At 35.0% G+C, this 57,671-nt stretch carries 62 protein-coding genes and 4 tRNA genes (2 of these 66 cut by a window edge); 18 read left to right on the top strand and 48 right to left on the bottom strand.

The features are described 5' to 3' along the window. The 8 genes from ccoN to M947_RS17755 form a co-directional block, all read right to left on the bottom strand. On the bottom strand, positions 1–954 hold the 5' portion of the coding sequence (ccoN, locus tag M947_RS17790; RefSeq protein WP_021287449.1) for a cytochrome-c oxidase, cbb3-type subunit I. The gene continues 540 nt to the left of window position 1, outside the view; 954 of the gene's 1,494 nt are visible here — the first part of the coding sequence; the start codon lies at positions 952–954; its stop codon lies off the left edge, out of view. A 259-nt stretch (positions 955–1,213) separates the two neighbouring features. After that, positions 1,214–2,338 carry a glutamine-hydrolyzing carbamoyl-phosphate synthase small subunit gene (gene carA, locus M947_RS17785; RefSeq protein ID WP_021287448.1) on the bottom strand — a complete coding sequence of 375 codons (1,125 nt, stop codon included), beginning with the start codon at positions 2,336–2,338 and terminating at the stop codon, positions 1,214–1,216. Positions 2,339–2,375: 37 nt separating this feature from the next. Continuing rightward, positions 2,376–2,927 (bottom strand): DUF507 family protein, encoded by a 552-nt coding sequence (locus M947_RS17780; RefSeq protein ID WP_021287447.1) that lies wholly within the window; start codon positions 2,925–2,927, stop codon positions 2,376–2,378. Positions 2,928–2,988: 61 nt separating this feature from the next. Beyond that, positions 2,989–3,498, bottom strand: coding sequence for a MotE family protein (locus M947_RS17775; protein WP_021287446.1), 510 nt, complete (start codon positions 3,496–3,498; stop codon positions 2,989–2,991). Next, positions 3,495–3,917 carry a flagellar export protein FliJ gene (locus M947_RS17770; protein WP_021287445.1) on the bottom strand — a complete coding sequence of 141 codons (423 nt, stop codon included), beginning with the start codon at positions 3,915–3,917 and terminating at the stop codon, positions 3,495–3,497. Before M947_RS17770 ends, M947_RS17775 begins: the two co-directional genes overlap by 4 nt. Before the next feature lie 192 nt (positions 3,918–4,109). After that, the gene (locus M947_RS17765; RefSeq protein WP_021287444.1) at positions 4,110–5,357 is read right to left on the bottom strand and encodes an adenylosuccinate synthase; all 1,248 of its coding nucleotides are present in this window, start codon (positions 5,355–5,357) and stop codon (positions 4,110–4,112) included. A 91-nt stretch (positions 5,358–5,448) separates the two neighbouring features. Beyond that, entirely contained in the window at positions 5,449–6,306 is an 858-nt protein-coding gene (locus tag M947_RS17760) for an ATP phosphoribosyltransferase regulatory subunit (protein ID WP_021287443.1), read from the bottom strand. A gap of 3 nt (positions 6,307–6,309) precedes the next feature. Next, positions 6,310–7,422 (bottom strand): pyridoxal-phosphate-dependent aminotransferase family protein, encoded by a 1,113-nt coding sequence (locus M947_RS17755; RefSeq protein ID WP_021287442.1) that lies wholly within the window; start codon positions 7,420–7,422, stop codon positions 6,310–6,312. A 175-nt stretch (positions 7,423–7,597) separates the two neighbouring features. On the opposite strand from M947_RS17755, the gene M947_RS17750 reads away from it, so the two are divergent. Then, complete coding sequence (locus M947_RS17750; protein ID WP_031347965.1) at positions 7,598–8,365, top strand: undecaprenyl-diphosphate phosphatase; 768 nt, start codon at positions 7,598–7,600, stop codon at positions 8,363–8,365. 262 nt (positions 8,366–8,627) lie between these two features. Here M947_RS17750 and M947_RS17745 read toward each other — a convergent pair whose 3' ends face one another. Next, the gene (locus tag M947_RS17745) at positions 8,628–9,131 is read right to left on the bottom strand and encodes a GlcG/HbpS family heme-binding protein (protein WP_021287440.1); all 504 of its coding nucleotides are present in this window, start codon (positions 9,129–9,131) and stop codon (positions 8,628–8,630) included. Positions 9,132–9,485: 354 nt separating this feature from the next. After that, positions 9,486–10,076 carry an RdgB/HAM1 family non-canonical purine NTP pyrophosphatase gene (gene rdgB, locus M947_RS17740; protein WP_021287439.1) on the bottom strand — a complete coding sequence of 197 codons (591 nt, stop codon included), beginning with the start codon at positions 10,074–10,076 and terminating at the stop codon, positions 9,486–9,488. Between the two features lie 93 nt (positions 10,077–10,169). On the opposite strand from rdgB, the gene M947_RS17735 reads away from it, so the two are divergent. Together M947_RS17735 and M947_RS23620 are read left to right on the top strand one after the other, a co-directional pair. Continuing rightward, positions 10,170–11,486, top strand: a complete 1,317-nt coding sequence (locus M947_RS17735) for an MFS transporter (protein WP_021287438.1) — start codon at positions 10,170–10,172, stop codon at positions 11,484–11,486. Between the two features lie 90 nt (positions 11,487–11,576). Beyond that, a complete protein-coding gene (locus M947_RS23620) occupies positions 11,577–11,753 on the top strand; it encodes a hypothetical protein (RefSeq protein ID WP_021287437.1) in 177 nt (58 codons plus the stop codon). A 57-nt stretch (positions 11,754–11,810) separates the two neighbouring features. On the opposite strand, the gene infC is transcribed toward M947_RS23620, so the two are convergent. Together infC and thrS are read right to left on the bottom strand one after the other, a co-directional pair. Then, entirely contained in the window at positions 11,811–12,302 is a 492-nt protein-coding gene (gene infC, locus M947_RS17730; protein WP_040766022.1) for a translation initiation factor IF-3, read from the bottom strand. Positions 12,303–12,325: 23 nt separating this feature from the next. Next, positions 12,326–14,074, bottom strand: coding sequence for a threonine--tRNA ligase (gene thrS / locus M947_RS17725; RefSeq protein ID WP_245541254.1), 1,749 nt, complete (start codon positions 14,072–14,074; stop codon positions 12,326–12,328). A gap of 246 nt (positions 14,075–14,320) precedes the next feature. Here thrS and M947_RS17720 point away from each other — a divergent pair, with 246 nt between their 5' ends. Both M947_RS17720 and M947_RS0111955 read left to right on the top strand, forming a co-directional pair. Further along, positions 14,321–14,860, top strand: a complete 540-nt coding sequence (locus tag M947_RS17720; protein ID WP_021287434.1) for a DUF1007 family protein — start codon at positions 14,321–14,323, stop codon at positions 14,858–14,860. Next, positions 14,857–15,633: a nickel/cobalt transporter gene (locus tag M947_RS0111955; protein ID WP_021287433.1), complete on the top strand. Its 777-nt coding sequence runs from the start codon at positions 14,857–14,859 to the stop codon at positions 15,631–15,633. Before M947_RS17720 ends, M947_RS0111955 begins: the two co-directional genes overlap by 4 nt. 50 nt (positions 15,634–15,683) lie before the next feature. On the opposite strand, the gene ilvD is transcribed toward M947_RS0111955, so the two are convergent. After that, entirely contained in the window at positions 15,684–17,369 is a 1,686-nt protein-coding gene (gene ilvD, locus M947_RS17715) for a dihydroxy-acid dehydratase (RefSeq protein WP_021287432.1), read from the bottom strand. A gap of 154 nt (positions 17,370–17,523) precedes the next feature. On the opposite strand from ilvD, the gene M947_RS17710 reads away from it, so the two are divergent. The 7 genes from M947_RS17710 (at position 17,524) to M947_RS17680 (ending at position 20,223) form a co-directional block, all read left to right on the top strand. Beyond that, a tRNA-Gly gene (locus tag M947_RS17710) sits at positions 17,524–17,598 on the top strand. Between the two features lie 33 nt (positions 17,599–17,631). After that, positions 17,632–17,718 (top strand) — tRNA-Leu (locus M947_RS17705). 18 nt (positions 17,719–17,736) lie between these two features. Further along, a tRNA-Cys gene (locus tag M947_RS17700) sits at positions 17,737–17,810 on the top strand. Positions 17,811–17,844: 34 nt separating this feature from the next. Then, positions 17,845–17,933, top strand: a tRNA-Ser gene (locus M947_RS17695). Between the two features lie 524 nt (positions 17,934–18,457). Beyond that, positions 18,458–18,757: a hypothetical protein gene (locus M947_RS17690; protein WP_021287431.1), complete on the top strand. Its 300-nt coding sequence runs from the start codon at positions 18,458–18,460 to the stop codon at positions 18,755–18,757. A gap of 600 nt (positions 18,758–19,357) precedes the next feature. After that, on the top strand, positions 19,358–19,687 hold the full coding sequence (locus M947_RS17685) for a winged helix-turn-helix domain-containing protein (protein WP_021287429.1): 330 nt from the start codon (positions 19,358–19,360) through the stop codon (positions 19,685–19,687). Next, positions 19,684–20,223, top strand: coding sequence for a hypothetical protein (locus M947_RS17680; RefSeq protein ID WP_021287428.1), 540 nt, complete (start codon positions 19,684–19,686; stop codon positions 20,221–20,223). The genes M947_RS17685 and M947_RS17680 overlap by 4 nt, the downstream gene beginning before the upstream one ends. Before the next feature lie 251 nt (positions 20,224–20,474). Here the strand turns inward: M947_RS17680 and M947_RS17675 are convergent, their stop codons facing one another. Genes M947_RS17675 through M947_RS17655 form a run of 6 tightly spaced genes read right to left on the bottom strand, consistent with a single transcriptional unit; the run spans position 20,475 to position 24,457 of the window. Further along, positions 20,475–21,251 (bottom strand): energy-coupling factor ABC transporter ATP-binding protein, encoded by a 777-nt coding sequence (locus M947_RS17675; RefSeq protein WP_021287427.1) that lies wholly within the window; start codon positions 21,249–21,251, stop codon positions 20,475–20,477. Beyond that, a complete protein-coding gene (locus tag M947_RS17670) occupies positions 21,244–21,789 on the bottom strand; it encodes a hypothetical protein (protein WP_021287426.1) in 546 nt (181 codons plus the stop codon). Before M947_RS17670 ends, M947_RS17675 begins: the two co-directional genes overlap by 8 nt. Next, positions 21,782–22,423: an energy-coupling factor ABC transporter permease gene (locus M947_RS17665; RefSeq protein ID WP_021287425.1), complete on the bottom strand. Its 642-nt coding sequence runs from the start codon at positions 22,421–22,423 to the stop codon at positions 21,782–21,784. The genes M947_RS17670 and M947_RS17665 overlap by 8 nt, the downstream gene beginning before the upstream one ends. Positions 22,424–22,432: 9 nt before the next feature. Next, positions 22,433–23,404, bottom strand: a complete 972-nt coding sequence (locus M947_RS17660) for a transporter (RefSeq protein ID WP_021287424.1) — start codon at positions 23,402–23,404, stop codon at positions 22,433–22,435. Beyond that, positions 23,391–23,816: a hypothetical protein gene (locus M947_RS23230; RefSeq protein WP_021287423.1), complete on the bottom strand. Its 426-nt coding sequence runs from the start codon at positions 23,814–23,816 to the stop codon at positions 23,391–23,393. The genes M947_RS17660 and M947_RS23230 overlap by 14 nt, the downstream gene beginning before the upstream one ends. Next, the gene (locus M947_RS17655) at positions 23,813–24,457 is read right to left on the bottom strand and encodes a DUF4198 domain-containing protein (protein WP_021287422.1); all 645 of its coding nucleotides are present in this window, start codon (positions 24,455–24,457) and stop codon (positions 23,813–23,815) included. The genes M947_RS23230 and M947_RS17655 overlap by 4 nt, the downstream gene beginning before the upstream one ends. Before the next feature lie 169 nt (positions 24,458–24,626). On the opposite strand from M947_RS17655, the gene M947_RS17650 reads away from it, so the two are divergent. After that, on the top strand, positions 24,627–25,214 hold the full coding sequence (locus tag M947_RS17650) for a transposase (RefSeq protein ID WP_156022372.1): 588 nt from the start codon (positions 24,627–24,629) through the stop codon (positions 25,212–25,214). Positions 25,215–25,285: 71 nt separating this feature from the next. Here M947_RS17650 and M947_RS17645 read toward each other — a convergent pair whose 3' ends face one another. The 7 genes from M947_RS17645 to M947_RS17615 form a co-directional block, all read right to left on the bottom strand. Then, on the bottom strand, positions 25,286–27,121 hold the full coding sequence (locus tag M947_RS17645; RefSeq protein WP_021287420.1) for an ABC-F family ATP-binding cassette domain-containing protein: 1,836 nt from the start codon (positions 27,119–27,121) through the stop codon (positions 25,286–25,288). After that, positions 27,121–27,429: a hypothetical protein gene (locus M947_RS17640; RefSeq protein WP_021287419.1), complete on the bottom strand. Its 309-nt coding sequence runs from the start codon at positions 27,427–27,429 to the stop codon at positions 27,121–27,123. Before M947_RS17640 ends, M947_RS17645 begins: the two co-directional genes overlap by 1 nt. 1 nt (position 27,430) lies before the next feature. Then, on the bottom strand, positions 27,431–28,624 hold the full coding sequence (locus tag M947_RS17635; RefSeq protein WP_021287418.1) for a molybdopterin-dependent oxidoreductase: 1,194 nt from the start codon (positions 28,622–28,624) through the stop codon (positions 27,431–27,433). 75 nt (positions 28,625–28,699) lie between these two features. Then, positions 28,700–30,796 carry a helix-hairpin-helix domain-containing protein gene (locus M947_RS17630; RefSeq protein ID WP_021287417.1) on the bottom strand — a complete coding sequence of 699 codons (2,097 nt, stop codon included), beginning with the start codon at positions 30,794–30,796 and terminating at the stop codon, positions 28,700–28,702. A gap of 142 nt (positions 30,797–30,938) precedes the next feature. Continuing rightward, positions 30,939–31,304, bottom strand: a complete 366-nt coding sequence (locus M947_RS17625; protein WP_021287416.1) for a nitrous oxide-stimulated promoter family protein — start codon at positions 31,302–31,304, stop codon at positions 30,939–30,941. A 107-nt stretch (positions 31,305–31,411) separates the two neighbouring features. After that, complete coding sequence (locus M947_RS17620) at positions 31,412–31,612, bottom strand: hypothetical protein (RefSeq protein WP_021287415.1); 201 nt, start codon at positions 31,610–31,612, stop codon at positions 31,412–31,414. A 22-nt stretch (positions 31,613–31,634) separates the two neighbouring features. Then, positions 31,635–32,171, bottom strand: coding sequence for an RBBP9/YdeN family alpha/beta hydrolase (locus tag M947_RS17615; protein ID WP_021287414.1), 537 nt, complete (start codon positions 32,169–32,171; stop codon positions 31,635–31,637). Between the two features lie 256 nt (positions 32,172–32,427). On the opposite strand from M947_RS17615, the gene M947_RS23365 reads away from it, so the two are divergent. Continuing rightward, positions 32,428–32,793: a hypothetical protein gene (locus M947_RS23365; RefSeq protein ID WP_021287413.1), complete on the top strand. Its 366-nt coding sequence runs from the start codon at positions 32,428–32,430 to the stop codon at positions 32,791–32,793. Between the two features lie 21 nt (positions 32,794–32,814). On the opposite strand, the gene M947_RS17610 is transcribed toward M947_RS23365, so the two are convergent. The 6 genes from M947_RS17610 to M947_RS17590 form a co-directional block, all read right to left on the bottom strand. Continuing rightward, on the bottom strand, positions 32,815–34,803 hold the full coding sequence (locus M947_RS17610; RefSeq protein ID WP_021287412.1) for a sensor domain-containing diguanylate cyclase: 1,989 nt from the start codon (positions 34,801–34,803) through the stop codon (positions 32,815–32,817). After that, positions 34,800–35,621, bottom strand: a complete 822-nt coding sequence (locus M947_RS17605; RefSeq protein ID WP_021287411.1) for a PhnD/SsuA/transferrin family substrate-binding protein — start codon at positions 35,619–35,621, stop codon at positions 34,800–34,802. Before M947_RS17605 ends, M947_RS17610 begins: the two co-directional genes overlap by 4 nt. Positions 35,622–35,692: 71 nt before the next feature. Next, positions 35,693–36,592, bottom strand: coding sequence for a methyl-accepting chemotaxis protein (locus M947_RS23850; RefSeq protein WP_245541253.1), 900 nt, complete (start codon positions 36,590–36,592; stop codon positions 35,693–35,695). Positions 36,593–37,157: 565 nt separating this feature from the next. Further along, positions 37,158–37,700, bottom strand: coding sequence for a PAS domain-containing protein (locus tag M947_RS17600; RefSeq protein WP_021287409.1), 543 nt, complete (start codon positions 37,698–37,700; stop codon positions 37,158–37,160). A gap of 136 nt (positions 37,701–37,836) precedes the next feature. Then, on the bottom strand, positions 37,837–39,015 hold the full coding sequence (locus M947_RS17595) for an NAD(P)/FAD-dependent oxidoreductase (RefSeq protein WP_021287408.1): 1,179 nt from the start codon (positions 39,013–39,015) through the stop codon (positions 37,837–37,839). Positions 39,016–39,073: 58 nt separating this feature from the next. Continuing rightward, positions 39,074–39,931: a DMT family transporter gene (locus M947_RS17590; RefSeq protein ID WP_021287407.1), complete on the bottom strand. Its 858-nt coding sequence runs from the start codon at positions 39,929–39,931 to the stop codon at positions 39,074–39,076. Between the two features lie 80 nt (positions 39,932–40,011). On the opposite strand from M947_RS17590, the gene M947_RS17585 reads away from it, so the two are divergent. Beyond that, positions 40,012–40,434, top strand: a complete 423-nt coding sequence (locus M947_RS17585) for a hypothetical protein (RefSeq protein WP_021287406.1) — start codon at positions 40,012–40,014, stop codon at positions 40,432–40,434. A gap of 171 nt (positions 40,435–40,605) precedes the next feature. Beyond that, on the top strand, positions 40,606–41,307 hold the full coding sequence (locus tag M947_RS17580; protein WP_021287405.1) for a tetratricopeptide repeat protein: 702 nt from the start codon (positions 40,606–40,608) through the stop codon (positions 41,305–41,307). Positions 41,308–41,658: 351 nt separating this feature from the next. Here M947_RS17580 and M947_RS17575 read toward each other — a convergent pair whose 3' ends face one another. The 12 genes from M947_RS17575 to M947_RS17525 form a co-directional block, all read right to left on the bottom strand. Continuing rightward, complete coding sequence (locus M947_RS17575; RefSeq protein ID WP_021287404.1) at positions 41,659–42,348, bottom strand: response regulator transcription factor; 690 nt, start codon at positions 42,346–42,348, stop codon at positions 41,659–41,661. Further along, entirely contained in the window at positions 42,338–43,843 is a 1,506-nt protein-coding gene (locus M947_RS17570) for an oxygen-binding di-iron domain-containing protein (RefSeq protein WP_021287403.1), read from the bottom strand. The genes M947_RS17575 and M947_RS17570 overlap by 11 nt, the downstream gene beginning before the upstream one ends. After that, the gene (gene cobA / locus M947_RS17565; RefSeq protein ID WP_021287402.1) at positions 43,836–44,576 is read right to left on the bottom strand and encodes a uroporphyrinogen-III C-methyltransferase; all 741 of its coding nucleotides are present in this window, start codon (positions 44,574–44,576) and stop codon (positions 43,836–43,838) included. Before cobA ends, M947_RS17570 begins: the two co-directional genes overlap by 8 nt. Further along, complete coding sequence (locus tag M947_RS17560; protein ID WP_021287401.1) at positions 44,576–45,712, bottom strand: cytochrome D1 domain-containing protein; 1,137 nt, start codon at positions 45,710–45,712, stop codon at positions 44,576–44,578. Before M947_RS17560 ends, cobA begins: the two co-directional genes overlap by 1 nt. Further along, on the bottom strand, positions 45,702–46,826 hold the full coding sequence (locus M947_RS17555) for a radical SAM/SPASM domain-containing protein (protein WP_021287400.1): 1,125 nt from the start codon (positions 46,824–46,826) through the stop codon (positions 45,702–45,704). The genes M947_RS17560 and M947_RS17555 overlap by 11 nt, the downstream gene beginning before the upstream one ends. Continuing rightward, positions 46,826–47,131, bottom strand: a complete 306-nt coding sequence (locus M947_RS17550; protein WP_021287399.1) for a c-type cytochrome — start codon at positions 47,129–47,131, stop codon at positions 46,826–46,828. The genes M947_RS17555 and M947_RS17550 overlap by 1 nt, the downstream gene beginning before the upstream one ends. A 206-nt stretch (positions 47,132–47,337) precedes the next feature. Beyond that, the gene (locus tag M947_RS17545; RefSeq protein WP_021287398.1) at positions 47,338–48,978 is read right to left on the bottom strand and encodes a nitrite reductase; all 1,641 of its coding nucleotides are present in this window, start codon (positions 48,976–48,978) and stop codon (positions 47,338–47,340) included. A gap of 54 nt (positions 48,979–49,032) precedes the next feature. Then, positions 49,033–49,188 (bottom strand): hypothetical protein, encoded by a 156-nt coding sequence (locus M947_RS23615; protein WP_021287397.1) that lies wholly within the window; start codon positions 49,186–49,188, stop codon positions 49,033–49,035. 10 nt (positions 49,189–49,198) lie between these two features. Then, positions 49,199–50,632, bottom strand: a complete 1,434-nt coding sequence (locus tag M947_RS17540) for a cbb3-type cytochrome c oxidase subunit I (protein ID WP_021287396.1) — start codon at positions 50,630–50,632, stop codon at positions 49,199–49,201. Further along, entirely contained in the window at positions 50,622–51,308 is a 687-nt protein-coding gene (locus M947_RS17535) for a c-type cytochrome (protein WP_021287395.1), read from the bottom strand. Before M947_RS17535 ends, M947_RS17540 begins: the two co-directional genes overlap by 11 nt. Positions 51,309–51,350: 42 nt before the next feature. Continuing rightward, positions 51,351–51,677: a hypothetical protein gene (locus M947_RS17530; RefSeq protein ID WP_021287394.1), complete on the bottom strand. Its 327-nt coding sequence runs from the start codon at positions 51,675–51,677 to the stop codon at positions 51,351–51,353. 176 nt (positions 51,678–51,853) lie between these two features. After that, positions 51,854–52,045, bottom strand: coding sequence for a hypothetical protein (locus tag M947_RS17525; protein ID WP_021287393.1), 192 nt, complete (start codon positions 52,043–52,045; stop codon positions 51,854–51,856). A gap of 139 nt (positions 52,046–52,184) precedes the next feature. Between M947_RS17525 and M947_RS17520 the strand changes: the two genes are divergently transcribed. Continuing rightward, positions 52,185–52,550: a hypothetical protein gene (locus M947_RS17520; RefSeq protein WP_021287392.1), complete on the top strand. Its 366-nt coding sequence runs from the start codon at positions 52,185–52,187 to the stop codon at positions 52,548–52,550. 20 nt (positions 52,551–52,570) lie between these two features. Here M947_RS17520 and M947_RS17515 read toward each other — a convergent pair whose 3' ends face one another. The 4 genes from M947_RS17515 to M947_RS17500 all read right to left on the bottom strand — a co-directional run bounded on the left by M947_RS17515 (position 52,571) and on the right by M947_RS17500 (position 57,258). Further along, complete coding sequence (locus M947_RS17515) at positions 52,571–52,972, bottom strand: thioredoxin family protein (protein ID WP_021287391.1); 402 nt, start codon at positions 52,970–52,972, stop codon at positions 52,571–52,573. Continuing rightward, the gene (locus M947_RS17510; protein ID WP_021287390.1) at positions 52,962–54,779 is read right to left on the bottom strand and encodes a multiheme c-type cytochrome; all 1,818 of its coding nucleotides are present in this window, start codon (positions 54,777–54,779) and stop codon (positions 52,962–52,964) included. Before M947_RS17510 ends, M947_RS17515 begins: the two co-directional genes overlap by 11 nt. Beyond that, positions 54,776–55,990 carry a cytochrome-c peroxidase gene (locus M947_RS17505; RefSeq protein ID WP_021287389.1) on the bottom strand — a complete coding sequence of 405 codons (1,215 nt, stop codon included), beginning with the start codon at positions 55,988–55,990 and terminating at the stop codon, positions 54,776–54,778. The genes M947_RS17510 and M947_RS17505 overlap by 4 nt, the downstream gene beginning before the upstream one ends. Before the next feature lie 101 nt (positions 55,991–56,091). Beyond that, the gene (locus M947_RS17500) at positions 56,092–57,258 is read right to left on the bottom strand and encodes a hypothetical protein (RefSeq protein WP_021287388.1); all 1,167 of its coding nucleotides are present in this window, start codon (positions 57,256–57,258) and stop codon (positions 56,092–56,094) included. Between the two features lie 133 nt (positions 57,259–57,391). Between M947_RS17500 and M947_RS17495 the strand changes: the two genes are divergently transcribed. Further along, positions 57,392–57,671 carry the start of a glycosyl transferase gene (locus M947_RS17495; protein WP_021287387.1) on the top strand. It continues 614 nt past the right edge of the window, so the window shows 280 of its 894 coding nt (coding positions 1–280); the start codon lies at positions 57,392–57,394; its stop codon lies off the right edge, out of view.

Genomic DNA, 57,671 nt, shown 5'->3' with positions numbered 1-57,671 from the left:
TTCACCCTTCATTGTAAGAAGCATATTTATCGCTGATCCCCATGAAGGTAAAATCAAGATAATAGAGAAGATTGAGCCCATAGTCTGTACCCAATCTGGGACAGTTGAGTAGAGTAAATGGTGTCCACCAGCCCATAAATATACAAACATTAATCCCCAAAAAGAGAGTAATGATAACTTATATGAATAGATAGCTTGACCAGACTCTTTTGGTAAGAAGTAGTAAATCATCGCAATAATAGGAACAGTAAAACCAAATGCAACTGCATTATGACCATACCACCATTGAACTAGTGCATCATTTGTACCAGCATACATAGATATAGAGTGCCACCAGTTACCGCCTACATGACTTCCATCAGGCGCAGATGCCAACATTGTTGGAATTTCCATATTGTTAAATAGATAAAGCATGGCAATACCAAGAAAAGTAGCTATATAGTACCAAACAGAAATATAGAGCGATTTTTCACGGCGGATACCGATAAGACCAAACATACTAAGACCAAAAATAACCCATACTATAACGATTGCAATATCGATAGGCCATTCAAACTCAGCATACTCTTTTGAAGTAGTAACCCCTGCAAACAGTGAGACAACTACTGCTACAACAGTTATCAAGTATAACCAGAAGTGTAACTTGCCTAGAAGCATCAACAATCTTGACTCTGCCATTGATACTTTTAATACACGCTGACCAACATAATACCAAGTAGCAAAAACACCACTAAGTGTAAACCCGAAAATAACTGCATCAGTATGCAGCGGACGAAGACGACTAAAGTTTGTGTATTCTGCAAGACCTTCACCTAACATCAGGTTTAACCCTGGAAATGCGAGTTGAAATGCTAAAATTACACCGATGAGCATACCAACAATTCCTAGAGCAATTGTTGTAAACATGAACATCTTCGTAACCGTATAGTCGTACTCTAATGGACGATTCTCCATATATAGCCTCCTTAAAGATTCAAAGCAATTATGTCTAATTAGATATATGACCATATAATTAGACCAATTAACAGTGTTACTATAACCATAGAAATGTTTAAAGTATCTTAAAAAATGACTATTTTATGACAAATTTGCATAATATAAGTTTTTTGTTTACTTTTGTAGTTTTATATTTGCTTAAGAAACAACATAAGATTTTTGGGAGATAACTCAGATGCTAGGAGCATCTAAGCTTTTTTTTCTTGTTCAAAATAAGCTATCTTTTTATAAGTGAGAGAAATTCATTAAATACATAATCACTCTCTTTTGGTCCAGGATTTGCCTCTGGATGATGCTGAACTGAAAAAATTGGAGAATCTTTATATCTTAGTCCTTCTATTGTATTGTCAAAAAGATTAATGTGAGTTACTTCTGCAATCTCTACTATATTATCAGAAACATTGTAGTTATGGTTTTGAGATGTGATCTCTACAAATCCATTTTTAATATTTTTAACAGGATGATTTCCACCATGATGTCCAAATTTTAGTTTATAAGTCTCATAGCCATGAGAGATAGAGAGCAGTTGATGCCCCAGACAGATACCAAACATTGGTACTTTTGCATCTATGAGTTTTTTTATCTGTTCTTGTTCCTTTTTTAGTACAAGCGGATCACCAGGTCCGTTTGATAAAAAAACTCCATCTATGGATTTTGAGTTATATCTCTCTATCAAGTCATCGGCACTAAAGTTATTTGGAATAACTTCAACGCCCATTCCTGCACCTACTAGTCCATTTAAAATATTTCTTTTTACACCAAAATCAATTACTACAATATTTGCTTGAGGAGTCGGGGGAGTATCAAACTTAAACTCTCTATCTGAGTAAGTCGAGCTCTCATGCTTATAAGCTTTTTTTGTGCTAACTTCTTCTATATAGTTTATATCTTCAATGCGAGGAGAGTTTTCTAAGATCTTCTTTAGCTCTTCTTTATCGCTAATGGAAGTAGATGCTATCATCATCATAGCACCCTCATTTCTTATTGTCTTAGTTAAATATCTTGTGTCAATATCACAGATTCCCATAACATTGTATTTTAGTAAAAACTCTTCAAGGGAAGCCTCAGCTCTAAAGTTTGAGTATCTTTTTTGGTATTTTCTAACTATCATACCTTTCGCATGTGCACTTGAACTTTGCATATCTTGTTCATTTGTACCAACTACTCCGATCTCTGGCATAGTAAATGTAACAAATTGACCAGCATACGATGGGTCAGACATAACTTCTTGATAACCTGTCATAGACGTGTTAAAAACTATCTCACCAACCACAGTTCCCTCTGCACCAAAACTATTTGCCTCTAAAAAAACCCCGTTTTGAAGATATATATATACTCTCACTTAGCTCTCCTTTGCTTTATAAGAAAAATGTTACTCATTACTCCATACCCCTTTTCATAAGCTCTTCTTTGTAGATTTTTTCATACAAAATGTCAAACTCATCTGTTCCTGGAATATATCTTTTTTTATAAGATCTAATCCTATCCATGACAGCATCTTCTATCTCGGACGCATCTGCGATAAATGAGGTTATAGCATTGTAGATGATATTTTTTATGCGATTTTCTGTCACTTCAAAATGGATCAAATCCTCTTCATAAAGCTCATCTAAAATCTTGTGAGAAATATCTGAATATCTCTCTTCATAGTTTAGTATAACTCCAAACTCCGGTGCTAGTTTTTTCTTTATCATAAAAAATAGCTGTCTCTCATCTGCGAGCATAAACTCTATCTCTTCTTCATTTTCATCACAGATTTCACCAGCTTTTTCTTCTAGTGCCATCTCCTGTTTTACACTATGTTCAAGCACTTTCTCAGCCTCTTTGGCTACTATTTCAAGTCCTTTTGTCATCGTGACAACACCACTTTTGTTTAAGTCAATTGCAACCCTACTAGATATGTGAGGTATAGTTTTTAGTGATACTTTCATCGCGAGACCCTACTTGTTAAAATAATTTGTGCATTTTACACTATTTATGATTAGAGTTTGATTATTTTACCAACAAGAGTGTCAAGTCAGATGCTTTTTTAGCATCCATTTTAGATAAAATCTTTCCCACAGTTTTAGGTTTTAGTGAGCTAAGGATAGATGCTGCTTCTTCATTGTCCATATCTGAGAGAATAGCAGCAGCTGGTGAGTCTTTCATCTTTGCAAAAGTTTGAGCTACCTTGTCCATCTTTATACTTTTTATCTCTTTTAATATCTCTTCATTTTTTGCAAGCATTTGTTTGATAGCTTCTTCTTTTTCTTTTATCTCTAAGAGTTTTTTATCTACTATTGCTTCTTTTTCATTGAGTCTTGATTCTTTTTTTCTAAGAAGCTCTTCTGTGGCAATTTGCAAAGCACTTAGTGCTTGTTTTTGTTCATCAATGCGTTCAAGCTCTACTAAAAGCTCGCTCTTTCTCTCTTTAAAGATTTCTGTACACTCAAAGAGTTTATCACTTGTCTCTAATGCCAAAAGCGATGCTAAAAAAAGATGCAAAAGTATAATTATTCTCAATTTTTTTCCTTTTTATTATGAGTCATAAGGGCTACTTCATCAAGGTCTTTCATCTCTTGAATTTTGAGTTTTTTTAACTCTTTTTCTATCTCTTGAAGTTCTAAGTACTTAAACTTCTCATGCTCAATAATATCTAGTTTTAGTTTTTCTTTTGCTTGATTTACTTGATTTTGTGCATAAATAACCCACTCTTGATTGTGTTTAACAAAGGCTCTTGCGGAGTTTATAAGCTCACGCGAGGCAAGAAAATCTTTCATATTTCCTTGTTGTGGACTTGTGATTTCATCTAGGGTTTCGTAGGATTTCTCTAGTGCGGCTCTTGCTGAATTTAAGTCTGCATTGGCTTTTTGCATAAGAGACTCACTTTTATCCATAGCAGTTTTTTTTAACTTGACTAAGGGAGTGAAGCGAGTTTTCATAAAAAACAATCCTTTAATTTATTTCATAAATTCAAGGGAACCTTTGTTCCTATTTATCATGCCAAAGGAACAAGTCCCTTTGACTACGCTAATTCCCCAAGGGTACTCCGTTGTGCGCGCTAAGTTTTACTCAGCGTAAGGCTCTCGGCACTCGTGCCTTTTAATGCAAAAAAATAGTGTTTGACACTATTTTTAAAGTATTATCGTGTCCTCTCTATGGGGAGAAGTTGAGATGATTCCTACTTTTGTTTTTGAGATTTCTTCGATGATTTTAACATACTCTTGTGCAGACGATGGAAGATCTTCAAATTTTCTAACTCCCACTGAGTTATTCCAACCTTTAAAGGTTTTATAAATCGGCTTTACATCTTCTAAGTTTGATGGAAGATAGTCTATCTCTTTAGCGTTAAGCTCGTAAGCTACGCAAACTTTTACCTCATCAAAACCATCAAGAACATCAAGCTTCATAAGTGCTAACTCATCACAACCATTGAGCCTGCTTGCATATCTAGTTGCAACTGCATCAAACCAACCACATCTTCTTGCTCTTCCTGTAGTAGTTCCAAACTCATGACCTCTCTCACCTAACATTTTTCCCTCTTCGCCCACATCTTCACTAGGAAAAGGACCATTGCCCACACGAGTACAATAAGCCTTAACTATTCCTGTAACTTTGCCAATCTCTTTAGGACTAATACCAAGACCTGTACAAGCTCCTGCACTTACAGTTGCGGATGAAGTTACATATGGATACGTACCGTGGTCGATATCAAGCATAGTTCCTTGTGCACCCTCAAGGAGGATTTTTTTCTTCTCATCAAGAGCCCTCCAAACCAACTGCGTAGTATCTGTAATAAAAGGTGCTAGTTTTTCTTTGTAGCCCTCTAACTCAGCTAAAAGTTCACCATCTTTTGGTGTAGCAATACCCAAAACATCAAAAATTGCTCTGTTTTGCTCAAAATATTCTAGTATAGAAGCACAAAGCTTTTTAGGATCTAACAACTCTGCTACTCTAAAGCCATTTCTATTTATCTTATCAGCATAAGCAGGTCCGATGCCTTTTCCTGTTGTTCCTATGGCATTATCACCTTTTAGTCTCTCTTTTGCTTGGTCAATTTGCGCATGATAAGAAAGATTTAGGTGAGCTTTATCTGAGATAAAAAGACGACCCTCTAGCTCTTTAAACTGCTCCATCTCTTTTATAATAGACTCAGGAGAGAGTACTACACCATTTCCTACAACATTTATGGCCTTAGGGTTTAGTACACCAGAAGGTATAAGATGAAGTGCATATTTTACACCCTCAACCCAGATAGTATGTCCAGCATTATGACCACCTTGACTTCTACAAACCATGTCATAGCTAGATGCAAGCCTATCGACTATTTTACCTTTTCCTTCGTCTCCCCATTGGATACCTACTATCAAATCAGCTTTCATTAAAATTTCCTCTTTTATTATTACTTTTTTTCTGCCTCTTTAGAGGTAGACTTTAGTGTCTTAGCGACTAGCGTAGATATATGAGCTTAGCTCATGTATCATTTAAAACTATTTTTTCGCAAAGTGTATCTGTATAAATAGCAAATCCGACAGAGTTTAGATCTGAACTTGTATATCTTCCACCCCTTGCATAGACTTCGTTTTTATCTATCATTCTAAAAAATACTTCATCATAATAGAGCATCTGTGCATAATACATTGGTGCTAAAACTATGTTTTTTGATGATGCTTCTTGTGCTAACTCTTTCATCTTAACTAGCTCTATCTTTATAGATTCTGGCACTATAATTAAAAGTTCATCTAGCTGATGGATATGTTGAAGATATACAAGTTTATTTAACCACTCAACTTCTAGGTTTAAAAATTTGTCTATATTTGTATGTTTAAAGTCATCCAAACTTAGCTCATCAAACATCTCTACTAAAAGTTTAGGAACTCTTATGTTTGATATCTGCACAAGAGGCTCAACCTCAAGCTTGTGTAAAATCTCAGTCGCTATTTTCATAACAGATGAGAGTTTTTTCTCTCCCATAAACTCGGCACCTATTTGATTTTGTTCAGTCGTAGGATATGTAAAAATAGGCTGAATGTAGAACCATTTTCTATGCTGAGTATTTCTTCCGAGCCTTTTCTCAATGATACGAACTACATCTATAGTAGAGTCCGCTCTTAGAGATATTGGATTGTTTTTTTCATCATTTGCTTTGATAAGTCTCTTCTCATCTGCAATGCTTAGATGCTGATGGTAAGAAAAAACAGGAGTAACAATCTCCTCAAATCCATTTGCATCTAAGATATCACTAGCAACTCTCTCAATCTCTCTCTTTACTCTAGCAGCCTTACCAAAGTAAAGTTTTGAGCCATTTGGAATCTCATGTTCAAGTATCATAATCTAAGCTTTTGTAGCAAAAAAAGTCTCATTAAAGACTCTGTTTGCTACTCCATCATAAGCTCTTCTACCTAATTTTGCAAGAGTTAATTCAACCGCATTTACAACCCATGCCATCTCATGAACCGGGATTAAACCCATTTGATTTATGCGAAAGATTTTTCCAGCTAAATGGTCTTGTCCACCTGCTACATTTACTAAAAACTCATTTTTAAGAATCTTTCTTATCTCTGAAGCATCCACGTCATCTATTGTTGTCATAGATGTTGCTGGAGTCTTTGGATAGATATGAAGTCCTATAGCTTTAAGTGCACTCTTAACCGCACAAGCTCTAAGTTTAGTCTCGCTATATAACTTTTCTATACCTCCATCTCTTTCTATCGTCTCTAAAACTTCTAAAAGTCCGATAGTTAGAGTTGTAGCCGCTGTCCAAGCAGTAGTGTTTTTTCTTTGACTTTTAATCTCTGTAGCAAGATTAAAATAGTAACCCTTGCCAGCTCCAATTTTTTCAATTGCCGCGTTACTAAGCCCAAGTATCGCTAAACCGGGTGGAAGCATTAAAGCTTTTTGACTTCCTGCAATTAGGCAGTCGATATTGCTAACATCTATAGCCTCAACCCCAACTGCAGTGATGCCATCAGCTATAATCATAATATTTGGATTTATCTCTTTAGCTGCCTTTGCCAGCCCTTCTACAGGATGACGAAGTCCGCCCGCTGATTCACTGATTTGAACTGCTATAGCATCTATCTCAGGATTTACTTTCAATGCTTCAACTATAGCTTCTACACTAACAGGTGTATTCCACTCATTTTTTATCTCTATATTTTCTAGCCCATGAGCTTTTGCAATTTTTGAAAATCTCTCTCCAAACTTTCCAGAGTTTACACTTAAGAGTTTGTTATAACAAAGATTTATAACTGCGGCCTCCATAGCACCTGTTCCGCTAGATGAGAGCATAACAACTTCATCACTTTTAAAAAGCTCAAAAAGATGTTTGCGCGTTTTTTCGAAAATAGCTTCAAATTCTGGTGTGCGGTGATGCATAGTCTCATCACTCATGGCATTACGAACATTTTGAGGAACTGGAGTTGGCCCAGGAGTAAAAAGTAACATTTAAAAAGTCCTATCAAGATTAGTTTGATTTAAAAACCTCGTATTATATCCAAATAAGCTAAAGTTTTGATTACCTAGGCTTTTATAAGCTTATAAAAGCAAAGATTTCTATAGTTTTAATATGCTACTATTTCAGCATTAAAATATGTTTATTTTTACATTTGAGGGTAGCTTAGTGACGATATTTGACTCGGTAATTTTAGGAATTATAGAAGGCTTTACAGAGTTTTTGCCCATCTCTTCTACTGGGCATCTCATCGTTGCAAGCGAATTTTTAGGCATAAACCAAACAGATACTACAAAAGCCTATCAAGTTATCATCCAATTTGCTGCAATTTTAGCAGTTGTTTTTAACTACAAAGACAAATTTACTATCAAAAAAATTGATTTATGGGCAAAGATTTTTCTAGCTTTTATCCCTATCGGTGGGGTTGGTTTTATTTTCTCATCAGAGATAAAAACTCTTTTTAGCGTTGAAGTAGTAGCGGTTATGTTTATAGTTGGCGGTGTTATATTTTTAGTAGTTGAGAAATTTTTTATACCTACTGAGAAAATACTTATAGATGATGTAGAGCAAGTTACTCTAAAGCAGTCACTTATTATTGGTTTTGCTCAGGTTTTCGCCCTTATTCCTGGGACCAGTAGGGCTGGAGCTACCATCATTGGCGCTCTATTAGTTGGACTAAGCAGAAAAGCTAGTGCAGAGTTTAGCTTTTTACTTGCCTTTCCTGTTATGTGCGCAGTTACTGCTTATGATCTACTAAAGCATTACCATGAATTTAGCAACGATAATCTAGTCGCTTTAGCGGTAGGTTTTATAGTCTCATTTATTGTTGCATATCTTACAATAAAGCTTTTTTTAGTCTTTTTAGAGAGATTTACCTTTGTTGCTTTTGGGATATATAGAATAATCTTCGGTGCTTTACTCTTAATCTTACTTTAAATATCTACTCTAGTGTTCTAAAGTAAAAAAGGGAATAGTACTTGCTTTGTCTCCTTTGACACTATAGGAGGTTATGATGCAAATCAAGTACAACAACCGTTTGCATAGTTTTATAGAGAGACTTGAAAAATCTTTTTATAATCTAAGTCAAAGGTTTTTATAACACTAGTGTAGTTCTTTAGTCAAATAGATACCATGGATGTAGTATCGAGTTTAGAACTTTAATCTCCAAGGATGGACTTACAGACAAGCAGACTATTTTTTACTCATCATCTGACATTGCAGCAAAAGCAAGTCTTTCGTTAAGCGATTTAAGTGCTTCATTTGCACAAGCAGCATCTATGTCTCCACCGGGAGCACCACTAACACCAACTGCTCCAAGCAATATATCTCCTGATTTAACAGCTACTCCACCCTCCATCATAATTAGGCCACTTATATTATTTAGCTCATTGCGAATATCACTACGAGCAGAGATAAACTCAGAGCTATTAATGCCCGACATAATGACCAAATTTGCTTTTTGCTCAGCAATATCCATAGTAAAACGAGCTGCATGAGTATCACGCAAAACCACTTGAACATTTGCACTTCTATCAACTACAACTGCACTAACCCAGTAACCTTTTTTACGGCAACTCTCTACTGACCTTTTAGCAACTTCTGTCGCTAATTCCATACTCATACGCTCAATCTTTACAACATCCGCACTAAAAAGAGCAGATGCACTCAATAGTAAAATCAAGACTATTTTTTGAACTTTCATTTTTTTCCTTCGTTTTTGGGCTATTTAGTAATTGAATGATCTGAAAAATCATTAAGTTAGATCCTGAATCAAAACAAGAAAATCGCTTTTTGCTATGCAAAAATGTTTCTTTAGAGCTCAGGATAAAGAGTAATCCTTCATTCCTTGCTTGAGGCGGAATCTAGTTATAGCTTAATCAGAGCATTCAATTAATAAAACAGTGTACACTTTAATTTCAAACATTAGAATGTTTTACTACAAAATCTAACATAATTTTAGATCTGCAATGCTAAAAATTATAGCACCTATTTCAAAAATATGGCTGAAAATTTCAAACTTAAAAATTCTATAGCTTTGCCTTTTTAAAAGTTTACTTTACAGCAGACTCTTTAATATCTTTTTTGCAAGACTCAAAGCTTTAAAACGATGCGAGAGCTTTTTTTTTAGTTCTTCATCTAGCTCTCCCAAAGTTTGATCAAAGCCGAGAGGAATAAACATTGGATCATAACCAAAGCCACCATCTCCTCTTGTCTGGGCTATAGCATCTCCATACATCCAACCATGAACGCTATACTCGCCCTTTTTTGTAACTATAGCAATTGCCGCTGTGTAGTGAGCAGGTGATGAAGCAACACCCTTTTGTTTTAAATCTTTTATAAGCTTAAAAAGGTTGTCTTTATCATTTGCATCTACTCCGGCATGCCTTGCACTGTAGATGCCAGGTTGTCCATCAAGCACATCCACACTAATACCACTATCATCAGCTAAAACTATCACATCCTCATCGCCTAGAGCTTTGTAAACTGCTCTAGCTTTTATAAGAGCGTTTTGTTTAAATGTATCTCCATCTTCGATTATCTCAAACTCTTTTATAAGCTCACTATAAGCTACAACCTCATACTCTTTACAAAGAGCCTTTATCTCCCTTACTTTGCCTTTATTAGATGTAGCTAAAACTAATTTCAAATTTCTTTCCTTATACTCTATGTAATAATCTTTTATATATAATTGCTGCATTATACTAAAAAAGTAGTATCTCTTACTACTCAAAGGCACTTTATGTTTAAAAAAGTTTTTCCCCTCTCTGCAATTTTATCCCTTAGATTTTTAGGTCTCTTTTTGGTTCTACCTGTTATCTCTGTTTATGCTTTAGGACTAGAGAGTTCTACTCCTCTTCTTGTTGGTATAGTCGTTGGTGGATATGCACTCACACAAGCTCTTCTTCAAGTACCTTTTGGAACTATGAGCGATAAGATAGGAAGAAAACCAACGCTTCTTGTAGGTCTTATCATCTTTCTTGTCGGCTCACTTATAGCTGCATATGCTACTGATATTTATACTCTCATGCTTGGTCGCTTCTTGCAGGGTGCTGGAGCTATTGGCTCAGTTATTACTGCAATGATTTCAGATTTAGTTGAAGAAGAGGTTCGAGCAAAAGCTATGGCTATTATGGGAGGAACCATCGCTCTTAGTTTTGCTGTAGCTATGGGGCTTGGTCCTGTTGTTGGAGCTGCTTATGGCGTAGACTCTCTCTTTATTATAACTGCTGTCTTAGCCCTTTTAGCAATGATAGTCCTCTTTACTAAAGTACCAACTCCACCACGCATTAAGCACACCTATCATAAAAGTGCAAAGACTTCTGATATATTAAAAGATCCAAACCTTTTAAATATGATAATCATAAACGCTATGCAAAAAGGCCTTATGACTGTTGCTTTTGTGCTTATTCCTATAATACTGACAAGTGATACTTTTGCGTGGCAGAAGAGTGACCTTTATATGGCCTACTTGCCAGCTATGGTTTTTGGACTTATTGCTATGGGACCAGCTGCAGTTTTTGGTGAGAAGTATAACAAGCCTCGTGAGATATTTTTAGCATCTATCGTACTTTTTATAGGTGCTTTTTTGATTATGGGGCTTACCTCATCGAGTCTTATTTTTGTAGTTGGTGTTGTTATGTTTTTTGTTGCCTTTAACATGATGGAACCACTTGTTCAGTCAATGATTAGTAAGTTTGCAAAGGTGCATCAAAGAGGAGCAGCACTTGGTATGGGAAACTCTGTGGCTTATTTTGCAACATTTGTAGGTGGAACACTAGCTGGGCTTATGTTAGATATTAGCGATAGAGCGACCATTGGTATATCTGTAGCAGTTTTAGCATCTCTCTGGCTCGTATGGACCATCAGACTTAAAAACCCTACAAAACACTCACATCTCTTTATAGCAAAAGAGTTTGTAGATACAAACAAATTAAGCGAACTTGAAAATGAGCATATTGCCGAGTGGTATATCAATGAGACTGAGGGCAAGATAGTTGTTAAGTATGTAAGTAATGCAATAGATGAAGAAGCACTAAGAGCTAAAATCTCTCTATAGATTTAAACTCTTAATGTATTCTTAATCTATAACACTTTTTTCACATTTTATTCTTGTAAATTTTTACATTATTTTTATGAAGGATGACTTATGAATGACTTATTTATACAGAATCTACTAAGTTGTGAAGATATTAATGCTCTAAAAGAACATAAAATTGAGATTGGCTTTTTAGATGAATATGGTGAAGGAAAGACAGCAGATGATAAGATAGTTCAAACTCTTATCTTTACATGCGAAGAGGGTATGGACTACTCAGACCTTTAAAATATAAAGGCTTGAGTCTACTTATTTGAAGAAAATTTGCTGCGTAACCGCTATTTGCTATTTTTGAGGTATTACATACATATTGAAATAGCGACCCTCAAACTTTGGTGGTTTCTCCATCACTGCTATATCTTCTATCATCGGCCAAACGCGAAGTAGTACTTCCTTACCTGCTTCTGGATGGGCCATCTCACGACCTCTTAAAAAGACACGAAACTTGACGTGGTAACCTTTTTCTAAGAATTCTCTTGCATGCTTAACTTTGTAAGCAATATCATTATCAGCAATTTTAACAGATAATTTAATCTCTTTTACAACGATTTTTACCTGATTTTTTCTTTGCTCTTTGAGTTTTTTCTCTTCTTGGTATTTGTATTTACCGTAATCCATGATTTTAGCAACTGGTGGTTTTGCAGTTGGAGCTATAAGGACTAAATCCATACCTAACTCATTTGCTTTACTCATAGCTTCATCAGTAGAAATTATTCCTAATGACTCCCCTCCATCTATATTACATCTTAACTCTGCTACACGGATATCGTCATTCATTATGACGCGGTCTGTTTTTTTACTCAAAAATTCACCTCATTTATTTTAGTTTGTATAAGCTTTAAGAACTCATCTTCGCTTAAGTTGTACTGCTCTCTAGTTCTTCTGTCACGAATAGCAACAGTTCCACCTTCGACTTCTTCATCTCCAATGATTATGAGCATTGGAACCCTTGTTTTTTCTGCTGTTCTGATTCTTTTGTTAAGAGAATCATTTTTATTATATATCTCACTATCGGCATTTATGTCGATTAGTTTATCTGCCAACTCTTTAGCGTAAGCGTTGTGCGTATCGGCGATTGGAACGATAGCTACTTGTGTTGGAGCGATAAACATTGGAAATTCTCCAGCATAATGCTCTGTTAATATACCAATAAAACGCTCAAAAGAACCTAAAATTGCTCTGTGAATCATAACTGGTTGAATTTTTTCGTTATTTTCACCATTATATTCAAGCTCAAATCTATCTGGAAGATTGAAATCCAACTGTATAGTTCCACATTGCCACTCACGACCTATGGCATCTGTAATCTTGATATCGATCTTAGGACCATAAAAGGCTCCGCCACCCTCATCTATCTCGTATGGCAGTTCATTTTTATCCATAGCAGACTTTAAAGCCTTGATGGAAGTCTCCCAAACTTCATCACTTCCTACGGCTTTCTCAGGCTTTGTTGATATCATCATCTTATAGTCAAACTCAAATGTTGACATTATTTTATCCACAAAATCAACAACTTCAATGATTTGTTCTTCTATCTGATCGCTCGTACAAAAAATATGTGCATCATCTTGAGTAAACTCGCGAACACGAAAGAGTCCATGAAGTGCACCTGTAAACTCATGACGATGAACAACACCATACTCAAAATATTTTATAGGCAAGTCTCTATAAGAGTGAAGTTCATCTTCATATACTTTAATATGACCAACACAGTTCATAGGTTTTACACCAAACTCTACCTCATCAATCTTTGTAAAGTACATATTTTCGCCATAGTTTTGGTAATGCCCAGACGTTTTCCATAGGTCACTACGAAGCATCTCAGGTCCACGGACTGGCTCATAACCACGCTTACGATGAGCTTTAAATAGAAGACTCTCTAGCCTTGCACGAAGTCTTCCACCAGCTGGTAGCCAGATAGGGAATCCTGCACCAACCTCTTCACGAAAGGTAAAGAGTTTCATCTCAGCGCCAACTTTTCTATGGTCACGTTTTTCAGCTTCAGCTAACATTTCCATATGTGCTTTAAGTGACTCTTTATCTGCAAATGCGATACCATATATACGAGTTAGCATCTCATTTTTAGAGTCACCTCCGAGATAAGCACCTGAGATTTTAGTGAGTTTAAAATATCTTATAAGCCCAATATTTGGAAGGTGTGGACCACGACAAAGATCTTCAAATTCACCTTGTTTGTAGATACTAACCTTATCATCTGGAATCCTATCCATAACAGCTAGCTTTAAGTGGTCATCTTTAAATTTCTCTTTTGCCTCATCCATAGAGATTTCATACTTCTCTATCTCATACTTTTTCTTAGCAAATGAGAGCATCTGTTTTTCTATTTTTTTAAGGTCTGACTCACCGATTTCAGTCTCAGTTTTAAAATCATAGTAAAACCCCTCTTTCACAGTTGGGCCTACAAAAAACTTTGCATCAGGGTAAAGTGACTTGATAGCCTGAGCCATTAGATGTGCAGTTGAGTGACGAAGGACTTCTAGTGAGTCTTGCGAGTTATCAAGGAGAATTGGTTTACCTTCAAAGCCCATCTCCCTAGCAGTCTGTAAGTCGATGATTTCATTATTGTGTTTTATTGCAATTGGGTTCAAAATATTTTATCCCTATATAAAAATTTTTGCTATAATAGCCTAAAATCACTTCAAAGTCGATAAATAATATTCAAACTCTGTAGCAGAGTGCAAATGCTGCTTTAAGTGGCTTTAATGATTTTATATAAAGTATTAATAAGTTTCAGCTAAAATTGAGTTCATAAGAAACTGTTAATTAGGAATAATATGAAGACGTTAATGATTTTTTTACTTGCAAATATTGTTTTATATGCTCACCCTCATATATTTATCGATATTTACCCTAAACTCAATATACAAGATACTAAAGTTACTTCACTTAGTTTAGAGTGGAAGTTCGATCAAATGACTTCTTCTGTACTTATAATGGATTATGATAAAAATAAAGATAATAAATTTAGTAAAAATGAGATAGCTTTAATGAAAAGAAATACGATAAAATTATTTAAAGACCATAACTATTATTTAAAGATAAGAGAAAATGATAGATATGTAGAGATAGAAAAATTAGATAATTTTGTAGCCACTATAGATAAAGCTGGAAGATTAGTATATTCATTTGATCTTATTTGTAGTTTTGAAGTTAAAGACAGTATGCTTATGTTTTACGATAAAGGTTATTATATTTCTTTTATGTTAAAAAAAACATTTGTAGCACCTTTAAATAAAAATATAAATTTCAATATTAGAAAGGTTGATAATGGAACTTACTTTGGCTACGCAATGCTTATTAAAGATATTATATGAATTTTTACAATGAATTTTTGCACCAAATTATAAATTGGCAATATAATTTAAACGACTCAGTTGCTTCATATATAAATTCGGTAAATGAAAATGGTCTAAGTGCTGTTATGGTAGTGCTAGCGATCTCATTTATATACGGCTTAGTTCACGCAGCTGGTCCAGGTCATGGCAAAGCATTGGTTTCGTTTTATTTTTTATCTCGTGGTGGCAGTTATAAAAAAGCCATAAAATTAGGCTACCTAATCTCCATTGTGCATGCTTTTTCAGCTTTGAGCATTACATTTGTTATTTACTTTATTTTAAAAGGTCTTTTCTCTAAAACTTTTCAAGAACTCAGTAATATTTCTATGATAATCTCTGCTGTGATGATTGTAGCAGTTGGAATCTATCTGCTAGTAAAAGCCATAAAAGCAAAAAAGGAGAAAGAACAAACTGATTTTTCAAATGAAAAATCAGAATACGCTGTGGCTTTTTCTGTGGGAGTCGTCCCTTGCCCTGGAGTTATGAGCATAGTCTTGTTTTGTATTAGTACTGGTAACTTATATCTTGGAGTTTTATCGGCTATTGTAATGAGCTTAGGTATGGGTCTTACTATTTCACTAGCGGGGATCTTAACTAGCTATGCATCATCAAAAAGTGGAAGCTTCTTAAAAACAAAGGGGTATTTGTTAGAGATGTTTGGAGCAATTTTCATTATACTTTTAGGAGTTTTTTTATTTACTATAAATACTCAAAGCTTGTTTACTCCTCAAGATGCAGCTCCCATATTTTAAGGTATAAAATTACCAAATCTTAGAAAAAAATACCTATTAAAAACGAAACCTTAAAGTTCCGTTTTTAAAACAGCTCCATTTGACGCATTTGACACTAAAATCTGATAGCGTTTTAACCATTTTGATTTTACCTCATTTTTATGGGGCTTCCACGCTTCTTTTCTTTTTGCCAAAATCTCTTCACTAACATTTAGCTGAAGCAGATGATTATCTGTATCTAACTCTATCTCATCGCCATCTTCTATAAGAGCTATCAAGCCACCCTCAGCGGCTTCAGGAGAGACATGTCCAATAGAGGCACCCTTTGTAGCTCCACTAAAGCGACCATCAGTTATAAGTGCTACGCTCTCACCTAGTCCCATACCTTGGATAAGCGCAGTAGGGGCTAGCATCTCTTGCATACCAGGACCGCCTTTTGGACCCTCATAACGGATAACTACAACATCACCAGCTTTTACTTTATGGCTCATGATACCGGCTATCGCTTTTGGTTGAGAGTCAAAACAAACCGCCGTTCCCTTAAACTGTCTCATAGATGGATCAATTCCAGCAGTTTTTACAACAGCACCCTCTAGTGCTAGGTTTCCAAAAAGTATAGATAGTCCGCCAACTTGAGAGTAAGCATTTTCATTTGTATGAATTATGTTCTCATTTAAAATGTGAGCATCTTTTATTCTCTCACCAAGCGTCTCACCTGTTACGGTTGGGTTGTTGAGATAAAGTAGACCACCTCTTCTGCTTACTTCTTTCATAACTGCATTTACACCACCGGCTTTATCAATATCATCCATATGAACAGTTGTTAATGATGGAGAAATTTTAGCGATATGCGCTACATTATCAGCGATTTCATTAATCTTCTCTATAGGAAAATTTACATCAGCTTCTTTTGCAATAGCTAACATGTGTAAAACTGTGTTTGAACTTCCACCCATCGCCATATCTACAACTAACGCATTGTGAACTGCTTTTTCGTTTAAAATATTTTTAATGTTATACTTACTATCCTCAGCTTTAGCCATCTCAACTATACGCTTTGCTGCTTTTTTAACCATCTCTATTCTCTCTGGAGTCATGGCTAAAACAGTTCCGTTTCCTGGAAGTGCTATGCCCATAGCTTCACAAAGTGTGTTCATCGAGTTTGCAGTAAACATACCAGAACAACTTCCACCAGATGGACAAGCGTTACACTCTATCTCATAAAGCTCTTCATCAGTCATTTTACCCTCAGCATGCTCGCCAACAGCTTCAAATGCAGTAGATAGGTCAATTGGAGTACCATCATTTTTATGTCCAGCTGGCATTGGTCCACCTGAAACAAAGATAGTAGGAACATTTACACGTAAAGCTCCCATAATCATACCAGGAACTATTTTGTCACAGTTTGGGATACAAATCATAGCATCTAGCTGATGCGCATTCATAACTGTCTCTATAGAATCAGCTATGATCTCACGAGATGGAAGAGAGTAAAGCATTCCTTCATGCCCCATAGCGATACCATCATCTACACCGATAGTGTTAAAAACAAATGGCACACCACCAGCCTCACGTATAGCCTCTTTTACTATTTCGCCATATTCATGCAAGAAAAAATGTCCCGGGATGATATCAATATAACTGTTTGCGATACCGATAAATGGCTTATCAAAATCTTCGTCTTTAAGCCCAGTAGCTCTTAGCAGTGATCTGTGTGGTGCTTTATCAAAACCCTTTTTAATAATGTCACTTCTCATGTTAATCCTTCGTAAATAGCTCTTTTAATTATGATACTATTTTTAATATAGTTGCGATTATACCATTTTTTGTCTATTTTTTTTTAAAAACTCTTTACAAATGAAAAATAAATGGCTATAATTCCGCTCACTTAAAGATAAGTGACTAAAAATTGCGGGAATAGCTCAGTGGTAGAGCACAACCTTGCCAAGGTTGGGGTCGCGAGTTCGAACCTCGTTTCCCGCTCCATATTAAATTATAAATTGTTGAAAGACACCCAATGCCCGGGTGGCGAAATCGGTAGACGCAGGGGACTTAAAATCCCCCGGTAGCAATACTGTGCCGGTTCAAGTCCGGCCTCGGGCACCATAAAATGATTGTTTAACTGGTGCCATCGCCAAGTGGTAAGGCCGCAGCCTGCAAAGCTGCTATCCCCAGTTCAAATCTGGGTGGCACCTCCAGTTTTATAATTTAAAACTTTTTAACTACACAAGTGGATCTTTGGCAGAGTTGGTCGATTGCACCGGTCTTGAAAACCGGCGAGGGTTATACCTCCCAGAGTTCGAATCTCTGAGGGTCCACCACTTCTTTATCCTTTAAAACACCCTAAATAACGATATCACAAGACACTTTAAGCTTACGAGAAAAACCTCATTGTTACCCTATTGCTACCCATATTTTACAAATTTACTTTTCTTTGTTAGAATTTTTGTGTTCAAACCAATTGGTTTGACAAAATTGAAGTTCCTACTTTAAAAGTATAAAATGCATGACACAAAGAGAGAGTGAAGTCATAGTTGACACTTTCGGATTATGCATAATGAATTAAATTAATTAAGATGTAAATTTAGAAGTTTAGCGCAAAATAATAAGCAGAGTGCTTCTGTATTATGTAATGAAAAGTGAAGAGTAAGTGCGACTCATGCAGGAAGTAGCTGACTTGCTCTAAATGGAAAAAGACGAATTCGTATCTTGCTTTATCTGCGAATTTAAGAGAAAAACGAGAGCTGAAATGTATATTGAGTAAGTTTGAAAGCACTATGAGCTTTAAAGTTTTTCTAATGATTAACATCTAGTTTAACCCGAACTATCTTTAGTATTGATAATTATGGAAAATATTCCTAATGTCAATCAGATCATTATCGATGAGATAAGAGATCTAAGAAAAGCCGTGGATATTATTCTACGCAAACTTAACGAAGTTGATTTAACTGATGAGTTCAATATTAGGGGGCAAAAAAAAGCTGCCAAACTGTTAAACATCTCAGTAGAAACTTTGCAAGATAGATTAAAGGAGGGAAAAAGATTGAAAGAAAATATACACTATCGTGTTACAATCAGCAAGTCTGGTCGCAAGCGTTATTTCTTCAACCAAAGTGCCCTTCTATTAATAAAAGGGCTAATATAGAGTATAGTTTACATTTGAACTAGATAAAAAACAAATGAATAGAAATGAAGAAGTTTTGCTCATATGCAAGCAAAATTTATTTTTAATAGGTATCAAAAGAAATCATTATTTGTACCTAAAAAAGTTTAACTCTAAAGTAAAAAATGCAATGATAGAGATACTTCAATTTAATCAAAAAGGTTAGGACTAGCTATCTTAGCCTTTTTACAAAGACACATGAATGGCTCCCTCTATCCCTAAAAACAATAAGTCAAGATCAAAGAACTCTCAAGTATCCTACAGCTGATATTGCATTATTTTCAGTCCCCAGCATATTCTCGTTAGTATGATTGTCAGAACATAATTCTTCATAAATTATGAATAGCAACTTTCAATCCTTTTTTTGGGTTATGCAAGAAGTCTATTAATATATTATCCATATCATAATAGAAGTGAGAGAAAAAGATTCTCAAAGTCTAAATATTCAAGAAATTGACATAAAGCCAATATAGCTAGGTTAATCAAGGTCCCACAAAATAAAAACTATCTAAAAAGCAGAATATTTTATGATATAATTTCTATATCAAATGAAATAATATTTATATCATAAAGGATACTTACATGTTAGAAGTAATATTTGGAACAAAAGCTCGTGAATTAACTCTACAATATCTTCTAACATTTAAAGAGGGGTATGCAAGAGAGATATCAAAATATTTTGATATATCACTTCCTTCCATTCAAAACCAACTCAAAAATTTTGAAGAGGGTGGACTGGCTCTTAGTAAAATGCAAGGGAGAACAAAGATATATTTTATAAATCCAAGGTATGCCTTTTTAGATGAACTCACAGCTTTACTTAACAAAGCCAAACAATACTACAAGCCTGAGTTAAAAAATAAATTTGAAATGCAAAGAAAAAGACCAAGAAGACCGGAGAAACCACTATGAAAAAACAGATTAAAGATATGGATATAAAAGAGCTTGGTGGCTATATTTGTGATGCATTGATAGCAAAAGATATACATGTGGTACTCTCTGGTGGTTCTTGTGTTGAAATCTATAGTAGAGGCGAATATACTTCTTGGGATTTAGATTTAATCAACCAATATAATGAACAGTTTAAAAAAATCCATGCAACTATGGATGAACTTGGATTTACAGAACATGATAGATATTTTGTGCATAAAGATACAAAGCTATTTATTGAGTTTCCATCTGGTCCATTAGGTGTTGGTGATGCTCCAGTTGAAGAAATAGCTGAAATAGATACCCAAGCAGGTGTTTTAAGACTACTTACTCCTACAGACTGTATAAAAGATAGACTTGCTGCATATTATCATTGGGATGATGAACAATGTCTTCAACAAGCTATATGGGTTGCCAAGAAGAATGAATTTGATTTGAAATCAGTTCAAGAGTGGTCAGAGAAAGAAAAATCTTTAAAAAAGTTTGAAATATTTAAAAATGCTCTACTAGAAAATTGATATATTATATACTTACAACTCATAAATTCATCTATTAAGTTGTCAAGTATGTAGGACACTTTATTTTTTAGGGGCTACTTTAGGGGCTTAAAAAATTGTATTCCATTTTATTTCTAAAAATAGGGCATGTTCAGTTCCCTGAGGGTCCACCACTTCTAAGGCATATTCAATTTTTATTTTTAAAAAACTTTTAAAATTTGTTATTAATTAGCCACAAATTTCCTGCCATTTTTTAAAAAAGCACTAACCCCTTAAGACCAACTATGTAGATGATAGTGTTTATGCTCTACACTATCGTGCTTATGCCTGTGTTTATGCACTAGTTGGGCTTTTATTAGTGTTGGCATATCTTCTAGTAGTGCTTCTACTTTTCCGTCGTAAATTATCTCACGATTTATGACTATGGCTCTATCTGCTAGCTCTTTTCCTAGGCTGATATTGTGAGTGGAGATGAGGGCTGTGACATCTAGTGAGTCTAAAAACTCTACAAGCCAGCCTGTTGTAGGTGGGTCAAGGTGTGCTGTAGGTTCATCGAGTAGTAAGACTTCGGGTTCTACACAAAGAAGAGATGCCAAAAGAACTTTTTGTTTTTGTCCACCGCTTAGTGAGAGAGGGCTTGATTTTAAAATGCTCTCTATCTCAAACTTTTTTGCGTAGTGATGCACTCTGTCGTCTACGTTATTAAAGCCAAAATGTTTAAGTCCAAAAGCTATATCATCATAAACACTTGGATTAAAAAGCATCGAAGATGGGTCTTGCATCTGCAAGGAGATGCTCTTTCTAAAATCTTTAGAGTTTTCTTTTAGGTATTTTTTATTTACAAGATTCTCTTTAAAGTAAAACTCTCCACTTTTTGCATAAAGAAGTCCATTTAAAAGTTTAAGAAGTGTTGATTTTCCTGAGCCGTTTATCCCTAACAGAAGTACTTTTTCGCCCCTGTCTATCTTAAAACTAACATCTTTTAAAACTTCTATCTCGTTTAGCTGAAAGTCTTGGTAATTGTAAGAGAGATTTTTACACTCAATCATCTATTAGTCCTCTTGAGCGTAATCCCATGCTTTGCTCACTTGATTTATGAAGCATTGTACCAAAAAGAGTTGTTAAAAGCGGTTGAAGTTGCTTTTTTGTTATGCTTGTTTTTAGTGTAGCTCCCCTACTTTTAAGCCCTTCGTAGTAACTATGTAACATATTTTTAAGCAGTATGATTTGTGCATAAGTAAAACCATACAAGATGGCTAAAACCTTACTAAAGTCTAGTGCTTTATGCAGGTTTATTCGTCTAACAAGAGTAAAGGTAAGTAGTGTAATCGCAAAGGCTCTAAGGTTTATAAGAACAAGAGCAAAAATGTCTACACTCACGAAAAAGCCATAGACTATGTAAGATAGTGAGATGCTAAGATTAAAAAGTGCAATAACTAGTAGTGCTTTTTTAAAGATTTTAAACCTTGCTTTGCCTCCAAGAGCAATGGTTATTATGATGCCCAAAAGCATTATCCACTCATTATGGACAAAACCTAAAGTCATCACAACAAGCAAATATACAAAAAACCAAACTCTATCACTCACTAAAAACACTCCTAAATTGAGTTTTCAAAAACTTCACACTACTTAGTGTAACCAAACCCTCAATTATGGCTATAAAAATATGCGGAACAACTACTGATGGAAGTGTAACACTAAGCCCAAAAGGAAAGTAAAGCGGAGTTCCATCAACTGATGCTACTAATGGCTGGACGCCAAGAACAACTGCTATGATAATTGAAGGGAAAAATATACTACTCCAGCCAGCCATAAAGATAGCTATGTTTTTTGAACGAGTTACAAAAAGCCTGTAAAACCAGTAGGAGCTAAAACTCCCAATATATGCCATAGCTATGATATTTATGGGATATGAAGTGATGCCACCCTCTCCAAACAAAAGCGCTTGAATGAGCAGGACCAAAGAGATAGAACTAAAAGCTATCCATGGTCCAAAAAGCAAAGAGATTATGGCCACTCCGCCAAGATGCATAGTAGTTCCACCCGGAAAAGGAATGGCTATAAGCATCATCACAAAAGATATGGCACTCACTCCTGCTATGAGAGGAATCTTTTCTACGTCTAACTCTATTTTTTTATATGCTAGAGCTAAGAGAGATGCGCTGATGGCTATGGCTGGGATATATATTTGTGGAGATATAAAGCCATCAGGTATATGCACTTTAACTTCTTAAAGGAGTGCGCTGAATGTAAAGATAAGTCTATAATCCTCTTTGCCCTCAGCACCTTGTTGCAAATCTTCTTCATTTAGATTTGTCCAGGTAGGTAATTTAACACCAACTGCTACTGAGGTAGTTTTGTAAGAGAGTCTTGCCCCTGGAGTTAAGTATATCATCTCGCCACCTGTCGCGTTCGCTCCACTCCCATTTTCAATATCTCGTCCAAGATGAAGATAGTTTGCTTCCATGTTAAAATCCAAACGCAATTTACTCGCTGGTTTTGAGTAAAGCATATATGAGATAGCTGTGTTTAAGCGAAACTCATCTCCAAAACGCACCTTAGAACCATCACTATAAGTGTTTTCTAAAAAAGTATTATACGACACATCTCCTACTAGAGTCCAGTCATTACCAAACCACTTTGTAGCACTAAGACCTAACATAAAAGATGGCTCTCCAAAACCTGTTTGCATCCCTGCATCTATAAGTGAACCATCGGGCATTGTAGCGTTTGAATTTCCCGTTGGTAGGGTAAAACTAAACGATGTTGTAAAGTGCCAATCCTGCATATCATCTAGACTCTCACTGCTTGGTGTTAGCATCAGTCCATCATCGTATTTCATGCCTAATACAAACTGAAATGAGATATCGTGAAAGCCAGATGTACTAAAAGCATCATCTTGTGATTTTATATAGTAAGGAACAAAGACATAAGCACTAAAATATGAGTTAAATCCATAACCTAAACCATACATAAAGTACTCACTCGACTCTGCCTCTCCATCTCTAGTTGAAGTGTATGTTTTGTACTTTGCATGATCAACTTTTAAGTAAGCAAGCAGTGAGCCCTCTGGAAGTGTTGAAGATGAAGTTGTCTCAAGTGGTGCACCAGGTCCCTCTACTCCTGCTAAACTAATAGATGGAACTCCGTGATGTGCAAAAAGCCCTGTACAGAGTGCTAATAGTATGCTAATTTTTTTCATTTTTCTTATCCTTCTTTTTTATGTAAATTAATCCAAAAATTCCAAAAAGTATCATAATACCAATGAGTGTTTTTATAAATGTATTGTTATTGTTTGCATCTATATCTACAAGCATATTCTCATCAACTTCTATCTCAACAATCTTTCCGTGACCATCCTCAGAAAATACTTTTACTCTCCATTCTCCCGCAGCATTTGGCAAAAAAGAGACTCTTGAGTGTGTATCTGTTCTACCAACAGCAAATGGAATCTCAGCGTTTGGTGCATAAACTTCATAGCTTTGAAAGGAAAAATCATCCTCATGTCCAAAAGAAAAAAAGACAACTACGCTTTGTCCTTTTGAGATAGTATGCTCTAAGTTATGCGAAAAAAGAAGAGTTGCGAACACTATCAATAAAAAGACTATTTTCATTTTAAAACTTTTATATTTAGCGTGCTTGAATGTATAATCTCATCACTTTTAATGCCATCATCCTTAAGTGTCAGAGATGCTTTTATATTTTGAAGTCCAGCTTTTTGTATTCGTATATTTATCCTTCCATCTCTATCGCTAACACCTCTAACCTTGTCTGCATAGGCGACACTTACACCAGCCCTTGCTCTACCATCATAAGTAACTAACAGCCTTGCCTTATCTCCTACTTCTATGCTAGAGAGCTTATTAGTTAGACTTAACTCTAAGCCTTTGTTAAAAATCTGTTTTGAGTTATCCTTGTTGATTCTTTTAACAGACTCTATGCTTTTAAAACTACTTATTGCCATCTTAGTTTTATCTTTTGATTGCCTTTTAGTTCCGTATGGTGTTTTTGTATAGTAGGCTTCATTTAAGACTATAAAGAGTGTGTCACACTCAGCTTTTAGCTCCTTAGTTTCTATTTCAAAAACATTTGAGCCACTAGAGCAAAAGACTTTGGAAATCTCCTCTTTTTTTATCTCTTTTTCATCACCATGTGAATGATTCATCTGCATGTGTCCATAGTGAAGAACTAAGGCATCATCAACCCACATATCGTGAGCAAGGAGTGAGTATATAAGTGCTTGGGTTATTATCATTATTTTAATCATGTCGACATTATGAGATGTTTATGTTAAAATCACTCTAAAAAAAGAGAGTTCTTATCTAAAAATGGAACAAAAGTGTTGTTTTTACTGCAATAGCAGACTATATCAGCTTTCAAATGCGATGGTTAAGTGCTCTTCTTGTGCAAAAAAGTACAGCCTTTTGAAACTTCAGCGTGATTTTGATGTCATAGATGCCTTTGTAGATTCAACCACAGCAAAAGCATGTGCTATAAAACTAAATCTTAGCTACCAAGTAGTTTTTAACAGATATGAGCATATACGAAAGTTACTTATTCGTCATTCACACGATTATTATGAGTACAAAAGAGAGAATCTAGATGAGTTTGAAGAGTATATCTATATCTGCAAAAGTAAAAAGAAAGATTATGCAAATATCATCGAGTCACAAAACTTTATAACCTTTGCATATGAGAAGAAAGTATATACTTTTTTGCTTCCATCTTTAAAAAGATTTCAAACTAAAGTTGATGATGAAAACTTAAAAGTAGCACATGGAAATGAGTTCAAAAAATTCATGCTAACTAATCGTATATCTAAACTTAAAACTAGTGAGGGTACGATTACAAAATTTTGGAGCTTTTTTGAAGTTTTTATCACACCCTACAAAGGCGTAAAGAGTGAATATTTTTTAAGTTATTTAAAAGAAGCGGAGTTTAAATTTAACTATACAAAAAAAGAGCAAAAAGAAATTTTGATCTATTTATGGAGCTTACAATCTGCTGCCTAAGAAACTGATATTTTAAAATCAGTTTCATTAACAGTTTGACTGAACTTTAGCGCCTAATTTAACATAAAAATTCAGCAAGATATCTCTTGTATCTTTTGCCCATACTCTTCGTTAATTTTATCAAGTTTTGTTTGCGCTACTTCTAGCTTTTGAAATGTCTCTTCGACTAGGGCATCTTCATCCGAGACAAGTTTTGAGAGATCCACTATCTTTGAGTTATCAGCAATCTCTGAAGCTTCTACTAATTCTTTGTGATGGAGCTCTAGCTTCTCTTCTGCTTGTATGATTTTTTTTTCTAACATCTCAACTTCTTTTTTTAGTGAAGAGGTTTGTGAGTTTCTCTCTCTTATAAGTTGTGCTTTTAATTTTTTATTCTCTTTAAAGTTGGTCTTTGGGGCAGTTTTTTTCTTCACCTCATCCTCTTCTTCTTCCCAACCGATTTTCTCTAAAAACTCATCATATCCACCATCAAAGTACTCAGCTTTACCTTTTGCAAAGATGATAAGTCTATCACACACTCTTCTTAAAAGTTCTTCTGAGTGAGTAACTATAATGCTTGAGCCTTTGAAGTTTTGCACAGCTTTTGTAAGTGCTTCGATACTTTGCATATCGAGGTGATTTGTAGGTTCATCAAGCAGAAGAAGGTTTATCTCTGATGCGAGTATCTGACCTAGCATTACACGACTTTTTTCTCCACCTGAGAGCAGTGAGATATTTTTCTTTGCATCATCATTGCTAAACATCATTGCACCACAGATTGAGCGAACTCTGGACTCGCCAAGTTTTGGATTTTTTGCATATATCTCATCCATTACAGTTTTATTTGGGTCTAGGTGCGAGATATTTGTTTGTCCAAAGTGAGCCAAAGATGCTGATGGATGAAAGTTTATCTCGCCTTCTAAGTGCTTTAGCTCTCCTGCTATAGTATTTAGTAGGGTTGATTTTCCCTTTCCATTTTTGCCTATAATACCAAGACATTCACCTTTTGCAAGTGTAAATGAAATATTTTCAAATAAAATATTATCCTCTGTATAGCCAAACTTTAAACCCTTTACATCTAGTAAAACTTTTGCTGGAGTCTCTTTAAAGTTGAAACTAAACTCTAAAGATTTGTCAAAATTTAAATCCTCTAGCATCTCCATCTTCTCAAGTTGTTTTACTTTTGATTGAGCTTGAGCCGCAGTAGATGCACGAGCTTTATTCTTAGCGATAAACTCCTCTAGCTCTTTTACTTTTTTATCTTGTGAGATTTTTTGTTTTGCATGAAGCTCTTCATCTGCACGAAGATGCTCATAAAACTTATGAGTATCGCCCTCGATTATCTTTAGAGTTTTTCTTATGATGCCCATAGTGTGAGTTGTGACACTATCCATAAAGTCTCTATCGTGAGTGATGAAAATAAGCTCTCCATCAAAGTTGCATAAAAAATTTTTCAGCCATCTCAAAGAGACAATATCAAGATAGTTGGTAGGCTCATCTAAAAGTAACAAGTTTGGCTCTGTAACTAAAAGCTTTGCCAGATTTATGCGAATCTGATAACCGCCAGAAAAAGAGAGTGGGTTAGCGTCTAGGTCCTCCTCTGAAAATCCCAAACCAAACAAAATCTTCTCCACTCTATAAACATCATACTGCATCTCCTCACTTAGTGCGAGTGCTGCCTCTTCTCTTAAAGTAGGCTCACTAAATGTGAGATGCTGTTTTAGAGTGCCTATCTTATAGCCTTTTGGGATAATAACCTCTCCGCTATCATATCCCTCTTCGCCCATTATTATTTTAAAAAGTGTTGATTTTCCACTGCCGTTTCGTCCTACTAACCCTACTCTTTGAGATGAGTTTAGCTTAAAGTTTAAGTTTACAAAAAGCTCCCTTGGACCAAAGCTTTTACATATATTTATAAGTTGTATCATTACTCTTCTGTGTTGTCTCCATAGTGTCTAAATAGGTAATCTATGATGATTTTCTCATCTTTTTGTGTGATGGGAGCTTTATATACTTCTCTCATCTTTATAACTGACTTTCTCCAAAATTCTCTTGATTGTTTGCCCTGATTTAGGATGTAGCCATGAGAGTGACACCACTGACAATTTCTTTGAATGGCTTTAAAATCTTCATCTTGAGCCATAGTAAACGTTACGCTTGGGATTTTAACATCTTTTTCATATTCTCCAAGCAGAGTTGATGCTAAAAGTAACAAAATTATTATTGTTTTTTTCATCTTAAACTACCTCCAAAGTGATGCTATCGATGCCGTTATATTTATAACCGCCTCTATTCCACTTTATCTCACTAGGCTTTGGTTGCTCTTGTCCTAAGTTATTTATAGCTTTTGCCATAATGGTTAAAACTCCCCTACTCTTAGCTCTAAAAGAAAATCTAAACTCTCGAAATGCATAGGGTGAGAGCTCCTCTCCTAGATCTGCACTCTGCCAACTCTCTCCCCCATCAACTGAGATAAGAACCTCTTTAATGCCATGACCACCATCAAAAGCTACGCCTTTTGCTATAACATTTGCATCTACTTTTATGCTCGAGCCATTTTTAGGGTAAGCTATAACGGACTTGATGTTCATGGTTGTGATGGGCTTTGTTTTTTTAGCCAAATTATCTGGCGATTCACACTCACACTCATTATCAGCTATACGGTAAGCTTTGTCCATATAAAAAAGTTCTTGATACTCTTTTGTCACACTTATGGTGCTTAGCATCTTAACCCAACTATCAGAGTACATGCCTGGAACGATTAGGCGGATTGGGTAACCATTTAAAAACGGTAACTCTTCTCCATTCATCTCATAAGCTATGATGACATTTTCATTTATCTCACTCAACTCTAGCTCTCTTTTAAAGTTCTCAGTTTTGTGAAAGGCTGCCTTATCATCACCATTTAAACCTACCCATCTAGCATCTTTGTCAAGCCCTGCATAATCAAGCACATCTATTAATCTCACACCTTTAAACTTTGCACAACCCATAGCACCATTTCCCCATTGTATACCACTTGTAGTTGGCACAAATGCTGAACGAGAGTTACCACCACACTGCACAACTGCTGTGATTTCAACTATTTTAAACTCACTCTTAAGCTCATCAAGTGAGAGATAGATATGATTTTTGACAGCTCCACCAACAGAGAGTCTGTACTGGTCTATATATTTGTAAACGGGGATACGAGGCATATGCCATCTTACAAAAAAAGCATCATTTGGAGTGATGGCACTTCCTAAAAACTCCATAGGAGTCTCTAAAAGAGGAGGTCTGTCCGAGTAAGTAATGAGTGGTCGCTTCTGTGGAAATGCGATATCTATGACTTTTTGATTATCAAGAGGTTCACGAGTTATACCAAATGCATTTGAGCCAAAAACAACTGCACAAGCACTAAGTGAGAGGCGGAAAAAGTCTCTTCTTTGCATTTAAAATCCTTTTATAACTTTTTTTTATTCTAACACAAAAATAAAAGCAAAAACAGTAGATTTGTCAACTTTTTACTAGATTAGACTAAGTTCTACTTTTTGTGTTTTAAAATCTACCAAGACTACTCTTATGTTTGGTAGATGCTGATTGATAGAGAGTACTTCAAACGGATGTTTTATCCGCTTCTCGCTCATCTTTGATATATGAATCATCCCATCATTTTTTAGCCCAATATCAACAAATGCTCCAAAATCTGTGATGTTTCGAACTATGCCAGAGACGAGACTTCCCTCTTTTAGCATCTCAATATTAGTCAAACCCTTTTTAAAAACGATGCCAGGCAACTCTTCTCTTGGATCAAAGCCTGGCTTTATTAGCTCTTTAATGATGTCATTAAGTGTCTCAAAACCTATACCTAGCTCGTGCGCTTTTGTGCGAATATCTAAGCTTTTTAACTCATCTAAGTCTAACTTTTTAGCCACCTCATAACTCTCAGGATGGATACCAGAGTTATCAAAGATATTTTTGCCATTTTTGATTCGGATAAATCCAGCAGCTTGCTCGTAAGCTTTTTTGCCCAAACCTTTTACTTTTAAAAGTTCACTCTTTGTCTTAAATACACCATTTTTTTGGCGATACTCTATGATATTTTGAGCCACTTTAGCTCCGATGCCTGCAATATGCGAGAGCAGAGATGCTGATGCTGAGTTTACATCAACTCCTACTCGGTTTACTAAGTCGCCTGTGACATCATCGAGCCTTTTTGCAAGAAGTTTTTGGTCAACATCGTGTTGATACTCTCCAATGCCCAAAGACTTTGCATCTATCTTTACAAGTGCTGCCATAGGATCTCGAAGCCTATGGGCTATGGAGATGGCACCTCTTATAGTAACATCAAGTTTTGGATACTCCTTTTGGGCTATGCTTGAAGCTGAGTAAACAGAGGCGCCCGCTTCTGAGACTACTGTATAGCCAAGAGAGAGTTTTTCTTCTTCTATTAGTTTTGCAAAAAACTCTTGAGTCTCCCTAGAACCTGTGCCATTTCCTATAGCCACACTTGTGATATCATATTTTTTTATTAATGCCAAAACTACTTTTTTAGAGCCCTCATAGTCATTTCTCGGTTGTGTTGGATATATAACTGCCCAGTCCAAAAAGTTAGAACTCTCATCAATAACTGCAAGCTTGCATCCGCTCACATAAGCAGGATCCACGCCTAAAACCACTCTTGGCGTGATTGGTGGAGTCATAAGTAGTTGAACAAGATTTTTTCCAAAAACACCTATGGATGAAGCATCAGCTTTTTCTTTTACAATGCTATGAACTTCTCTCTCTATTGATGGAAGCAGAAGTCTCTTTAATCCATCTTGATAAGCTTCAAATAAAATTTCACTCGAACTTGAAGCGTGTGATGGAATCTTAAAACGTCTTATATTTTGCTCTAGTCTCTCTACATCAGTTACAATTTTTACACTTAACTCTTTTTCTCTCACCGCTCGCATGATGGCAAGGTATCTATATGATGGGATATAGGCTATTTTTTCACTTTTATGGGCTAAGTTTTTAAAAACTCCATCCTCTTTAAAACTCTTTGTTTTTTTAGTCTCAAGAGTTGCAAACTTTAGCATGTTCTCACGCAGAACACTTCTTTGTTTTGGTGACTGGGCATATCTTTGAGCCAAAATATCTTTAGCTCCAGCTATCGCTTCATCTACACTTTTAACATCTTGCTTTACAAACTTTTTTGCCTCAAGCTTAAACTCAGATAGACTTAGTCTTGCACTTTGTAGAGTGTTTGCAAGTGGAGCTAAACCGTTTTTGACAGCTACAGTAGCACGAGTGTTTTTAGACTCTTTAAATGGTCTATAAATATCTTCTAAAACTCTTAGACTCTCTGCCTCTTCTATACTCTTTCTTATAGCCTCACTAAGAGTTGCACGCTCCTCGATGAGTCTTAAAACTTCAGCTTTACGCTCTAGTAAGTTTTTAGCACCAATATAGACTAACTCAAACTCACGCAGAGCTTCATCGCTCGCCCCACCACTTAACTCTTTGCGGTACCGGGCTATAAAAGGGATGGTGCTTCCATCATCAAGTAGTTTTAGTATGTTTTTAATATGTTCTTTTTTAAACGAGGTTTTTTGGCTTAGTAGGTCAATGAGGTTTTGCATAAATATCTTTCTTTTTTTGCAATTATACTCTTATTTTAATGACCCTCAGTGTGAAGCTTATCATGGACGACGCCATTGTTTAGCATCCCTAAAAGCATAACTAGTTCCCACGCTCTGCGTGGGAGCAAGAGGAAAACCTCTCTTATGCGCTCTTTTGAAATCCACTAAAGAGTTTTTTGATTCTAAGGACTCCAAACTTCAATCCACTAAAACGCATAATTTTTGCTAGGTGCTTCCACTCTTTTTTATCATAACAAGGTTTTGGGCACTTCCTACAGCTTGGTTTTTCATCGTGCGGACACGCTTGTAGTTTTATATATGAATAGTAAAGAGTCTCTTCGCATCTATCACAAAGAGTATAGTGTATAGCTTCATTTAACTCTCTATCTTTGTAACTTAGAGCAATGGAGTCTATTTTTTTTTCAGCCTTTACATGTTCATGATCACAATAACACTGGATAAACTTTAAGACAGTCTGGCTGTCATGGATAAATTTTTCTTCAGTCATCTCTTATGCTTTATTTTATTTGTTCGATTTGCATGAAGTGTACCTAAAATAAAAAACAAAGCACTTGATGTATGCCAATACTAATTTTTCTTTAAGCTATGATAAACTTACTCAACCCTTGTAGTAATATCTATACCTTTTTCTTTTAAAGCATAACCAATCTCTACAATCCTATCTTTGTACTTCTGTGATTCTAAAAATCCCTCATAAGCATCAAGCTCTTTGTTTGCAACTCTTGCTGCAATGTTGTCTATATTTAAATATACTATTTGCAGTTCTGATTCTAACTCTTCTACTGTATCTTTCATATAACTATCCTTATCTGTTTTTTTACAATGATTTTATCTTCTTTAGCATCCATTCCCACTCACCAAATCCACTATCAGCGTTGATATGCCCTGCTTTTTCTAAGACTTTTATCTCTATGCCTAGTTTACTTTGAAGCTCTCTTGCTTCTTTCATGCTCATATATGGATCATCATCGGAGCAGACTAAGAGTGCTTTTTTTGCATGTAAGTCTTTAGGAACTTCTACAGGAAAAAAGTTTTTTAGTTCATCTATTTTTGAGTTTAGGCTTGGAGGAGCGACTAAAAATAGATTTTCAACATCTTCAAGAAGTCCACTATTGCACATATGAAACCATAAAGTATTTGCAAGAGAGTGACAAACTACAACGTTAGCTCTAAACTCCCTTAGTTCTCTTAGAGTCTCTTTTATCCAAATATCTTTATCTGGTGACTCAAAATCTGGCAGTTTTAAAAAACTAACACAACCATAATCTCTAGCAATCTCAGCTGCTATATAACTTTGCCAATGAGGTGTGTCACTTCCTCCCCATCCGTGAAGTAGTAAAACTTTTTTCTTCATTTTTTTTGCCTTTATAAAAAAGATTTAAAGCTTTTGAAAATATAAAGCCTTTAAAGTTTTGTTTTTAAGATTGTACATCAAAAAGGCTTATAGTTATTTTTTAACACCTCTTTGTGTATTTAAAAAACTATTTTGGCACTACATCAATCTACGTGCCAAGCTTTAACTCGAGCTATTTTAGAAGATAAAACAGATATCGTTTTATAAATATTTTTTATGCTACAATAATCTTCATTTAAATTTAAGGAAACAAAAGATGAAAAAACTAAACCTAATGGCTCTACTTTTTGGGGCAGTTTTGTTTTTAGCACTAGGTTCTACTACTCTAAGTGCAGAGATGAAGTGTGGTTCAGGTAAGTGTGGCAGTTCTAAGATGAACAAAATGAGCTGTGATGATGCCAAGTGTAAAACTAGCAAAACTTGTAAGTGTGGTGATGAGTGCAAGTGTGACAAAAAAATGTCAAGCTGTGGCAACGAAAACTGTCCTTGTGGAGATTGCAAATGCAAAGATTGCAAATGCGGACAAAAGTCCAGTAAAGGCATGAAATGCGACAGTAAAAAATGCGATAGTAAAAAAGCTAAAGGCAAGAACTGCGACTCTGGTAAATGCCCAGCTAAATAGAAACGCTAACCCATAACTTTCCTAGAAGCCTCGCCCTGTTTTGTGGGACTCTTCATGGAAAGTGCGACTAGTTAGTGCTCCTAAAGATTCCACTTCCGAAGTAGAAACTACTCTGTTTCTGCCAGTCTCTTTTGCTTTATAGAGCCTCTCATCAGCCTCTTTTATAGTTTTTTGTATATCTCCATCTTCACACAAAGAGACTCCAAAGCTGCAAGTTAGCAAACCTATAGTGTCAAACTTATACTCTTGAATGCTTTCTCTTAGATGCTCAGCTAGTTTAGTTGCTTCTTCTATGGATTTAGCAGCTAAGACTATAATAAACTCTTCTCCACCCCAACGAATAAGTTTATCATCTTTTCTTATGTCGGCTTTTACAATATCTGAGAGAGTTTTTAAAACCTCATCTCCCACTACATGTCCATAAGTATCATTTACTTTTTTGAAAAAATCTATATCAAAAAATATGATAGCAGTGAAGCTGTTGTGTTTTTTATTTAGTTGGAGTATGGAGTCTATATTTTTATCAAAATAGGCTCTGTTGTATGCATTTGTTAGTGTATCTTTTAAGACCTGTTTTTGAAGCTGAAGTTTTTCACTCATAGCATCACTAATATCTGCAAAATCAATTATATAGTAGTTTGCATCATATTGATTTATAGAGATTGAAAAAGCGTGAGGAGTCATAGTTGAGTCAAACATTAAGACTACTCTAGCCCTCCCTGGAAGATTTAAGAGACTCTCAACCCAGTGCTTCTCATTCTTTTTTACATCACTCAAGCTAAAGAAGTTTTTATCTCTTATAAAAAGGTCACAAATACACTCATGATGTTCTAAAAACGCTTCTATGTCTTTGTAGTTAAAAAAGTCAAAAAACTTCTTGTTAGCGAAGCTAAACCTTACTCCATCTGTTAGTATCACAATAGAACTTTGAACATTCATAAATCTTTGTATCTTTAAAGTTTCATCTTTTATTTTTTGCATCTGTATGATAATGGCTACAACAAGAGCAAAAAGAAGTAAAGAGACTACAACAACTATCATCTTAAAAAAATCATATCTTTTTTTGATAATCGTTATTTCATCAAGAGGAGCATATGAGACTATATAAGCGGCGCTTTCATTGTCTATATTCTTTAGATTTAAAAATACTGCCACACAACCTTTATTGTCATTTATGATAGGTAGAGAAAAGCTCTCTTTTTTGTTTAATTTTTCTAAAAAATATTTATTACTTTTAACCAAATTTGTGAGCTTTTGCACAAAAGAGTCTCTTGATATTTTTTTGTTTAATTTCGAGATTGTAGGATTTTCTAAGTAGTAGTTACTGCTTAGTTGTGATGGTGTAAAAAAATCTCTATACTCTTTAAAAATCTTGTCATAGCTTGTTTTTTTATCTAAGATTATCTTGTGCGTATAAGCTGGAAATATAGCCCTTAGTTTTTTCTCTATGCCTTCAAAAGAGATAGAAAACTCAACACTTCCTAAGTGTTCTCCCTCATAAAGTATGGGAAAAACATATCTGTAAGCAGGATAAATCTTACCACTTTCAAAGCCCATAACCTCTCTAAGCTCACTATTTGCGATCCGTACCGAGCTTCGTGCCTCTTTTAAAGAGTCCCCATTTTGGTACGGTATATGAAATCTAAGCAGGCTTTTAGAGTCATGAGTATGAAAGTGAATCTGTCTAACATTTAGTTTGGTTAAAAATTCATACTCTTTATATAGAAGTCTAAAGAGTTTTCCTCTAAGTAAAGACTTTTGAGACTCATCAACTCTCTTAAATCTTTTTAAAATCTCCATAGCCTCTCTGTTTCTCATAGTATCATAAAAACTTTTTTGAGCTACAAGCATATACGTCTCTAAAATAGACTTATTTGCAACTCTAATGAATTCAAGATTTTTATCTGTAGCACTTTGTATTACGCTCTCTTGTGAAGTTTGTATATACTTCACAAGCATGATACATATAAAAGAAGTAAGCACAAATGCTATAAAGATTTTGATCTTCATTTTGTATTTGCTTTATATGGGATATTAAAATCAATAAACAGCTCATCATAATCACACTCATTTGCTTCTACAACGCCGTTTGAGAGTATACCCTTGAGTTCATTTTTGTCTTTTTTTTCTAACTCTAACAGAGCGCCTTTTATGCTCTGTATCTGCTCTTTTGTAAGAGTTTTAGTATTTACTACAATGGAAAATCCCGGTAAAAGTTTACTTTTTGCAATAATCTCAACACCTAATGACTCAAACTGTTTAGCTATGCCCTCTTTAGCCCCAGCTATTAAAAACTCGCCTTTTACAACGCTAATAAGAGCATTTGTATGTGACATTGTGTAACCATACTTTTGCTTAGCAAGGTCTATGTTGAAATTTTCCCTTAACAAGATATTACTCATAAAGTAACCACAAGTTGAGAGAGGCTGTGTAAGTGCTATTTTTATCTGCTGTTTTTTATCAAACTCATCTTCTTTAAACTTTGCGAGAACGCACCTGTACTTACTAAGTCCATCTTCTTGTTTAAACGAGATTATAGGTTCTATAAACTCATACTCTTTTTTTAAAGAGAGATAAAGAAGAGGTCCAAGGTATGCCATATCTATAGAGTTATCTTTAAAGCCATCTAGTATATCTTGATAGTCTTTTTTATATATATAGTTGATTTTTATAGAGATTTTTGATTCTAAGTATGAACTCATAGGTAAAAACTCTTCTATATTTTTTGTAGCTTTTTTTGTAGGAAGTGGCGCAAAATTTACTTTGACGCCTTGTGCTAAAAGCAGGTTACTTAAAGATAGCAAAAAAAATAAAATAAGCTTTTTCATATTGTACTTTAAGTCCGAATTTAAATTTGTCTAAAGTTTAACTAAAAAAATACAATCAAAACTTAAAAATATCAAGCTTTATTTTCTAAAACCTCATGCATTTCTACAGTCTCACCAACCTCTTGTGAGAACTTGTCCATGAGCTTAAAAAGCTCATTTGAGTGACTCTCTGCCTCATTAAATCTTCTTAGTAGTGCCTCTTTTGTCTCTTTATCCGTTAGAGAGTGACCAGCCAAAGCAGGCTCAAGATTTTCATTTATAAGTTCATGAAAAGCAATATGATGAGGCTCCATTGCCTTAAACGAAGCGTTTTGTCCAAAAAGTTCACTTCCAACTCCATAGTACCAAAGCCCAAAACCACAATGTTTATGGTCTTTTTTTAACTCTTTTGTTACACTTGAACTAACTACGGCAGAGTAGGCATTTGACTTAAAGAGTATATGTTGGATTTTATAGTTTGATAAAAACAGGGCAAAACTACTTGTATTTGAGAGCTTTGATGTGTGGGTAAGATTTATTGTAAAGTTGTTCATAGTATCTAAAAACTCTCTCATTGTTTGACTAGTTTGAGTGGCTATATCATTCATTGCATCAGAGTTGTGCGAGATGTTTTTTGATTGGTCTTGAAGATTATCTATAGTAATGCTAATCTCGCCAGTTGCTTTTTGAGTTCTCTCAGCTAGTTTTCTAACTTCATCAGCCACAACTGCAAAACCTCGTCCATGTTCACCTGCTCGTGCAGCTTCTATGGCAGTATTAAGTGCAAGCAAGTTTGTTTGATCTGCTATATCTTTTATGAGACTAACTATCATAGCAATATCACCAACATTTGTATCCATCTCTCTTATAGCATCAGAAGTATTTGTAACTAATTGACTAAGACTCTCTATCTCCTTAGTAGTAGTTTGCAGGGAGCTGTAAGTCTCTTTAGCAGATGCTGAGGCCTTAGATGTGCTAGCAGTAACATCCATAAATGAGTTCTCTGTTTTGTTTATATCTGTAGTTATAAGGTCAAAGTTGCCTTTCATCCCAGCGTTGAAGTTGCTAAATGTACTACTTAACTGCCCCATCACCTTGTAGCCCTCGTTTGCTTTCATAGATTCAACTGCCTTTTGTATTCGTTGTGCGGTCTCTCCAAACTCGCCTTGCAAGCCAGCTGGATACATACTTCTATATATAAAGCCCTGGCTAACAGCATCTATGGTATTTCTGCTCTCTCTAAGTACAACTTCTACTTGGTCTAAGCACTTGTTAATATTCCATGCAATATTTTCGAGTTTACTGTCGTGCCTATATAAAATAACACGAGTTGAGAGTTTTCCATCTTTTACATCTTCTAAAGTTGTAGCTATTTTATCCATAAGTGCATCTTCACTACCGCCCATCTCTTGCTTTTGAGGGATAAATAAAGAAGCAATCGCTAAAGTTACTACAACCAGAGCAAAGATAATTTGAGAATTTACTGCTAAAATACCAGCACTTATAAGCACTAAAACCAAAAGAGCAACAACTCTATAATTTTTCATAGAGTTCACGCTACTCTCCTTTTTGAAGATTTACTACAAACTCTTCATAACTTGTTCTGTTTTTATGTAAAAAGTCCCCTAAAACCCTTGCGGACTCATTCATCCCGCCACTTTTTTCTGCATCTATAAGTAGTTTATATATGGGAACAATAGTCTCAATGGCTGACTTTAGAGGTTTTCTTCTAACTGAAGTATAACTTACAATATTTTTATTTATATCCAAGTCAGCCGTGATATAGGCAAACACCCAGTAGTAACCTCCATCAGCACAAAGATTTTTTACAAATCCAAAAAACTCTTTTTTATCTTTGACAAGATCCCATAGAGTCTTAAATGCGATACGAGGCATATCAGGATGTCTTATAAGATTATGATTTGCTCCTATAAGGTTAGATGTTTTATATCCAGCAATATTGCTAAATATCTCATTACAATAGATGATATTCCCTTTGGTATCTGTCTTTGAGACTATAAAATCATTATCGCCCAGTTGTTTTTCAATATTTGTAATATCTTTTGGAGAGTCCTCTTTAGAGAGTGTTTTTCTAACCATAAATTGCTCCTTAATCAAGTAAGTGCTTTAGTCAGCTATTAACAAAAATTATATCTCAATATATAGTTAAAAATAACCCCTATTTTATTAGAGTAACAAATGATTTATACTTGCTACACAAAGTAACATATATTTGCTATAAACCTAAAATTCTTGGAATTTTTCCTAATTTTGACAATTTTGCATAAACACCCCACAATTTTTTCACATAGTGTCCAATAAATGGAAGTGGTATCATATAAGCTTTTTTATCATCTCTATATATTAGGGATGCTCCATCTCCGCTATCCATCAAGCATAAGATATTTATATGCTTTTTGTAAGATTTTAGGCTCGCTTTACCTTTGTCCGTTTGAGAGATATTAAAAGCTACATTTCTAGCCATGATCTCGGCTAAATGTCCTTGTTTAGCCTTCCATGATGGACCTTCTAGAGCTGCTATATCTCCTATGGCATATATATTACTTGGTACCTCATCAAATATAACACGACAATACTCATCTATCTTTACAAATCCAGCTTCATTTTTTGGAAGGTGCGAGTCTTGAACTACCTCATGTCCACTTCCAGCTGCTATAAACATTATTAGATCTGACTCTAATTTTGAGTCATCTTCAAAAATGACTGAATCTTCTTTAAATAACTTTATTTTTTTACCAAAGTGTTGTTTTATAGCGAGTCTTTTGAAAAAATCATCCATCATGCTTAGTGCCTTTTCGCCCATTCTTTTTCCTGGCTCACTCATTGGAGCAAAAAATGATAGCTCGAAGTTGTCTCTGATTCCTTTTTTCTTTAGTAGATTGTGAGTGTTAAACAAAAGCTCAAAGGCTGGTCCACCGCGGACACTTGAACTGTCTTTTGGATTTGCGCCAAAGCCAAAAGAGATTTTACCACTTCCTTTTTCTATGAGTGCATCTAGAGAATCTCTTAGTTTGAGTGACTGCTCTGGTTCTGCACAGATAGAGAGAGTATGCTCTATACCTTCATGCTTTAGTTTTGAAGCACCCATAGCTAAAACAACATGGTCATAAGAGCTTAAAATTTCTCCTGATGCAAGGGTGTACCTATTTTGTTTCACATCTATGTGGGTGAGTGCATCAACTATAAGTTTAAAACCATGAACCCTTTGGAGTTCTGCTAAGTCAATACAAATCTCATCAAACTCTTTTTCTCTTGTTGGAATCCAGATGGAAGTAGGATAGATAAAAAAGTAGTCTCTATCACTTACCAGTGTCACATCATAATTATATTTCTTTAAAAATATCGCAGCTTCAAGTCCCCCAAATCCACCACCAATGACTAAAACACTCTTCATAACAACCCTTTTATCAATATTTATCGTAAAATATACCTCAAGTTGTGTTAAAGTATTATTAACGCTTCTTATTTATAAAATAAATTGCGACAAGACTTATTGAGCCACCTATGACTATATGACTCTGCAACTCTTCGTCTAAAATGGCCCAAGCGACCACTAAAGCGAAGATTGGAACTAAAAACATATAAGAACTAGTTATCTCGCTTCCAAGTCTAGCTGATGCTATATAAAAAATAGTAGTAGCCACGCTTTGACCTAAAACAGCTAAGTAGATAAGAGCCATCCAAAACTCTGTATCGAGTTCAAAAACACTTAAGAGTCCAGCATCGTACGAGTAGATAAATGAGGCAATAGTTGCCACTACGGAGATGTAAAAGCTATAATGGACTGGGTGTATGTGTTTGTTTGAGTGTTGAGATAGTAGAGTGACTCCACCCCAAACAACTGCACAGAGTAAAAAGTATATATTTGCGCTACTTAGTTCTAGTTTGTATATCTCTAAGATTATTGCGCCGCCTACAAATCCTAAGAGTAGACCAAAGTATTGCCAAAGTTTAAACTTTGTTTTAAATAAAATTCCCACCATCAAAAATGTTACAAGTGGAGTCATAGTTGTAATGATAACTCCGCCATTTCCTGCATATCCACTCTTTACTCCAAGGTATGAAAAGACCATAAAAGAGATGTTTAAAACAGAGCTTGATAGTATGAACTTTGAGCTTTGTTTGTTTAACCTAAGTGGTATTTTTATAAAATAAAGTATCGGGATAAAAGAGAGACTCATAAGAAAAAAACGCCAAAAAATCACAACCTCAAGGGATGAGCTCTCTGTTAAAATCTTTAACGCACTCCATCCAGCTCCCCATAAAAACATGGCAAGGATGAGAAGATATGTAAAGTGTGAATTTTTCAAAGTTGGCTCATTTTAGACTTGTTGTGATATTCTTGTCATTATAGCTTAAAAGAAACTAGATTTTTTGGTAAAATATGCATATGAAATATATAGACTGGTTTGAATCTCACGCACAAAAGCACAAAAAGATTGTAGAAAGATTGCGATGTAAAGGATACACAAAAGAGCAGATTGTTGACTATTTTGATTTTGAAAATATGAAAGAGAACGAAGAAGATTTTTGCCCACTTTATAAACAGAACAAAAAATGTCACGACATAAAAACTCTTAACTGCTATATGTGTGCCTGTCCAAACTTTAGGTTTAATGACGATGGTCTTGCAAAATATAACGGTCTTAAAATCTTAAGTAAGTGTGACATAAACAATGGTAAAAAGTTTGCAAGCGGTGGTTTTATACATCAAGACTGCTCATCTTGCACAGTTCCTCATCATAAGGCTTATGTACTTAAAAATTTTTCGTATGATTGGCGTGAGATGATGGGTGAGTGTAAAATCAATTGAATTCTCTGGTTAATTTATAAAGACTGAACTCCGTGTCAAGCACAAAATGGCGGAACATATGTCATCCTAAACTCTAAAGAAGATTTTTGCATAGCAAAAAGCGATTCTCTTGTTTTGACTCAGGATTTAATTTGATAATCGTTCAAAGTATTTAATTAAAAAAGGATAGTAATGTTAAAATTTGTTTTAGTAGTGGCGATTTTGTCAGTTGGGCTCTTTGGGGATACAAAAGAGGCTTATAAAGCCTTTTCAAACAAAGAGTATAAAAAAGCCTTTAAACTATACGAGATAAGTGCAAAAGATGGAGATACTAAGGCGCAAAATGCTCTTAGCTATCTCTACTTTAATGGTTTAGGCGTTGATAGAGATGCTAAAAAAGGTCTTAAGTGGCTAAAAAAAGCAGCTTCTAACTCAAATACAACAGCCCAGTATGATCTAGGCATGATGTATCTTGTGGGAAGAGATATCCCTCAGGACTCAAAAAAGGCTCTAAAATGGTTAAGTAAAGCATCAGACGCAAACAATTCAGATGCACAGTATAACCTGGCTTTAATGTACTACAGAGGAGATGCAACTGATCAAAACATCACAAAAGCAGCCGAGCTTTTAGAAAACTCAGCACTTGGTGGAAATATGCAAGCTGAGCAAAATATTGGGCTTATATATATGCAACTCCTAAAATTAGACAAGGCTGCAAAGTGGCTTGAAATCAATGCTGCAAAAGGAGATCCAAAAGCTTATTATCTCTTAGCAGAAATATACTGCACACAAGGAGAGTTTAAAAAAGCAAAAAAATGGGCAAAGAAATCAAAAGATGCTGGAGATGAACAAGCTGAACTACTCTGGTTAAAATACAATTTAGAACAATATTAATAAAGCTTAGAAGTTTTGTACAAGAAGTGGTTTTCACAGACTAAAATCAGAATTTAAAAAAATTCTGATTTTATACAATATGTTGTGAATCAAGGAGATATTAAAAAGTCTCATTTAGAATTATACCCATGGAGTTTGGCACATTTTGTCATATGAGAAATTAAAACGGTGCTTTTAAAAATACTAAGCAATAGTATCCTTCGCGATAAGTTTCCTCTTGTTCCATGCCCCATGCTCTGCGTGGGAGTTTATATATATAACTCTAACTTAGATGTATATGAGTTCCAACGCAGAGTGTAGGAACTTAGATGCTTGCGAGGTTAAAACCTTGGTTTCTAAGATGTTGCCTATCTAGTTTAAGACTATTTTATACCCTATGCCATACTCATTTTGAATAAGATTTTCTGGCAATTTCGCTCTTAGGCGTTTTATAAAAGATGTGACTGCGTACTCTGAGAACTCTTTGTCTGAATCTTTATAGATGTGATAAAAAATACTCTCAGCCGTAAAAGCGTGATTTGCTTTTGAGCAGAGTAATTTAAAGAGCATAATCTCCTTTTCTTTTAAAGATATCTGTTTTTCGGAGTTCCAAAGAGTGTAAGATGATTTATCCCAAAAGATATTGTTGCTAAGATAGATTCTTTTTTTTGAACTTCTAAGTTTTTCTACAAGTTCAAACAACCGCTCTTTAAGTTTTAATGAGTTGATGGGTTTAATAAGATAAGTTACAAGTTTTAACTCTATTGCTTTTAATAATTTTTCCTCTTCTGAGTGAGCACTTATGATAATAATCTCTGTCTCTTCGTCTCTGTCTCTTATACGTTTTACCATCTCTAAGCCGTTTAGATTTGGCATATTTATATCACTTATTATTATATCTGGTTTTTTCTCTAAGTACTGCAAATAGCCATCATGCCCACACTTAGCCACATAAACCTTTTTAAAAAAGATACTAAGATACTCCTGTAAATACTCTCTTAATTGTGTCTCATCCTCAACTATAAGAATAGAAATATCTTCAATAATTTCATCAGTTTTCATTTTTCATCCTTATGATAAAAGTTGCACCTTTTTGATTGTTTTTAACACTCAAGGAGCCATTCATATTGTTCTCTATAATAGTCTTTGCTATATGCAGACCAAGACCAGTCCCTAAGGATTGATGCTTTGTTGTAAAGTATGGATTGAATATTTTGGGTAAAATATCTGCTTCTATCCCCCCTGCATCATCGCTAATAGTGACTACGGCATCCAAACCCTCTCTTTGCATCTTTATATCTACATTTACAAAAGGGAGTGACCTTATGTTTTTAATATCATAGATATTTGAGAGTATGGAGACTATCACCTGCACAAACTCATTTATATGCCCTTTTGTGCCTAGCTCCTCATCTATTGTTGTTTTAACTTTTATTTGATGATTTAGTGGAGTATAGTTTGTAATTTTTAAAGCTCTTTGCAGGGCTTCGTTTATATTAAAAATGCTCCTGTCTTTATTTGGTTTGTAGTAGTTCATAAAGTCCTCTATAGTATCAGACATATACTCTACCTTTTCTTCCATAGTCTCTATTTTTTGTTCTATTTCACCATTTTTGAGCACTTTAGCACTGTTTTTTTCTTTTAAGATGGCTAAAATTGTGCTTATTATGGCTAGTGGTTGTCTCCATTGATGAGCAATATTACCTATCATTTCACCCATCTCAGCTCTTTTTGACTGCTCAAAGAGCTGTCTATCTCTCTCTTTTATAGTCTCTTTTTTCTCTTTTAGTTCGTTAATAGTATCTAGTAGCTCTTGGTTGTAATTAGCATCTATATATATCCCACACTCTAGATTTTTCATATCTTCAATTAGCTTTTTTATATATTGTTTTTTTATAATAGATCCATGTTGTGGAGCAATAAGTTCGAGATCTAGTTTTTCAATCTTTTGTAGTGCAAAGTTAAATATATCTTTACTCGGCATATACTCTTGATGGAACTGTTTTGCTTTGGCAAAGTATGTCTCATCTGCATAAAACTCCCATGATTTCTCAATGCCTCCAAAGATGTCGCCTGAAAAAAGCGTCTTAGTCTCTGGCTCATAACTCACAAATGCTCCTGGTGCGTGGCAATATGGTGTAGTATAAAATTCAAGAGTAAACCCACTTAAAGTGATGAGTCTGTTTTCATTTTTATCTATCTCATAATAATCTGAGCTTACAAGATAGTGTTTTATCAAAAGAGCTGTTCTTGAGTGTGTAACTATAAGTAAATCATCTCTATCTATAAGCTTTTCTATCTCAGGAACTGCAGCTGCTAAGTCTGGGTCTTGATGATGCAGTATTATGTATTTTATGCTACTTATATCAGCTATGCTTTTTACTTTTCTAACAGTCTCTTCAAACTCTAGCATGGATCCCGGATCTACTAAAATAGACTCGTTGCCATTTTCTATGAAATATGGATGGCATTGAAATGGGTCATCCTGTAGATACATTCCAACCCAGTAGATATTTTTGGCTATCTCTATAGCATCTTTATAGTTATGCTTAGTCATTACCCTCAAACCATTTAAGTTGATCTCTAAGTTCTACAACTCTTCCAACTACGATAAGTGCTGGAGTCGGCACATCTTTAGACTTCTTGACTATATTTTCTAGTGTTCCTACAACAACCACTTGGTCTTTTGTTGTTCCTTTTGAGATGACCGCCACAGGATAATTTGGGGCCTTTCCAAGCTCAATGAGTTTTTTAGATATCCTAGGAAGATTATGTAGCCCCATTAAAAAGACAATAGTATCATCAGATTTAAAGTTTTCCCACGGTATTTGAGAGACTTTTTTGTTTGGAGATTCATGTCCAGTTACCACTCTAAAACTAACTGATACACCTCGATGAGTAACTGGAATACCAGCATATGCAGGTGCCGATATAGCAGAAGTAATGCCAGGAATGACATCAAATTTTATACCTTTTTCAAGCAAATAAAGAGCCTCTTCTCCACCACGTCCAAATACAAATGGATCACCACCTTTTAGGCGAACTACACATTTGTGCTTTAGAGCGTTTTGGTAGATTACCTCGTTTATATCATCTTGAGGCATTATATGTCTGCCATCTTCTTTACCAACATACACAAATTCACAGCCACTCTTTGCTTCTTCTAATATGTCTGGATTTGCCAGCCTATCATAGATTATAACATCGGCTTCTTTGATAACTCTAAGTGCTTTTATAGTTAAAAGTTCTATATCGCCAGGACCAGCGCCAGTTAGATAGACTCTGCTCATTATCTGTCTTCCTCATAAATAAATATACCTGATGGTTTTTTTATTTGAAATATTTCACGACTTAGGTACCATAAATCAGTATTTAATACAGCTACTTTATTTGTATCATTTACAGATACATACAGTTTTGGTCTGATGTTTGACCATCTAACATGTAAAACCTTTCCATCAAACTCAAATCTTTTAATAACTTCTAAAGTCTTAGTATCTATGATTTGAAGTACAGGGAATTTATCTCCGCTAAATGTTACAGCTAAGTATTTTTTATCTGGTGAGAGAGCAGTAAATACTGGCAAACCCTCAGTCTCTATAACTTTTTCAAACTTAAAGTCAGGTGTATATACTAAGACTTTGTTGTTTCCAACCGCTGGGATAAAGACATGCCCACCACCAATACTCCAAAAACCAAAGTGAGGCACTTTAAGTACAGGTTTTCTATCATCTAAAAGTATTTTTATCTTAGAGTACTTCATAGTATCAAGATCTACAACTCCAAAGTGATCACTTTGAAAAAAACCAGTTATGAAGTTGTTGTCTTTTATCATAGCATCAAAAGGCATCACTCCTACATCTTCAAACTCTTTGTAGATTTCAAAATGAGGAACTCCTTTGCCCTCATTTTTATCTCTTAGGACTGTTATTTTGTCATTGTTCATTTGTGAGAAGATGAGATAGTTTTTATACTGCTTTATACCAACATTTTTTGATCCTGTCTCAAAAGATTGCAGAGGATTTAGATCTCTATCTAAGATATCTACACTTTTTTTAGCGTAGTTTGCAACAGCAAGAAAGTTTTTTGCCACTGTAAAGCCAATAGCACTGTCGCTTGTTTTTTTCTCTTTTAGTATAGCTTCTTCTTCTGGATCAAACTTTATAACATAACCATCACGTGAGATTATGTAGCCGTCCTTATCGTAAAACTTTACAACACCGTGATTCATGTTGTGAACACCTTTTATATGAGACTTTGTCAAACCCTTTTCTATAACCGCCAAAGAGCTATCTTCTCTCTCAACTACAAAGATTTTTTCTTCCTTATCTAGCATTCTTAAAATTGGATTTACACCCTTTGCCTCTAGACTTAAAAACATAGATGCAAGGACTATTGCACCAAGTAGTATTTTATTAAACTTCATCTCTTTGTCTCTCCCTTTTGGTTAAGTAGCATGATGGATCTTCGCTCCACAAATCCCCAGTTATAGCGTAAGCACGAGCACGAGAGCCTCCGTTACAGATGTCAATCTGCTCACAATCACTACAGATACCACTCACTTCTCTTGGGTGCAATCTTAGTTTGTCAAGCAGCTCTCCACTTTGCCAAATCTCGCCAAAGTCTTGTTTTATAACATTACCAATAGTTATTGGAAAAAATGGGTCGGGTCTTACATCTCCCTCGCTATTTATGTTTAGTAGTTTTCTACCAGCTGAGTTTCCACCCCACGAAGTGAGTCTACTTCTCATAGTATCCTTTAGGTGTGGATATCTTGATGCAAACTCATTTAAAAAAAGTATGGCATCTTGTTCCATATTACCTGTTACTATCTCGATATCTCTGCCATTTTCATAATATTCAAAGGCTTTTTTTAGGATATACTCAACCGACTCTCTTCTTTGCTCTTTTGTGAGATCCATCTTAAGATTATCAAGTCCTCTTCCAGAATATACAAGATGTGAAATATATATTTTAGGTATATTTTCTTTTTCTACCAAATCAAAAATATATTCTAAAGAATTAACAGTATCTTTTGTGATAGTAAAGCGAATACCCACTTTAGCACCTGTAGAGTTAGCAAGTTGTACAGCTTTAAGTGTCTCTCTAAATGCACCTTTTAGACCACGGAAGTAATCATGAGTGGGCTCATCTCCATCTATACTTACCCCAACATAATTAAATGTATCTACTATACGTCCAATATTACCCTTTGTAAAATATAAACCATTACTAGATAAGTAAGTTATAATGCCGTTTTCCTTGCAAAAATCAGCTATTTCAAAGAGATCTTTTCTAGTTAACGGTTCTCCTCCTGAGAATATGATGAACTTTACACCATTTTCCTTCATCTCTAAGATGGTTTTTTTTATCTGCGAGGTTGTAAGCGTATCCACTTCGTCAAGAGTTGATTTTGAATAGCAGTGCATGCAAGATAAGTTACAGCGATTTGTAAAGTTCCAAATAGCTATAGAGCCATCTAAGACTCTCTCCTTTTTGCCCTCAACCACCGAAGATATTAGGTTTGATAATCTAAACATTATTTGCCCTTTTGTAAGAGAACGTAGTCTACTACCGCATCTCTTTCTTTGTCATTTAAGTTAAACTCAGTCATTACACTTCTTTTATAACCAAAAGCTTCATACATTGCCTTTGGGTCGATTATATAAGCTGCAATTTCATCTCTTGTTCGCTTAGCTGCAATTTCTGAAAATGGAGGTCCAAAGGCTTCAGCAGTCTCATGATGGCATCCCCAACAGTAGGTTTTAAATACTTCTTTTCCATCTATATTATTAGAGTATAAAAAAGCAGATAAAGAGAGTATTAGCACTATATATTTTTTCATGTCACATCTTTCATATTTATGTTTTATTTTACCAAAGCAAAGCTTGATTTAATGTTTATGCAAATTTGAATTTTGTCACTATTTGCACATATTAGAATAGCTATTTATTACAAAAAAGTAGTTGATTTTAGTCAAGTTTGTCGTTTTTTGTGAAGTTTGAGGGGGCTTCTCCCCAAAAGGAGAGAAGCTTATAGTGTAGGTGCTAATTATGCACCTGGGATAGTTTGTCTATGTTCGATAGAGTAAGTAAAAGTAGGAGTTGTTAAACCAGTGATGTATTTAACAAATTTACCTGTTTTAGCTTCATATATACCGATACGACCCGCATTCCACTCAGAAATCATAGTCCAGTGACCGTGATTAGCTGGTTCAGCGTGTAAGATTCTAGGAGTGACAGCTTTGCCATCTTTATCTTTAACAGTTGGAACTTTCCATTTATATAAAACTTTGTGTGTAACTGGATCTATAACCGTACCTTGAGTTTTACCAACAGTAAGGATTCTATCTACCTCAAGAGTTTGTTTATTAATCAAGTGAACTTTATTCCAGTTAGCCTCTCCACCAAGTACATTATCTGCCCAAAGAAAAGGAGTATGCTCACTTGTTCCGATAAATAGACCACCACCACCTATTGGAATTTGACGAATAACATCAAAGTTATCATCCCAAATAGTTACTTGACCTAAGTTCATATTAACAGTAGCACCAAGTTGTTGACCTAGTTGCTCATTGTACCAAGAAGAACCTTGACCTGGGTGTGGCTTAGAAGCTGGACCAGTATAGATTTTAGTTACAAGTGACTTAGTTTTAAAGTCAACAACACCAACTACATCAGAACCTTGAGAAGCGATAAATAAGTATCTACCAATCTCTTTACCTTCATTTAAGAAACCATCGTGAAGAATGTCACCAATATTTGGAATATCACCAACGATTGGGAAGTTTGGTTTAGAATAATCTACGATATAAACATGTCCACCATCTTTAAGTGCAAAAGCTATATAAGGACCGTATGGAGTATCAAAAACACCTGCAACACGAGATGAATCGATGTCACCATTTGGTTTAATTACACTAGAAGTTGGATAAACTTTCAGTGGCTCTAATGTCATCGCATCCATAAGTACAGCACCGCCTGGAACATAGTTACCAGCCATTAGATACTTACCATCTGGAGAAACTGCAAGACCACGAGAGTCAGAACCAACTTGAGTTTGAGCAATTTTTTGTTGGCCCGGAGTATTTAGGTCAAACATTGTTACTAAACCTGAACGAGAGATAGAGTAAGCATAGCGAGGTTGACGCTTATTTGTAACTGTTACGTGAACAGCAAAACCAGCTGGGTGTTTAGATAGAACTTTACCAGAAGTACCATCAACAAATGCAACACGCTCAGCATCTCTTTCAGTTACGAAACAGATATCTGTGTTTTTCTTAACATCTGCAGCATTTGGATATTTTTTGTAAAATTTCATTCTGTCATTTAAAGGTTTCCAACCAGCTTTTACAGTTTCAAGTGTAAGTTGCTTGATTTTTTTACCTTTAAAGTGTTGAAGGTAATCAACCATTGCATCAGCATCAGATTTAGAAAATTTTTGTTTAAATGGAGGCATTGCTGTACCAGCTTTACCATTTAAGATAACTGCAGCAAGCTCATAAGAGTTTTTCTTACCAATAACTGCTGGACGTAAGTCAGAACCAACACCACCCTCATGATTTGGACCGTGACAACCTTGACACTCTTTTTCAAATACTGCTTCAACATCCATTTTAGATGTATCTGCTAATAGACCTGAACTAACAACTGCTAATGCAGCAACTGATGTAACTAATTTATTTAATCTCATTTTATTCTTCCTCCTAAAATTAAGACACATACAGGCCCGAAGGCCCGCAGATTTTTATTTACTTTCGTTCTCTAAACGAGTTTTTTCTTGCCTATAAATCCAAAACATTGGAAGTATAATAATAGTGTGAAGAAAAAGCGTAAGAGTTAATGGTCCTTGGTTAATCCAAGCAAAAAAGCTTGGTACAACATCTGACATTGGTTCAAACATAGTATTCTCCTTATCTTTCGTGAATTTGACTTTTGCCAATTGACAATAAGTCTTTTGCTAAGAAAAGGAAACCTGTGAATGTAACAACACCCATAATTAGTCTCCAATCCATCGCCTGTGCAAACCATAAACCGCTTTGGCCATCAAAGTATCCTGCCCATGTAGCACCCATTTGTGCACGAGAGACTAGAACTTGAACATATCCAGCAACGGTAAGGGCTACGGTCATCCCCATGACACCACCTGCGATCATACTAACAGCCCAGATAGAAGACTTAGTACTTTTCATAACTTTAATACCGTTTGTTCCCTGAACTGCAATATACATCATACCTATTAGTATCGTAGCATAAGCACCAAAAAACGCTAAGTGACCGTGTGCTGAAGTAAACTGTGTACCATGAGTATAAAGGTTTACTTGTGGTAATGTATGGAAAAATCCCCATATACCTGCACCTAAGAAGTTACCAAAAGCATTTAAAACAAACCAAGTAAATGCTGGTTTATTGTTAATAACTGAGAGCTTTTGCCCGGTTGCATCTTGCCCACCTTGAGTTTTACCCCAGTCATAAAGAACGTGGATAAACATAGCTACAAGCGGCAATGGCTCTAGTGCACTAAATAGTGCTCCAATTTCCCACCAGTACTCAGGTGTACCAATCCAGAAGTAGTGGTGACCCATACCAAGGATACCTGAACCAAATAGCATAGCTACTTCGATCCATAACCACATTTCAACAACTTTACGATGTGCGCCAATCATAGTGATAAGACCATAAGCAGCCAATGCACCAACATAAACTTCCCAAGTAGCTTCAACCCATAAGTGAATTACCCACCACCACCAGTATTGATCAACTGTGATGTTATCAGTAAAAAACATACCTGTTAAGTAAAGGCCAGCAAAAGCAATCATATCAGCCATTAAAACTGTAACAATTCCTGAACGCTTACCTGTCATACCTGTCATAAAAAGGTTTGCAACAAACCCTAAAGCCACAACAACTATACCGATATCTGCCCAACGAGGAGCTTCGATATACTCACGACCTTCATGTATAAACCAGATCGATGTTTCATCTGCAGGTCCTACTTGTACAAATATATATACAAGAATAACTATAACGATAGCCGCTACAAATACCCAGTAAAGTAGTTTACCGACCTTAATACCAATAGTCTCAATACCTGTCTCATCTGGTAGTAACCAGTAAACAGCACCAAACATTGCAAATACCATCCATACAACTAGCGCATTAATGTGTAACATTCTAGCAACTGAAAAGTCAAGAATTTCAAAAAGAAAACCTGGCATAACATACTGAATAGCTGCAACTAAACCAAATAATAATTGTGCACCAAAGATAATTGCAGCAAAAGCGAAATACCATGTTGCTAATTGTTTTGATTCACTTCCAATACCTGTTAAGTGATTACTTGCCATGTACTGCTCCTCTTATTTTTCCAAAGTTTCTTGGAAAACCATTTGTATCAATAGTTGACATATGTTTCAAGAAAGCAACTAAGCCTTTAGCCTCTTCTGCTGTAATACCAAGATCTGGCATCATTCTAGCATGAGTTGGATAAGTTGAAGGATGCTGTAAGAACTCAGCCATAGCCTCTTCTTTTGTATCTTTGCCTGTCATTGCCATCATTGTTCCATCTTCCCAAGCTGGGTCTAACCATGCTTTAGTTAAATCTGGTGCATAGTAAGCGCCATTACCAAGAAGTGTATGACAGTTCATACAGTTTTTAGTTTGAGAGCCGAGTTTACCTAGGTGAAGTAACTCTCTTGCTTCTTCTTCAGACCAGTCATCTCTTCCAAAGAACTTTTCTTTTTCTTGAAATAGAGACATCCCTTTACCATCATTGCCACCAATGATTGGCACTTCATGTCCACGTTTAGCACTCATTTCATAAGTGATTTTATAATTAATAACCGTTGGTCCTGGAACCCTCTTAGTTACGCCGTTTTGTATATCTTCGTCTGTACCCATTGAAATTTGAGCTGATGTATCAAATGTTAGCCAAATCAATAGTACTGCTGCGAATCCTGTAACCCAAGCTGCTGATCGTTGCCAGAAACGATTATCGCTCCATACGGATACTTTATTAGCCACTGTGCCCTCCTATAAATTGTTGTTGACATATATAGCAGTAAATCAATGTTCATTCTCTTCATGAACTTGATGCTGCATAAAATAGACTGCGTGTGGAAGTAATAACAATCCAATTGCAGCAACCACTAAAGCCTTTGCTGTAAATTCACCTACATGCATTAAACTTCCCATCAAATACAAACAATAGGCAGTTAACATCCAAAATGAATATGCTAAGAACATAGTCCAGTTTTTAAGTAAATTAACTTTTACAGCGGTATATATACCAACATAGAATCCTCCAAATACTAAAACAAGAGCAGAAGATACAAAGATAGTTAAAAAATCACCTAGAGCTATATCCTGTCTCATAACCACTTCTTCTATCATTGTATCTCCTTTTGTAATTGTTGTAATTTTTCAGAATCAAAGGTAGTTTAGTGCTATTTATATTAAAAATGATTGACATAAATCAATTTGATTGATTAATTTAAAATTTAAGGAAAGTTTTATATTTAATGTTACTTTGTGAAACATTAATGGTTTGAACATTAAAAATAATTATATTATAAGTAATGTAAAATAGAAGATAAAGTTATAGTAAAAACTATGGTTGTAATGATAACAATCTTTCTTTTTAGTCCCTCTTCAATATTGTGCTTTTTTTCTAAAAAATCCCCTAATAGAAGACCTGGATAGACTCCAAAGAGGAGCATAGGAACCGCCATAACCAATACAATGACAACATCTAAAATCATAATTTACCTTATCTGATACGTAGTTTAAAATCTTGACTTACATCAATTTCTTTTTAAGATTGTTATTATATCATTGATTGGTTAAATTTCTTTGTAAAGTTTTATATTTTATTAAGAAAATTAAAAAAAGGATCATAAAATGAACAAAATCTTAAACTTGGCTTTAATCTCTACTCTCGCTCTTGTTCTATCAGCTGGCTGTACTTCAAAAAAAATGGGTGCTCAAATAGATGAGACTGACGAGTCTACAGTTAAAACAGCTATATATATAGGCAACTTAAGCAATGAAAAAGCAATTGAAGCGGTTAAAGAAGCTGCAAAAAAGACTAATTGGAGAGTAACTGAGTTTAAAAGTAACGCTGTAATTGTTGAAAAAGCTGTTAATGGCGAAACAATCTCTAGAACTATTAAAGTTTACAACAAGCACATTTCAGGTGATGATGAGGCTTCAGGGGACGAGCTAAAAGAGCTCAGAAAAGCAATTGTTGAAGAGCTACAAAAGTAAAAAAGCTTCTTCCTGTTAAGTTACTTACACTCCTCCAAATAGCTATTTAGCTCATTTGGAGTGATCTCTCCTCTAATTGGTTTACATACAAAAAGTTCTCTATTGTCTAAAAAAAATAGTGATGGATATTGGAGTGTATATAGCATCTCTATGGGGTAACTACTTCTTTGGTCTTTAGTAATTAACACTGCAATATACTCTCTGTTTATTTTTTCTATATATGGCTGATTTATGAAGGTTGTTTTAATAGTTTCTATACACCCTTTACACTCTTTTTTTATAAGCAATACCATAAGTTTTTTATTCTGTTTAATAGCCTGATGATGGGCTTTGTCAAAGTCATTCAGCCATCTAACATGATCTGCTTGAAGAGTAGTGATAAATAGTGGCAATAGAAGTAAAAACTTTATACTATTTCTCAAAACTCTTCTCTATTTTTTCGACTAAAACCACATCAGGATTTGGCAACTGTGGATAGGCTCTTTTTACTGCATCAGTCACCCACTGTGGGTAGATTCTAAAGTTTAGTTTTACAACTACTTTTAGAGGATATTTTAGATTTTTTGCATCAGCTATCTTGTAGGACTCTACTCGTCTCTCTCCTGCTGGGATTCTAGTGTCACTTAAGAGTTTTTTATATCTCCAAAACAAAAGTCCAACAGGTTTAGAGTTTTCATCTCCAAATACTTTCATAAAAGGTCTTGCATCCTCTCCTAGGTTTCCATCTTCTTGGAGCTTTCCGCTACTAAAGACTACCCTATCTTTTGCATCTGTTATGGTAATATCAAGCCAAAGCTCTCTAAAATCAGATACTCCAGTTGGCAAGTGATGTCCAGCTCCAACATTTTTAACGCCAACTGAGATATTTGTATCTTTTATATCAACATCAAGCTTTGCGGATGTACGAAGGAGTTGCAGGGTTTGGTCTTCATGTTCTTTGCTTTTTAGTCCAGATAAAAAGTGGTTTGAACCTGAGAAGTAGTGAACTTTTATATCATCTTTTATAACTCCGCCATCTGTTGATCGACCTTTAAGAGGTGCGAACTCTCCATCTTTTAAGTAAGTCATATGACAATCTATACAATCTTTATGTTTAGTTGGATCATCAGGGTTATTATAAGGCGAGTCTTGCCACTCTTTAAAGGTAGAGACTACTGCTCTTTTTGACTCATCTGGCAAAAATTCATCGTGACAAGATGCACAATAAGAGCTTTTTTTATAGAGTTTATTTGAGTAGCTATCTTTATGAACTTTTGGATTTGAATTTATAAACTTCTCACTTAGCCACGCCTCAACCCCTGAGCTACTATCTTCAAAGGCGTACTTTTTTCTATCTCTAATTTTAAGAGCATAAGCACTATTTCCCTTTGAGTCGGCCTCTGTAATTCTATGACAAGCAACACATGAAACGCCTTGTTCAAGTCTTGAATTGCCATGAGCTTTAAAGTCATCTAAAAGCCTTTTTGAACCACTCTCAAACAAAATATTTGGCATCAAATTTCCATCCATCTCATGTGTAGTTCTTTTTTGCTCAGTTGTAACTGCACTAGGATTATGACAACCCATGCACCACTGTCTAAACTCATCCCCCATATCTGCACCAGCTAAATTTTCCATCACCATATAGTAAGGATTTGTTCCAACTAAATGGCGATGGTTTGAATCAGCCCACTGATTAAATATCTCTTCATGGCAGCTTTTACACTTTGCAGATGATGTCCAGTCTTCATTATGATATCTATCAACACCCTCTTCAATTTTGATATTTGTTAGCTTCTCTTGTGCGTATGTACTATCTACAAAGGTCATACTTAGAGCAAAGAAAAGTACCACTAGAGGTTTTGTGTGAAGCCTTTTTCTCGCATGAGAGAACAAAAAGTACAAAAGAACAAAAGAGCCATAAAGATGGATATAAAAAGAGAGAGAACCTAAGACATCTTCTCCTCTGTTTCCGACAAAAAAGAGATAAAAGCCACTAAGTATGATAAAAAATAGTGTAATGCCTAGTAAAACTCCACTCACACTCTTTGCTTTTTTTACTATCATAAACTCATAAGTATGCATATTAACATAGGGTATAAGCAAGAAAACAGCGATAAGGATGGAGCCTATGATATGAGTAGCTTGCACAACTCTAAAATACTCCCAATCAAGATCAAAGATGCTGTATTGCAAAACTCCGCTTAAAAACATTATAATGATAAAGATTTTCATATATGAGCTTTTCATACTTCGCCCTTTTTTGATGGAATATCAAACTCAACAACACTGCCTTCTAAAGCTCTTAAAAACTCTACTATCTCATCTATCTGGGTATTTGTTAAGTTCATGCCAAGCTGATGTTTGCCCATCAGATGCACAGCTTCTCTAAGTTTTGCAACTCCTCCATTATGAAAATATGGGGAAGTTTTTGTGACATTTCTTAGCATTGGGACTCTAAAGAGTCTCTCTCCATCTTTGCCCATAAACCCGCCCTTGTTTTCAAAAGGAAAAGGGTGATACATCTTAGCATTGAAGTCAAAAGTAGCCACTTCTCTCCCTTTTTGAGACTCATTAAATGAGTTTGTAACATCTACTACTGAGTTATAGTCTCTTAATGGAAACTTCTGAATACTTTGCCCACCAACACTAACTCCAGTGTGACAACCCTTACATCCAAAGTTTAAAAAGTGCGCTAAACCTTTTTTGGCTTTTGTGCTCATAGCTTTATTATCTCCATCTAAAAACCTATCGTAGTCACCTCTAGTAATGAGAGTTTTAAGATAAGCAGCGATGGCATCTTCTATATTTTTAAAATCTAACTCACCATAGACCTCTTGAAATCTTTTAGCATAGTTTTCATCTTGACTTAACCTAGCAACTGCTTCATCTGCCGAGAGATTCATCTGTGATGCGTCTTTTATAGAGAGCCCAACCTGTTCTTCAACACTTTTAACGCTTCCATCCCAAGTTTGATACTTCGCTAAAGCTGCATTTAGAGTTGTAAGTGTATTTAAATGGAAAGGATTTTCTCTACCGCCATCTCCGATAGATGTCTCAAACCTATCAGTTGCACTCTGATCTGATAGATGGCAAACTACGCAGTCGGTTTTGTCATTTGCTTCAGAAATTAGTGCATCTATGAAGATGTTTTTATCTTTTAAATCTTTGCTTAGAACATGACAAGTGGCACAACTAATATCACTACTGTTTGAGAGCTTTTTTTCAAAGTACAAATCACGTCCAAGCTCAACTTTTTCTCTAAAAAGATCATCTTTGTCTATTTTTAAGAGTTTTAGAAGCTCTTCGTAGTTATTTGGCGTGCTCGACATATCTCGTGAGAGTGCGGCCTCTCTTAGTCCATCATCACTAAATATGCGTTTTTCTTTTGTAGGAAGAAGTAGAGATACGCTAAAAAGTAGAAGTACTATAAAAGCAAAAGCACCTATAAAAAATCTCATCTTAATATCCTATTGTTTTTTCTTGAAATAGTATACGATAAATGAAAAAAGAAAATATTGTTTCCTGTCAACATAAGAATTTCTTTTAGTATAAAAGATTGTTAATTAGATAGAGTTGAATTGTTTTTGAACATGCGTATTTTATTAATTACTTTTATTTGTTGTTCATTTAACCATTTATTCAGCACTACTTTTGAACTATCATTAAGTGTAAATAAAAATATTATTTCTACTTTTTGATCATATATTTTTCCCTCTTTTAAAAATGTACATGTTAGATTTATTGTTTTATCTTTTATCTTCATTGTAGCCTCTATAGTATCTTTTTTTTCTATTAAGTCCTTTAGAACACTAGCATTATCTATAAGTACTTTTAAAGAATTTTCAGAAATATCTACAATGTCGAGTGTAGTTTTTATCTTATGCAGATAAATCTCTATAGTCTGTTCATGGTTTAGTTCGTATCTAATGCGTTGGCGCTTATGATAGCCATCTTTTATGATTTTTGGATTAGATAAAAATATGAGCTTTTTATCATTATTTACTTTTTTGATTGCAGCTTGAAAAACCACACCGTCCTTTGTTTTAATAATCCAGGTAGTACCTATTGTCGAAGAGATTATTTGTTTATCTTCTATTTTTACTACAAGTAAATTTCTATAAGTTCTAAGTACAATATTTTCAGATATAAGTGGTACCCCTTTATAAAGTACAATGCCAATTACTTTAACATTACGCTTTTTATCAAAATACTCTAATATTTTTGAATCTTGATTTTCTTCGTTTAGCTCAGAAATAGAATCTTCTATCTCCTTCATAGTAATTTTACTCGCTTCTTTGAAGTTTATAAAGATATCTTCTAAAACCGATGTGTCTAGTTTTACAAATACTAGTATTTCATACTCTTCATATTTTTTGTGAGAAATTTGAATATATTTTTCTTTGTAGGAGAAAAAAGATTTATTTGAAAAAAAGGCAAGGAGTTCTTCACTAGAAGGGGGCAGATGTAACAGAGATGCTATGACATCAAGAGAGTTCTCTACATCAAGGTTTTGTAGTGTCAATATCTCCCGCAAATGGTTATTAATAAAGTATAAGTCATCATTTTTAAAGATCATAATGCCACATGGAAGTTGGTTATAAAGCTTTAAAAACTCTTTTAAAATATTTGCATCCATAAGAGTATTATAACAAAGTTTTATATCTAAATCACTGAAACTTATCACATGGCTTAACAATAAAGAAAAAAAATTATTTTTATTAAACATAAAATATAGGTAAAAATAGCTATAACTGATGATACTCTAAAGAGGAATAAAGATTTTACAAATATAATAGCTCCACTGCGAAGTATAAAGACGCAAATATAAAGCAATATAATATTTAATAATAGGAAGAGTGATGGATTTTTTCAAGTATATACATGCGGTAGGGACAGGGGTTAAAGGCAACAGAGATTTAAGTTTTGATGAGTCAAAAGATTTGATGAAGCAGATGCTAGATCGAAGTGTGCCAAACGAGCAGATAGCTGCTTTTCTTTTGGGTTGGAGGCTAAAACCTGAAACGACTACGGAGTTTAGAGGCGTTGTTGAGGCGAGCGAAGCTTATGTTAAAAAGAGCAGAGTTGAAAACTCTTTAGAGCTAGGTTATCCATTTGATGGAAAGGTTAATAACCCTTATA

Origin of the sequence: Sulfurimonas hongkongensis, from assembly GCF_000445475.1 — a bacterium.
GTDB classification, from domain to species: Bacteria; Campylobacterota; Campylobacteria; order Campylobacterales; family Sulfurimonadaceae; genus Sulfurimonas; species Sulfurimonas hongkongensis.
Note: the sequence above shows the minus strand (reverse complement) of the source record. Positions and strands in the feature narration are given on the sequence as shown.

Excerpts from the sequence above, each read along its gene's own strand:
- M947_RS17585 (WP_021287406.1), top strand. The coding sequence starts at position 40,012 with ATGAAATATATAGACTGGTTTGAATCTCACGCACAAAAGCACAAAAAG.
- M947_RS17620 (WP_021287415.1), bottom strand. The coding sequence starts at position 31,612 with ATGAAAGATACAGTAGAAGAGTTAGAATCAGAACTGCAAATAGTATAT.
- M947_RS17635 (WP_021287418.1), bottom strand. The coding sequence starts at position 28,624 with ATGCAAAGAAGAGACTTTTTCCGCCTCTCACTTAGTGCTTGTGCAGTT.
- M947_RS17645 (WP_021287420.1), bottom strand. The coding sequence starts at position 27,121 with ATGATACAACTTATAAATATATGTAAAAGCTTTGGTCCAAGGGAGCTT.
- M947_RS17675 (WP_021287427.1), bottom strand. The coding sequence starts at position 21,251 with ATGATTGAGTGTAAAAATCTCTCTTACAATTACCAAGACTTTCAGCTA.
- thrS (WP_245541254.1), bottom strand. The coding sequence starts at position 14,074 with ATGGGCTTTGAAGGTAAACCAATTCTCCTTGATAACTCGCAAGACTCA.
- M947_RS17520 (WP_021287392.1), top strand. The coding sequence starts at position 52,185 with ATGAACAAAATCTTAAACTTGGCTTTAATCTCTACTCTCGCTCTTGTT.
- M947_RS17570 (WP_021287403.1), bottom strand. The coding sequence starts at position 43,843 with ATGACTAAGCATAACTATAAAGATGCTATAGAGATAGCCAAAAATATC.
- M947_RS17770 (WP_021287445.1), bottom strand. The coding sequence starts at position 3,917 with ATGAAAACTCGCTTCACTCCCTTAGTCAAGTTAAAAAAAACTGCTATG.
- M947_RS17545 (WP_021287398.1), bottom strand. The coding sequence starts at position 48,978 with ATGAGATTAAATAAATTAGTTACATCAGTTGCTGCATTAGCAGTTGTT.
- M947_RS17580 (WP_021287405.1), top strand. The coding sequence starts at position 40,606 with ATGTTAAAATTTGTTTTAGTAGTGGCGATTTTGTCAGTTGGGCTCTTT.
- M947_RS23850 (WP_245541253.1), bottom strand. The coding sequence starts at position 36,592 with ATGGATGTTACTGCTAGCACATCTAAGGCCTCAGCATCTGCTAAAGAG.
- M947_RS17690 (WP_021287431.1), top strand. The coding sequence starts at position 18,458 with ATGGAAAATATTCCTAATGTCAATCAGATCATTATCGATGAGATAAGA.
- M947_RS17755 (WP_021287442.1), bottom strand. The coding sequence starts at position 7,422 with ATGTTACTTTTTACTCCTGGGCCAACTCCAGTTCCTCAAAATGTTCGT.
- M947_RS17680 (WP_021287428.1), top strand. The coding sequence starts at position 19,684 with ATGAAAAAACAGATTAAAGATATGGATATAAAAGAGCTTGGTGGCTAT.
- M947_RS17640 (WP_021287419.1), bottom strand. The coding sequence starts at position 27,429 with ATGAAAAAAACAATAATAATTTTGTTACTTTTAGCATCAACTCTGCTT.
- M947_RS17550 (WP_021287399.1), bottom strand. The coding sequence starts at position 47,131 with ATGAAAAAATATATAGTGCTAATACTCTCTTTATCTGCTTTTTTATAC.
- M947_RS0111955 (WP_021287433.1), top strand. The coding sequence starts at position 14,857 with ATGAATTTTTACAATGAATTTTTGCACCAAATTATAAATTGGCAATAT.
- M947_RS17765 (WP_021287444.1), bottom strand. The coding sequence starts at position 5,357 with ATGAAAGCTGATTTGATAGTAGGTATCCAATGGGGAGACGAAGGAAAA.
- M947_RS17735 (WP_021287438.1), top strand. The coding sequence starts at position 10,170 with ATGTTTAAAAAAGTTTTTCCCCTCTCTGCAATTTTATCCCTTAGATTT.
- M947_RS17595 (WP_021287408.1), bottom strand. The coding sequence starts at position 39,015 with ATGAAGAGTGTTTTAGTCATTGGTGGTGGATTTGGGGGACTTGAAGCT.
- M947_RS17610 (WP_021287412.1), bottom strand. The coding sequence starts at position 34,803 with ATGAAGATCAAAATCTTTATAGCATTTGTGCTTACTTCTTTTATATGT.
- infC (WP_040766022.1), bottom strand. The coding sequence starts at position 12,302 with ATGAATGACGATATCCGTGTAGCAGAGTTAAGATGTAATATAGATGGA.
- M947_RS17600 (WP_021287409.1), bottom strand. The coding sequence starts at position 37,700 with ATGGTTAGAAAAACACTCTCTAAAGAGGACTCTCCAAAAGATATTACA.
- M947_RS17505 (WP_021287389.1), bottom strand. The coding sequence starts at position 55,990 with ATGAGATTTTTTATAGGTGCTTTTGCTTTTATAGTACTTCTACTTTTT.
- M947_RS17745 (WP_021287440.1), bottom strand. The coding sequence starts at position 9,131 with ATGAAAGTTCAAAAAATAGTCTTGATTTTACTATTGAGTGCATCTGCT.
- M947_RS17560 (WP_021287401.1), bottom strand. The coding sequence starts at position 45,712 with ATGAAGTTTAATAAAATACTACTTGGTGCAATAGTCCTTGCATCTATG.
- M947_RS17630 (WP_021287417.1), bottom strand. The coding sequence starts at position 30,796 with ATGCAAAACCTCATTGACCTACTAAGCCAAAAAACCTCGTTTAAAAAA.
- M947_RS17510 (WP_021287390.1), bottom strand. The coding sequence starts at position 54,779 with ATGAAAAGCTCATATATGAAAATCTTTATCATTATAATGTTTTTAAGC.
- M947_RS17660 (WP_021287424.1), bottom strand. The coding sequence starts at position 23,404 with ATGAAAAAAATTAGCATACTATTAGCACTCTGTACAGGGCTTTTTGCA.
- M947_RS23615 (WP_021287397.1), bottom strand. The coding sequence starts at position 49,188 with ATGTTTGAACCAATGTCAGATGTTGTACCAAGCTTTTTTGCTTGGATT.
- M947_RS17555 (WP_021287400.1), bottom strand. The coding sequence starts at position 46,826 with ATGTTTAGATTATCAAACCTAATATCTTCGGTGGTTGAGGGCAAAAAG.
- M947_RS17685 (WP_021287429.1), top strand. The coding sequence starts at position 19,358 with ATGTTAGAAGTAATATTTGGAACAAAAGCTCGTGAATTAACTCTACAA.
- cobA (WP_021287402.1), bottom strand. The coding sequence starts at position 44,576 with ATGAGCAGAGTCTATCTAACTGGCGCTGGTCCTGGCGATATAGAACTT.
- M947_RS17525 (WP_021287393.1), bottom strand. The coding sequence starts at position 52,045 with ATGATTTTAGATGTTGTCATTGTATTGGTTATGGCGGTTCCTATGCTC.
- M947_RS17500 (WP_021287388.1), bottom strand. The coding sequence starts at position 57,258 with ATGTTTAATAAAAATAATTTTTTTTCTTTATTGTTAAGCCATGTGATA.
- M947_RS23230 (WP_021287423.1), bottom strand. The coding sequence starts at position 23,816 with ATGAAAATAGTCTTTTTATTGATAGTGTTCGCAACTCTTCTTTTTTCG.
- M947_RS23620 (WP_021287437.1), top strand. The coding sequence starts at position 11,577 with ATGAATGACTTATTTATACAGAATCTACTAAGTTGTGAAGATATTAAT.
- M947_RS17720 (WP_021287434.1), top strand. The coding sequence starts at position 14,321 with ATGAAGACGTTAATGATTTTTTTACTTGCAAATATTGTTTTATATGCT.
- M947_RS17575 (WP_021287404.1), bottom strand. The coding sequence starts at position 42,348 with ATGAAAACTGATGAAATTATTGAAGATATTTCTATTCTTATAGTTGAG.
- M947_RS23365 (WP_021287413.1), top strand. The coding sequence starts at position 32,428 with ATGAAAAAACTAAACCTAATGGCTCTACTTTTTGGGGCAGTTTTGTTT.
- ilvD (WP_021287432.1), bottom strand. The coding sequence starts at position 17,369 with ATGAGAAGTGACATTATTAAAAAGGGTTTTGATAAAGCACCACACAGA.
- M947_RS17780 (WP_021287447.1), bottom strand. The coding sequence starts at position 2,927 with ATGAAAGTATCACTAAAAACTATACCTCACATATCTAGTAGGGTTGCA.
- M947_RS17625 (WP_021287416.1), bottom strand. The coding sequence starts at position 31,304 with ATGACTGAAGAAAAATTTATCCATGACAGCCAGACTGTCTTAAAGTTT.
- M947_RS17530 (WP_021287394.1), bottom strand. The coding sequence starts at position 51,677 with ATGATAGAAGAAGTGGTTATGAGACAGGATATAGCTCTAGGTGATTTT.
- M947_RS17760 (WP_021287443.1), bottom strand. The coding sequence starts at position 6,306 with ATGATACTTGAACATGAGATTCCAAATGGCTCAAAACTTTACTTTGGT.
- M947_RS17615 (WP_021287414.1), bottom strand. The coding sequence starts at position 32,171 with ATGAAGAAAAAAGTTTTACTACTTCACGGATGGGGAGGAAGTGACACA.
- M947_RS17655 (WP_021287422.1), bottom strand. The coding sequence starts at position 24,457 with ATGATAATAACCCAAGCACTTATATACTCACTCCTTGCTCACGATATG.
- M947_RS17605 (WP_021287411.1), bottom strand. The coding sequence starts at position 35,621 with ATGAAAAAGCTTATTTTATTTTTTTTGCTATCTTTAAGTAACCTGCTT.
- M947_RS17540 (WP_021287396.1), bottom strand. The coding sequence starts at position 50,632 with ATGGCAAGTAATCACTTAACAGGTATTGGAAGTGAATCAAAACAATTA.